The organism is Klenkia terrae, assembly GCF_037083865.1.
Lineage (GTDB): Bacteria > Actinomycetota > Actinomycetes > Mycobacteriales > Geodermatophilaceae > Klenkia > Klenkia terrae.
This window is the reverse complement of sequence record NZ_JBAPLV010000006.1, coordinates 114,793-170,932: the sequence shown is the minus strand read 5'-3', so window position 1 is coordinate 170,932 and position 56,140 is coordinate 114,793. Positions and strand designations below refer to the sequence as shown.

Below are 56,140 nucleotides of genomic sequence, written 5' to 3'. Positions count from 1 at the left end.
CCGGGGGTGTGCGCCGGGGACGACGGGGGCCCACCCCACCCGGGAGCGGGTCAGCCGACCAGGCGCTCGAAGGTGACCAGCACGCCCTCGGTGCTGTCCGGCCCGATCCGGCCCTTGATGTCGGCGGTGGTGACGGACTTCAGCTGCCAGCCGGCTCCGGCGGCCTCGTTGAGCCCTTCTCGAGTTCGTCGCCGCTCATCTTGCCGCCGATCATGCCCTCGCGGAGCTCGACGACCTTGTACTCGAACCGCTGCTTCGCCATGCCGCTCGGTCCTCGTGGCGCGGTGCCCGGGGCGCCGCGGACGGCATGCCCTTGGTGGGGTCGGACCCGGTCAGCCCGCCGAGGCCGGGCCCAGCCGCCGGTCCAGCTCCGCCTCGTCGGCGACGAAGGCCAGGTCGCGCCCGCGGTCGGCCTCCCGCACCCAGTCCGCCACCGGCCCGGCGGTCGGCCCGAGGACGGCCGGGTCGCCCAGCACCACCAGCCGCAGGCCGTACTGCACGAACTTCTGGGCGACCGCCCCGGCGACCCCGCTGCGCAGCACGAAGAAGTCGGCCGGCAACCGCTCGACGGGGACCACGACCACCCGGGCGTCGGGCCCGTAGGCCTCGCCGACCACGTCGACGGCGGCCTGCTCGCCGTCCAGGGGTGGGCCGTCGGCGGGCAGCCGCAGGCAGGCCACGCCGCCCCGCACCTCGACCACCGGGTCGTGGTGCGGGGCGGCGGCCTCGCCGGTCACCGGCTGCGGAGTTCCTTGCGCAGGATCTTCCCGGCCGCGGACTTGGGCACCGCGTCGATGAACTCGACCAGCCGGATCTTCTTGTGCGGGGCCACCTTCTCGGCCATGTAGGCCTTGACCTCGTCCTCGGTGATCTCGGCGCCGGGTGCCCGGACCAGGAACGCCTTGGGCAGCTCCTCGCCGGACTCGGCGTCCTTGACCCCGATGACGGCGGCGTCGGCGATCTGCGGGTGGCCGATCAGCACGGCCTCCAGCTCGGCCGGGGCCACCTGGTAGCCCTTGTACTTGATCAGCTCCTTGACCCGGTCGACCACGGTGTACCGGCCGGCGTCGTCGACGACCGCGACGTCCCCGGTGTGCAGCCAGCCCTCGGCGTCCAGCGTCTCGTCGGTGGCCTTCTGGTTGTTCAGGTAGCCCGCCATGACCTGCGGCCCGCGGACCCACAGCTCGCCGCGGTCGCCCTCGGCGGCGTCCTCGCCGGTCGCCGGGTCGATGAGCCGGCACTCGGTGTTCGGGATCGCGTAGCCCACGGTGCCCTTGGGGGTGGCGCCGACGCCCGCGGGCTCGAGGCCGTGGTCGGGGGTGGTGTGGCTGACCGGGGACAGCTCGGTCATGCCGTAGCCCTGGGCGACGGTGACGCCGTCGTCCCCGGTGCCGGCCAGCGTGCGCAGCCGGTCCTGGGCGGCGAAGGCCAGCGACTCGTCCAGCGGCGCGGCGCCCGAGGTGACCGACCGCAGGCTGGACAGGTCGAACTGCTCGACCAGCGGGTGCTTGGCCAGCGCGAGCAGGATCGGCGGCGCCACGAACGCCCGGGTCACCTTGTGGTCCTGGATCGCGCGCAGGAACTGCTCCAGGTCGAAGCGGGGCAGCGTGATCACGGTGCCGCCCCACTGCAGGCCCTGGTTCATCAGCACGGTCAGGCCGTAGATGTGGAAGAACGGCAGGACGGCGATGATCCGCTCGTCGCCGTCGTGCAGGTCGATCAGCGGCCGGGTCTGCGCGACGTTGGCGACCAGGTTGCGGTGGGTCAGCATCACGCCCTTGGGCAGGCCGGTGGTGCCGCTGGAGTAGGGCAGCGTGACCAGGTCGGTGGCCGGGTCGATGTCGGGCTGGACCGACGGCGCCTGGCTGGTGAGCAGGTCGCGCAGGCTGTCGGCACCCTCGGCGCCGTCCAGGACGACGAGGTCGGTGACCCCGGCGGCCTCCATCGCCGGGCGGGCCCGGTCCAGGAACGGCGAGACGGTGATCAGCGTCTTCGCGCCGGCGTCCTTCAGCTGGAAGGCGATCTCGTCGGGGGTGTACAGCGAGTTGATCGGGCTCATCACGCAGCCGGCCGCGGCGATGCCGTGGAAGACGACCGGGAACCAGATCGTGTTGGGGGAGAAGACGGCGACGACGTCGCCCTTGCCCAGGCCGCGGGCGTGCAGGGCGGCGGCGAAGCGGTCGACGTGGGCGACCAGCTGGCCGTGCGTGATGGTCTCGCCGGACAGCCCGTCGACCAGGGCCGGTGCGTCGCCCAGCTCCGCCGAGCGGGCCAGGACGTAGCTCGGGACGGCGGCGTCGGGGATCTCGACGTCGGGGAAGCGGCTGGCGTACGCCACGGGTGGTCCTCCTCGGGACTGGACGGGTGACCCCAGTCTCACACCCGGCGTGGCCCCGGCCACAGCGGGGCTACCGGCCGGTAGGGCTCAGCGCGGCCAGAGCACGGACTGCGTGCAGCGGAACAGCGCCATCGTCTTGCCCGTGCCCGCGTCGGTCACCACGGCGTCCCACACCTGGGTGGTGCGGCCGGCGTGCACGTTGGTCGCGACGCACTCGACCCGGCCGTCGGTCGCCGTCCCCAGGTGGTTGCTCTTGAGCTCCACGGTGGTGAACCCGCTCGAGCCCTCGGGCAGCAGCGCCCGGGTGGCCAGCCCGCAGGAGGTGTCGGCGAGGCCGACGACGGTCGCGGCGTGCAGGTAGCCGTTGGGCGCCAGCAGCTCCGACCGGACGTCGAGGTGGCTGGTCAGCCGGCCGGGCTCGTGGGTGTCCACCACGATGCCCAGCAGCCCCGGGAGGGTGCCCGGCAGCAGCGCGTTCAGCTCGTCGGCGGTGTGGAACCCGGTGGCGGCCATGCAGGGAACCTAGTTGCGGAGCTCAAGCCAGGCCGCGGGCGGTGCGCAGCGGGGGGCGGGTGCCGCGGATGCTGGCGACCATGTCCAGCGTCTGCCGGGTGGCGGCGACGTCGTGGGCGCGGAACACCCGGGCCCCGAGCCAGGCGCTGACCGACGTGGCGGCGAGGGTGCCGGTGAGGCGCTCCTCCAGCGGGACGCCGAGGGTCTCACCCACGAAGTCCTTGTTGCTCAGCGCCACCAGCACCGGCCAGCCGGTGTCCACCAGCTCGCCGAGGCGGCGGGTGGCCTCCAGGGAGTGCCGGGTGTTCTTGCCGAAGTCGTGGCCGGGGTCGATCAGCACCCGCTCGCGGTCCACCCCGGCGGCGACGGCGGCCTCGGCCAGCGCCGTCGTCCGGGCGACGATGTCGGCGACCACGTCGGGGTAGCCGATCCGGTGCGGCCGGGTGCGCGGGGGCAGCCCGCCGGCGTGCGTGCAGACGATCCCGGCGCCGGCCTCGGCGGCGACCTCGGCCAGCTGGGGGTCCACCCCGCCCCAGGCGTCGTTGACCACGTCGGCGCCGGCGGCCAGCACCTCGCGGGCGACCTCGGCCCGCCAGGTGTCGATCGAGATCGGCAGCCGCGGGTGCGCGGCCCGGATCGCCGCGACCAGGTCGGCGGTGCGGCGGATCTCCTCGGCCGGCGTGACCTCCTCGCCGGGGGCGGCCTTGACCCCGCCGACGTCGACCATGTCCGCGCCCTCGGCCACCACCTGGTCCACCCGCTCGACGGCGGCGGCCAGCTCGTAGGTCGCGCCGCGGTCGTAGAAGGAGTCCGGCGTGCGGTTCACGATCGCCATCACCACGAGGTGCCCGTCGGGGACGTCCAGGGCACCGATCCGCAGCGTCACGCCAGCAACCGTCCCACGGGGAGCAGAGCGTGCACGCCGACCACCTCGTTCACCACCTGGGTGACCCGCAGGTCGACCACCATCGAGGCCAGCGCGAGCGCCTCCGAGCGGCCGATGCCGTGCAGCGCGCCCATCAGGTCCAGCACCGCGTCCAGCGCGTGCCCGGTGGCGGTGTCCAGGTCGTCGGCCACGCCCATCGCCACCCAGCCGGCCGGGGTGTGCGCGACCGGCGTCCGCAGGTCCAGGCCGTGCAGGTCGTCGAGCACGTCGACGGTCAGGGTGGCCTCGACGGGGCACTCGATCGCCGTCCCGCTGACCTCGCCGTCGCCCTGGGCGGCGTGCCCGTCGCCCACGCTGACCAGCGCGTCCGGGACGGTGACCGGCAGGTACAGCGTGCTGCCGGCGACCAGCTCGCGGCAGTCCAGGTTCCCGCCGTGCCACCTCGGCGGCACCGTCGAGTGCCGGCCCGGCTCGGCCGGGGGCACGCCCATGACCCCCAGGAACGGCCGGACGGCGACCCGGTGGCCGTGCTGCTCGGTGGCCACGCCGTCGGCGATGGTCCAGCGCAGCACCACCGGGTCCGCGAGCACGCCGAGCCGGCGGTTGAGCGCGGTGTCCCGCAGGCCGCAGTACGTCGTCCCGAAGGCACCGGGGACGACGTCGTCCACCCGCACGGCGAGCACCTGGCCCGGCCGGGCACCGCGGACGGCGATCGGCCCGGTGAGCGCGTGCCCGGTGCCCGGCTCCCAGGCCGGGTGCCGCTCGCGCGCGGCCAGGTCACCGCCGTCGAACGGGCCGGTCGACCACCCGGAGTCCAGGCAGCCGACGGTGACCGTGGCGCCCGGGTCCACGGTCAGCGCCGACGGCAGCGACGCGTCGAACCAGCCGTGCAGGGTGTCCGGGGTCGGGTCGAGCCTCACACCAGCGCCTGGTTCACCAGCTGCCGCAGGTAGGACCGGATCGGCAGCGTGCTCGACGGCAGCAGCTGCGTGTAGAAGGTGACGGTCAGGTCCTCGACCGGGTCGACGTAGAACGCCGTGGACGCCGCCCCGCCCCACGAGTAGTCGCCGACCGAGCTGACGACGCCGTAGCGGGCCGGGTCCAGCACCATCGAGAAGCCCAGCCCGAAGCCGACGCCGCGCAGCGGGGTCTCGGCGAACAGCGGCCGGCCGTAGGTCTCGAGGTCGGCGTTGCCCGGGATGTGGTTGCGGACCATGTGCGCCACGGTCCGCGAGCCCAGCACCCGCCCGCCGTCCGGCGCGGCACCGCCGGCCCGGAGCATCTCCACGAACTTCAGGTAGTCCCCGGCGGTGGACACCAGCCCGCCGCCGCCGGACAGGAACGCCGGCTTCTGCTTCGCGGCCGGCTCGAAGGCGGTCAGCGGCACGACGCCGGGGGCGTAGAGCCGGGCCAGGCGGGCCGGGTCGTCGTCCGGGCGCAGGCCGAAGGACGTCTCGGTCATGCCCAGCGGGCCGAACACCCGCTCGGCGAACACCTCGTCCAGCGGCTTGCCGGCGATCACCTCGACCAGGCGGCCCAGCACGTCGGTGGACACGCCGTAGTTCCACTCGCTGCCGGGCTGGAAGACCAGCGGCATCGACGCCCACTGCCGGGTGACCTCGGCGGAGTCGGCGCCGGGCGGGGTGCCCCACTCGTGGCCGGCGGCGCGGTAGGCCGCGTCGACCGGGTGGGCGTGGTGGAAGCCGTAGGTGAGGCCCGAGGTGTGGGTGAGCAGGTGCCAGACCCGGATCGGCTCGATCTGCGGCACGGTCACCGGCTTCGCGGCCGAGCCGGCCACGTAGACCCGGGTGTCGGCGAACTCCGGCAGCCAGCGGGTGATCGGGTCGGTGAGCTCGAAGGCGCCCTCCTCGTACAGCGACATCGCCGCCACCGAGGTGACCGGCTTGGTCATCGAGAAGATCCGCCAGATGGTGTCCGGGGTGACCGGCAGACCGGCCTCGACGTCCCGGTGGCCGTGGGTGCCCACGTGCGCCAGCCGGCCGCCGCGGGCCACGGTCACCAGGAACCCGGGCAGCTGGCCGTCGTCGACCCAGCGGGCCAGCCGGGCGTCCAGCCGGGCCAGCCGGCCGGCGTCGAGTCCTACGTCTGCGGGGTCGGTCTCCACGGTGAGCACGGATCGCATCCTGCCCCCGGACGCACGACGGCGCCCGCCCCGGGATCCGGGACGGGCGCCGACGAGGACGTCAGGCGACGGGGACGGCGGCCGCGGCCTTCTTCAGGTTCGAGCCGGCGGTCAGCTTCGCGGTGTTCGACGCGGCGATCTCGATCGACTCGCCGGTCTGGGGGTTGCGGCCGGTGCGGGCCGAGCGCGAGCTGCGCTCGAGGGTCAGCAGCCCGGCGACGGCGATCTTCTCGCCGCGGGTGAGGGCATCCACGAACTCCTCGCCGAGGGCGGCGATGACGGAGTCGACGGTGGCGGCGGGCACGTCGGCGCGCTTGGAGATGGCGGAGACGAGTTCGGCCTTGTTCACGGTGGTTCCTCTCGGTGGTCTGTGCGGCCCACCACGGCGGCAGGCCTCCCCGGCAGGGGCATCCACACGGGGCGCTGGCCCCGCCGTGGGCGGTCTGGTCGACCACGTCGTCGACCAGGGACGACGGGGACGTTGCCATGCCACCGGGCTGTCTGGCCAGTCAGAGGCCCGGGAATCCGCGGTTTTCCCGCCTCACCCGACCCTCTGGACCCCCGCGTCGTACGTTCGGGGCATGCCTTCGCTCCCCGGGACCGACCTGATCGTCAGCGACCTCTGCTTCGGCGGCAACGTGTTCGGCTGGACCGCCGACGAGCCGACGTCCTTCGCGCTGCTCGACCGGTTCACCGACGCGGTGCCCAGCACGGAGTCCCCGTTCGTCGACTCCGCGGAGATGTACGGCAACGGGTTGTCCGAGCAGATCCTGGGCCGCTGGATGGCCGAGCGGGGCATGCGGGACCGGGTCACCGTGGCCACGAAGGCCTCGCCCGGGGACAAGGAGCACCCGCTGTCGGCCCCGGAGATCCGGGCCGCCGCCGAGCGGTCGCTGCGCAACCTGCAGACCGACCACATCGACCTGTACTACGCCCACTACGACGACGCGACCACGCCGCTGGAGGAGACGCTCACCGCCTTCGACGAGCTGGTCCGGGCCGGCAAGGTCCGCCACGTCGCGGCCTCGAACTACTCCCCCGAGCGGCTCACCGAGGCGCTGGACATCCAGCGCGACCAGGGCCTGAGCCCCTACGTCGCGCTCCAGCCGCACTACAACCTCATGGAGCGGGCGGCCTACGAGGACGGGCTGCGCGACGTCGTCGCCGACCGCGGCCTGGGCACGCTGCCCTACTTCTCGCTGGCCAAGGGCTTCCTGACCGGCAAGTACCGGGCGGGGGAGACCATCGACTCGCCGCGGGCCAAGGGCGCCTCGGCCTACGTGGGGGAGAAGGGCGACCGGGTGCTCGCCGCCCTCCAGCAGGTCGCGGCGGAGCACGGCACGACCGGCTCAGCGGTCGCGCTGCGCTGGCTGGCCGACCGGCCCACCGTGGTCGCCCCGATCGCCAGCGGCCGCTCGGTCGAGCAGCTGGCCGACCTGCTGCCGATGCTGGACCTGCGGCTGGCCGACGACGAGCGCGACCTGCTCGACCGCGCGTCGGAGTGACCCACGGCGCCGGGGGATAGGCTCGGGCGCCGCCCCGGACCCGGCGGTGCAGCCCTGACTGAGGAGTTCCGTGCGCCGTCGGTCATGCCTGGTGCGGCATGGGTGAGCCGCGCGTGGTGGCCGACGTCCTGGCATCGGTGGTGTCCCGCGGCGACCGGTCGCGGTGGCCCACGGCGCTGGTCGACGAGTGCGCCTCGGCCCTCGGCGTGGCCGGGGTCGGGCTCGCGGTGACCGACGACCGGGTCCCGGTGGGCATCGTGGCGGCCACCGACGGCGTCGGGCGGGCCGGCGAGGACCTGCAGTTCGCGCTGGGCGAGGGGATCTGCTGGCACGCCGCCGGCGCCCGGCGGCTGGTGCAGGCCCCGGACCTGTCCACCGACGACCGCTGGGTGCAGTTCGGCCGCAGCGCCGCCGACGCCGGGATCGCCGCCGCGTTCAGCCTCCCCCTGCAGGTCGGCGCGGTGCTGGTCGGCGTCCTGGACGTCTACCGCCGCACGGCCGGCCCGCTGTCCGGCGAGTCGGCCGGGCTCCTGTCGGTCTACGGCCAGGCGGCGACGGCGGTCCTCCTGCTGCTGACCGGGGACGACGACGACCGGCTCGACGACGCCGCCGGCCTGACCGAGCTGGCCGACATCCGGCCGGTGGTGCACCAGGCCGCCGGCATGGTGGCCATCCAGCTCGGCGTGGACCTCACCTCCGCCCTCCTCCGCCTGCGGGCCCAGGCCTTCGCCACCGGCCGGCCGCTGCGCGACCTCGCCGAGGACGTGGTGGCCCGCCGCACCCGACTCGACGGCCCTCCCGACGAACACCGAAGGACACCGCGATGACCACCCGCGAGGAACAGATCACCGACGCGTTCGTCGAGCTGGCCGACTGCCTGGTCGAGGACTTCGAGGTCACCGACCTCCTGCACCGGCTGATCGACCACGCCCTGCAGCTGCTGGACGCCGACGCGGCCGGGATCATGCTCGCCGACGCGGCGGGCGTGCTGCAGGTCGTGGCGTCCAACAGCCACGCGGTCGAGGCCCTGGAGCTGTTCGAGCTGCAGGCCGACGCCGGGCCGTGCGTGGAGTGCTACCGCACCGGCGAGCCGGTGACCCCGGGCAGCCGGGAGGAGATGCGGGCCTGGTGGCCGACGTTCGCCCCGGCGGTGGAGGCGCTGGGGTACTCCTCGGCGCAGGCGGTGCCGATGCGGCTGCGCGACGAGGTGATCGGGGCGCTGAACATCTTCCGCACCGCCGAGGGCGCCCTCGACGCGCGGGACCTCAAGCTCGCCCGGGCACTGGCCGACGTCGCCACGGTCTCCCTGGTCGCCGACCGGACCATCACCGCCCGCCAGCTGCTGGCCGACCAGCTGCAGCGCGCGCTGACCAGCCGGGTGGTGCTGGAGCAGGCCAAGGGGATGCTCGCCGAGCGGTCCGGCATCGGGGTGGACGAGGCGTTCACCGCGATGCGCGACCACGCCCGGCGCAGCGGCCGTGGTCTGCGCGACGTCGCCGCCGACGTGGTCGCCCGCCGGGGGACCATCCCCTCCTGAGCCGGGTTCAGGAGGCGGTGACCGCCGCGGCCAGGTCCTCGACCCGCACCAACCCGACCACGGTGCCGCCGGCCCCGGTGCACGGCACCGGGTCGAAGCGCACCGCGGGTCGGCGGGCGAGGGCGCGGTGCAGCGCCTCGACGACCGGGGTGCCGACGGGCAGCACGAGGGTGGCCGGGGCCTCGAACCAGGCGCCGGTGCGCGCGTCCACAAGGGACAGCGTGCCCGGGCGGCCGGAGTCGTCGAGGACGACGACCGGCGGGGTCAGCTGGCGGTCGTCCTTGCCGGGCGACCAGGTGCGCACCGGGCGCAGCAGGCCCGCCACGGTGTCGTCGCGCTCGCCGCGGGCGGCCCGGGTGCGCAGCATGCGCTGCACCCGGGGCGTGGCCGGGCCGAAGCCGTCGGCGGTCGGCCCGAGCAGCCAGCCGCGGGCGGCGTGGACGCCGAGGTCCAGCAGCCCGGTGAGCTCGGCGTCGGTCTCGACGCCGTCGGCCAGCACGGTGGCACCGGCCCGCTCGGCGTAGGCCAGGACGCCGGCGGCCACGGCCGTGCGCCGCGGGTCCCCGGCGAGCCCGGCCACCAGCGCGGCGGGCAGGACGACGACGTCGGCCGGCAGCTGCGGCAGGCGGTGGACCAGCGGCGCGGGGACGGCGACCAGCGCGCCCCGCTCGCGGAGGGCGGCGCACCGGCGCAGCAGCGCCGCGTCGTCGTCGACCTTGGCGTCGGTGAGCTCGAGGACGACCCCGTCCAGCGGGACGTCGAGCGCGGCGTGCACGACCGGGGCGCCCAGCAGCCACGGGTCGACCGGCACGTGCAGCCGGCCGGCGTCGGGACGGCGGGCCAGCGCGGTCTGCAGCAGCAGGGCCTGCAGCGGGCCGGCGAGGCCGGCGTCGTGCGCGGCGGCGAACCAGACGTCGGGCGCGGCGGTGCCGGGGAAGCGGGCGGCGGCGCTCCAGCCGGTCACCTCGCCGCCGGCCAGGTCGACCACCGGGGAGTGCACGACGGTGAGGTCGTCGGGGTCGGCCAGCAGCGGGCGGCAGTCGGCGCGGCGGGTGGGCTCGAACAGGTCGGTCACGCCTCAGGGATCGTCACCGGGCCGGTGCGGCTTGAGCCCGTCGTCCCCCGTCGGGGGGAGCTCAGACCGGGACGGCGATGCCGGCGAGCAGCGCGGGTACCTCGGCGGCGTCCACCGGGCGGCCCAGCAGGTAGCCCTGGGCGTGCCGGCAGCCGAGCGCGCGCAGCAGGGTCAGCTGGGCGGGGCGCTCGACGCCCTCGGCGACCACCGGCAGGCCGATCTCCTCGGCCAGCCGCAGCACGGCGTGCAGGAAGGTGGCCTGGCGCCGGTCGGTGTCCACCGCGGCGAGGAAGGACCGGTCGATCTTCACCGAGTCCAGCGGCATCGCGTTGAGCTGCGCCAGGGAGGAGTAGCCGACCCCGAAGTCGTCGAGGGAGACCCCGACGCCCAGGCCGCGCAGCTCGGTGACGGTGCGCCGGGCGGCGTCCAGGTCGGCGAAGATGCCGGACTCGGTGATCTCCAGGACCAGGCCGCCCGCGGGCAGCCGGTGGGCGCGGACCAGCTCGGCCACGGTGTCCACGAACCCGGGGGCGATCAGCTGGCTCGGTGCGACGTTGACGTGCACGGACAGGGGCTCGGTGCGCCCGCGCGTCCAGCCGGCCAGCCGGGTGCAGGCGGCGGCGAGGAGGTCGGCGGTCAGCACGGTCATGAACCCGCTGCGCTCGGCGAGCGGGATGAAGACGTCGGGCGGGATGTCCACGCCGTCGTGCCGCCAGCGGGCCAGCGCCTCCAGGCCGGAGACCCGGCCGGTCTCGAGCTCGACGATGGGTTGGTAGTGCAGCCGGACGACGCGGTCGGCGATGGCCAGGCGCAGCGCCTCGCGCAGCACGCCGTCCTGCAGCTCGGCCAGGCTCATGCCGGGGCTGTAGGCCACGATCCGGTCCTTGCCCGACCGCTTGGCGCTGTACATGGCGGTGTCCGAGCGGGCCAGCAGCTCGTCGGCGGCCAGTGGGGCGTCCTCGGCGTCCAGCTCGCAGATGCCGATGCTGGCGTGCACGTCGACGACGTCCCCGCGCAGCGTGAACGGGGGTACCAGGCTGGCCGAGACCTTCGCCGCGATCGGCATCGGGTCGCCGCCGTCCTCGAGCAGGACCGCGAACTCGTCGCCGCCGAGGCGGGCCACGGTGTCGCCGGTGCGGACGGCCCCGGTGAGCCGCTCGGCCACCCGGACCAGCAGCTCGTCGCCGACGGCGTGGCCCAGCGTGTCGTTGACGACCTTGAAGTCGTCGAGGTCGAGGAAGACCACGGCGACCGGCCGCAGGTCACGGGCGTGCAGGGCGAGGGCGTGCTGCAGCCGGTCGAGGAACAGGGCGCGGTTGGCCAGCCCGGTCAGCCCGTCGTGGAAGGCCTGGTGCCGCAGCTCGGACTCGCGGGTGGCCAGCTCCCCGGCCAGGCGGGAGTTGTCCCGCAGCGCGACGTACTGGCGGGCCAGCAGCAGGGCGACGACCACGACGACGGTCAGCAGCTCCCAGCGGTCCAGCATGCGGCCGCGGAAGACCAGCACCGCGGTGACCACCAGGGACAGGGCGACCGGGACGTAGGGCAGGTAGTCCGCCCGGGAGGCCGAGGGGTCCTCGGCCCGGCGCTCCTCGGCCGCGCGGCCGACGGCGGCGGGGCGGCAGAGGGCGGCCAGGGCGATGAGCAGGAAGCCGGCGATCCAGCCGAGGTCGAGCAGGTTGCCGTCGTAGTCCCCGGCCGCGGCCACGAAGGCGAAGCCGCTGTCGGACACGCTGAAGGCCAGCAGGCCGAGGACCACCAGGCCCTGCGGCAGGCGGTCGCCGGTGGCGCGGGCCAGGGTCAGCACGCCGAGCACGATCAGCAGCACGTCGAGCACCGGGTAGGCCACCAGCAGCGTGCCGGCCAGCCGGTCGTCGCCGGTGTTCGCCGCGACCACGGCGCCCAGCGTGGTCTCCCAGCTGACCAGGCCGGCGGCGGCAGAGGTCATCGCGGCGTCGAGGGTGCGCTGCAGGCGGGCGGTCGACCCGTCGGCGGTCTGCAGCAGCAGCAGCGCGGCCGCCGCCAGCAGCGGGAAGGCGACGAAGCCGATGTCGGCGACCGAGGGGAACGGCGCCTCGCCGCCCTGCACGATCTGCACCCAGCACCACCAGCCCTGGCCCGCGGCCCAGGCCGCGGTGCCCAGGGACAAGCACGCCCACGACAGGCGGGACCGGCCGGTGGCGGTGCCGGCGCGCCGGGCCGCGGCGGCCGCGGCGGTGAGCCCGGCCAGCAGCTGGACGAGGTTGGAGACGTACCGGTCGAAGGCGATCGGCGGCGTCGAGACCTGGGCGACCTGGTAGCCGACCAGGACCAGCACCACGAGCAGGACGGCGGCCCGCGGGGGGCCGGTCCTGCGGCCCCGCCCGGATGCGGGCAGGGAGCCGCGCTCGGTGGTCATCGCGCCTCCTTGCTCGGGCGGGGTCCCGTCGTCCGACGGGTCACTGCACCCGTCTTCGGCAGCCGGGGGCCGGTCGTTCAGCCGGCTCCCCCGTCGGGGTGACGCCGGCGGGCCGACCGGCTGCGGGACCAGCGGGTCCGGGCCCGCTGCGGCAGGTCGATGGCCACCGGTGCCGACCAGCCGCGCAGCACGGAGACCAGGCGCAGCCCCGCGGTCAGCGCGATGACGACGGCGGCCACCGGCAGCAGCGGCAGCTCCAGCGGACCGGCCAGCACCGCGAGCAGGGACGCGCCGATGAGGGCGGCGACGGCGTTGTAGGGGCCGGGCTGCACGATGTCGGCGCGCTGGGCCAGCAGCACGTCGCGGATGACCGCGCCGCCCACCGCCGTGGCCACCCCGATGAACACCACGCTGGTCACCGGCAGGCCGGCGAGCTGGGCCTTCTGCGCCCCGATCACGGTGAAGAAGCCCAACGTGAGGGCGTCCAGGCCGACCAGCAGGCCGGTCGTGCGGGACAGCCAGCCGGAGAAGAAGAAGGTCACCATCGCGGTGATGCCGACCGTGGGCAGGTAGACCGGGTTGGTCAGCGCGACCACCGGGACGTCGAGCAGCACGTCCCGGATCAGCCCGCCGCCCAGCCCGCCGGAGACGGCCAGCAGGAGCACCCCGGACACCGCGAAGCCCTCACGGGCAGCCAGCAGGCCGCCCGTGAGGGCACCGATCACGATCGCCGCGAGGTCGACCGCCATCGGGATGCGCAGCACTTCCACCGCCAGGACGTCCACGACGGCACATCCTCCCGCCCCGTCTGGGCAAAGGAACCTCTGCACCCCTTCCCCAGCTCAGAAGGGGGTGTGGAGGTTCCTCTGCCCGGGGACGTCGGCGCTACTGGGCCGGGGCCATCTCCAGGTCGACCGCCGTGGCGTCGGGGGTGTCGACGGCGGTGTCGTCGCCGTGGGCGGCCTTCACCCGGGCGTCCTCGGCGGCCATGGCCTCCTGGCGGGCGCCCTCCTCGTCCACGATCCGCGACTTCACCCAGGCGTCGGGGATGGCGAACCCGTCGACCAGGGTGGGCAGCTGCGGCCGCAGCTCCTTGAGCAGCGCGTTGACCGTGCTGGTCACCGCCTTGGAGCGGGCCGGGGTGAGCCGCCCGTGCTCGAGGAACCAGCCGCGGTCGGCCTCGATGGTGGTCAGCGCGTACAGGTCGCACAGCCGGGACAGCAGCGCCCGCGCCGCCGGGTCGGTGGTGCGGTCGACCGCGGCCACGAAGGCCTCCAGCACGATCCGGTCGATGTGGGTCGTCGCCGTCCGCAGCACGTGGTCCTGCACGTCGTTGAACACGTCGAACAGGCGGTTCTCCTTGTTCGAGGCGCCCTTGCGCAGCCGGTTGGCCGCACCCTCCAGGGTGTGCCGCTCGCGGTCCTCGAACATCTTCAGCTGCCAGCCGCGGTCCAGGAGGGAGACCTCCTCGTCCCGACCGGGGACGGCGTCGACCAGCCGCGCGATGAGGCCGCGGGCCGCCGTCCGCTCCAGCACGGTCTCCTTGACCAGGTCGGCGACGAACTGCGCCTTGCCCCAGTTGTCCAGGGACCCGAAGGAGTCCTGGTAGCCGGTGAGCAGGCCCTTGGCGACCAGCTGCAGCAGGACGGTGTTGTCGCCCTCGAACGTGGTGAACACGTCGGTGTCGGCCTTGAGGGCCGGCAGCCGGTTCTCGGCCAGGTAGCCGGCACCGCCGCAGGCCTCGCGGGCCATCTGGATGGTGGCGGTGGCGTGCCAGGTGTTGGCGGCCTTGAGCCCGGCGGCGCGGGACTCCAGCTCGCGCTGGGCGGCCTCGTCGACGTCCGCGGCGCCCTGCACGTCGTGCATGGTGGAGGTGAGCTCCTCCTGGGCGAAGTGCAGCGCGTAGGTCTTGGCCAGCGCGGGGAGCAGCTTGCGCTGGTGCACCAGGTAGTCGTTGATGACGATCTCGCGGTCCTCGCCCGGGGCGGCGAACTGGCGGCGCTGCTCGCCGTAGCGCGCGGCGATCTGCAGCGCCAGCTTGGTGGCCGACCCGGCGGAGCCGCCGACGCTGACCCGCCCGCGCACCAGGGTGCCGAGCATGGTGAAGAAGCGCCGGGTCTCGTTCTCGATGGACGACGTGTAGGTGCCGTCCTCGGCGACCTGGCCGTAGCGGTCCAGCAGCATGTCGCGCGGGACGCTGACATGGTCGAAGCTCAGCCGGCCGTTGTCCACCCCGTTGAGCCCGGCCTTGGGGCCGTCGTCGCCGACGGTGACGCCCGGCAGCACGTTCCCGGCCTCGTCGCGGATGGGCACCAGCCAGGCGTGCACGCCGTGCCGCTTGCCCTGGGTGACGAGCTGGGCGAAGACCACGGCCATCCGGCCGTCCTTCGCCGCGTTGCCGATGTAGTCCTTGCGGGCGGCCTCGTGCGGCGTGTGCAGGTCGAAGGTCTGGGTGGCCGGGTCGTAGGTGCACGTCGTCCGCAGCTGCTGGACGTCGGACCCGTGCCCGGTCTCGGTCATCGCGAAGCAGCCGAGCAGGTCGGCGTCGATGATCTGCTGCAGGTAGGCGGCGTGGTGCCGGTCGCTGCCCAGCAGCTGCACGGCCCCGCCGAACAGGCCCCACTGCACGCCGGCCTTGACCATGAGCGAGAGGTCGCCGAAGGCCAGCATCTCGATCGAGGTGACCGAGCCGCCGGAGTCCTCCTCGCCGCCGTAGGCCTTCGGGAAGCCCAGCCGGGTGCGGCCGGTGGCGGCCAGGTCCTTGAGCAGACCGGTGATCCGCTCGCGGGCCTGCTCGCCGGTCTCGCCGTAGACCGGGGCGTACTTGGCCTCGCCGAGCTGCTCGCGGGCATCGCGGCGGACCTGGGCCCACCGACCGTCGAGCACCTCGGTGAGGTGGGCCGGGTCGACGGTGGTCAGGGGCTGGTTGCTGGTCATCGGGTCTCCTCGGTGGTGGTGCGGGTGACGACGCCGGACAGGCCGGCCCAGGCGAGATCGGTGAGGTGCGCGGTGAGCTCGGCGCGCGGCATCGGGTCCGGCGAGCTGAGCCAGCGGTCGGCCGCCGAGCGGACCAGGCCGACCAGGCCGTGGCCCCAGGGCTCGGCCGCCGCGGTCGGCCGCCCGGCGCCCTCGAGCGCCATCGCGACCAGCGCGGTGGCCTGCTCGCCGACCAGCTCGGACAACCCGGCGATCGGGTCGGCGGTGGGGTCGCGGTCGGCGGGGGCGTGCACGACGAAGCGGTAGAGCTCGGGGTCGGCCTCGATGAAGGCCAGGTAGGTGTCGATCGCCGCCGAGACCATCTGCCGGGGCTTGTCCGTGCTGGTCATGGCCGTGCGGAGGGCGTCGAGCAGCTGCTCGGCGACCCGGGCGCAGACCGCCAGGTGCAGCTCGCCGCGGTCGGCGAAGTGCCGGTAGACGACGGTCTTGCTGGTGCCCGCGGCCGCCGCGATCTCCTCCATGCCGACGCCGGGCCCGTGCTCGCCGACCGCGGCGACGGTGGCCGTCACCAGCTGCTCGCGCCGGGCTCGGCGGTGCTCGTCCCACCTCGAGTCGCGGCGGTCCCGTCGCTGCGGCACGGTGCCCGCACGGGTGGGCGGGGTCACCGCCGTCGACTTCATGTGAACGACGGTACCTGATACCGTCGGTACCGACAACGGCACCACGACTCCCCCCGGAGGTCCCCATGACCCGCAAGGCCGCGATCGTCGGCGGGAACCGCATCCCGTTCGCCCGCTCGAACAAGAAGTACGCCCGCGCCTCGAACCAGGACATGCTCACCGCGACCATCGACGGCCTGGTGGCCCGCTACGGCCTGGCCGGCGAGCAGCTCGGCGAGGTGGTCGCCGGCGCCGTCCTCAAGCACGCGCGCGACTTCAACCTGACCCGGGAGTCCGTGCTGGGCTCGCAGCTCTCGCCGTCCACCCCGGCCTACGACGTGCAGCAGGCCTGCGGCACCGGCCTGGAGGCCGCCGTCCTGGTGGCGAACAAGATCGCGCTGGGCCAGATCGAGTCCGGCATCGCCGGCGGCACCGACACCACCTCCGATGCGCCGCTGGCGGTCAACGACGACCTGCGCCACGTGCTCATCGCGCTCAACAACGCCAAGACCCTGCCCGACCGCCTCAAGCTGCTCGGGAAGATCCGGCCCGGCCAGCTGGTGCCCGACCAGCCGCGCAACGTCGAGCCGCGCACCGGGCTGTCGATGGGGGAGCACGCCGCGCAGACGGCGAAGGTGTGGGAGGTCAGCCGCGAGTCCCAGGACGAGCTCGCCGTGGCCAGCCACCACAACCTGGCGGCCGCCTACGACCGCGGGTTCTTCGACGACCTGGTCACCCCGTTCCTGGGCCTGACCCGCGACGACAACCTGCGCCCGGACTCCACGGTCGAGAAGCTCGCCACCCTGAAGCCGGTGTTCGGCAAGGGCGAGGGCGCCACGATGACCGCGGCCAACTCGACCCCACTCACCGACGGCGCCTCGGCGGTGCTGCTGGCCAGCGACGAGTGGGCCGCCGAGCACCAGCTGCCGGTGCTGGCCCACCTGGTCGACGCCCAGACCGCCGCGGTGGACTACGTGCACGGCGGCGAGGGGCTGCTCATGGCCCCGGCCTACGCCATGCCGGTGATGCTGGCCCGCAACGGGCTGACCCTGCAGGACTTCGACCTGTACGAGATCCACGAGGCCTTCGCCTCCACGGTGCTCTCGACGATGAAGGCCTGGGAGGACCCGGCGTTCTGCAAGGAGAAGCTGGGCCTGGACGCCCCGCTGGGCTCGATCGACCGCTCCAAGCTGAACGTCAACGGCTCGTCGCTGGCCGCCGGGCACCCGTTCGCCGCGACCGGCGGGCGGATCGTCGCCTCGCTGGCCAAGGCCCTGCACGAGCTCGGCCCCGGCAAGCGCGGGCTGATCTCCATCTGCGCCGCCGGCGGCCAGGGCGTCGTCGCGATCCTCGAGAGCTGAGAAGGAGACCCACCGTGAGCGACTGGTACCGCGACTTCGCCAACTCCGGCGTCGGCACCACCCTGGTCAAGCAGCTCGGCCTGCCCCGGCCGGCCGTGCTGCGCCGCTACACCCCCGGCCAGCCGCTGCTGGACGGGCCGGCCCTGGTCGGCTCGGCCGGCGAGGGTCGGCTGCGCGCCGAGATCGAGGCGGTGCTGAGGGACGACGGCGTGACCGTGCTGTCCCCGGCCACCGCCGACGGCGGGTCGGGCCCGAAGGTGGCCGCCGTCGTCCTGGACGCGACGGGTCTGACGACGCCGGCCGACCTGGCCTCGGCGCACGACTTCCTCGCCCCCGCCGTGAAGCGGCTGGGCACCAACGGGCGGGTCGTCGTCCTCGGCGAGGTGCCCGGGGAGGCGCCGTCCCCGGCCCTGGCCGCGGCCCGGCAGGCCCTCGACGGCCTGGTCCGCTCGCTGGCCAAGGAGTTGCGGGCCGGTGCCACCGCCAACCTGGTGTACGTGCCCAGCGGCGCCGAGGCCGCCGTCCCGGGCCCGCTGCGGTTCTTCCTGTCCGGCCGGTCGGCCTACGTCGACGGCCAGACGGTGACGCTGAGCGCGGTCGACGCGCCCAGCGGGGACGGCGGGACGACGCCGCTGGCCGGCAAGGTCGCCGTGGTCACCGGTGCGGCCCGCGGCATCGGCGCCTCGATCGCCGACGTGCTGGGCCGGGACGGCGCGCACGTGGTCGCCGTGGACATCCCGGCCGCCGGCCAGGCGCTGGCCGCGGTCGCGAACCGGGTCGGCGGGACGGCGCTGCAGCTGGACATCACCGCCCCGGACGCCGCCCAGCGGCTGGTGGAGCACCTGGTGCAGCGGCACGGCGGGGCCGACGTGGTCGTGCACAACGCGGGCATCACCCGGGACAAGCTGCTGGTCAACATGGACTCGGCGCGCTGGAACTCGGTCCTCGCGGTGAACCTGCAGGCCCAGCTGGACCTCACCCCGGCCCTGCTGGACGCCGAGGGTGCGCTGAAGCCCGGTGCCCGGGTGGTGGCGGTCAGCTCGCAGTCCGGGATCGCCGGCAACCGCGGGCAGACGAACTACTCGGCGTCCAAGGCCGGCGTCATCGGCATGGTGCGTGCGTGGGCCCCCGCCTTCGCCGAGCGCGGCGCGACGATCAACGCGGTCGCGCCCGGGTTCATCGTCACCGAGATGACCGCGAAGATGCCCTTCGGCACCCGCGAGGTCGGTGCCCGGCTGAACTCGCTGCAGCAGGGCGGGCTGCCCGTCGACGTGGCCGAAGCCATCGCCTGGCTGGCCCAGCCGGCCAGCGCCGGGGTGAACGGCCAGGTGCTGCGGGTGTGCGGCCAGAACCTGCTGGGCGCCTGATGGGCACGCCCGTCGTGCTCTCCTCGGCCCCGGCCATGGGTCCGTTGTTCGCCAAGGCGGCACTGACCGCGCGCGGCCGGGGCGGGGCGTTGCCCGACACCCACCTCGCCCGGGTCGCCGTCGCGGTGGACCCGGCCCGGGTGGCCGACTACGCAGAGGTCTGCCGGTTCCGGTTCGGCGACACGTTGCCGCCGACCTTCCCGCACGTGCTGACCTTCCCGCTGCAGGTCGCGCTGATGGCCGACCGGTCGTTCCCGCTGGCCCTGCCCGGGTTGGTGCACGTGCGCAACCGGGTGGACGTCGTCCGGCCGGTCGGGGTGTCGGAGAAGCTGGACCTGGAGGTCTGGGCCTCAGACCTGCGGCCGCACCGGTCCGGGGCGACGGTGGACCTCGTCGCCTCGGTGCGGTCGCGGGGCGATGAGGTGTGGCGCGGGCGGTCGACCTACCTGGCGCGGGGGGCTTCCGCGCCGGAGGGGGAACCGACCGACCTGGACGTGACCATCGGGGACGTCGCCCAGGCCGCGGTGTGGCGGGTGCCCGACGACGCGGGCCGTCGGTACGCCAAGGTCAGCGGCGACGTGAACCCGATCCACCTGTCGGGCCTGACCGCGAAGGCGTTCGGCTTCGAGCGGGCGATCGCGCACGGGATGTGGGTCAAGGCCCGCGCGTTGGCGGCGCTGTCGGGGCGGCTGCCGTCGTCCTTCAGCGTGGACGTCGCCTTCAAGAAGCCGCTGTTCCTGCCCTCGACGGCCACGCTGTCGACGGCGGCGCGCGACGGCGGTTGGGACCTCGCGGTGCGCAACCAGAAGTCGGGCCAGGACCACGTGCTGGGCCGCATCCGCCCGCTCTGACCGCCCGCCGCAGTTGATCATGCAGAACCGGCACGCCGACACGCCCTGACCCGGCGCGTCGGCGTGCCGGTTCTGCATGGTCAAGAAGCATCCCGGCCGGAGGTTGTGAGACCCACTCGGGCAATGTGCCCGGATCCGTTCACAGATGTCACCCGGGCCACCGATGGGTGAGCTGCGCCCGGGCGGACCGTCGCGCTGGCACCCGGCGCTCCGGGTCCTCTCCCCTACCTCGCGGGGGGCGGGGCCGTCGCCGTTGCCCAGCGTCGATCAGGGGAGTGCCGCAGAGTCCGTCCTCCTGCCGCAGATCTGGTGCAGGAGGACGGAGTTCCGCGCACCCCCCTGATCAACGCTGCGGGGGTCAGGCGGTGAGGGGGTGGACCTGGGCGCGGCCGAGCACCCGGTCGTAGTGGCCGATCAGCTCGTCGCCCAGCCGGCCCCAGGTGCGGTGGGACACCGACGCCCGGGCCCGTCCCGCCGCGGCGCGCAGAGCCAGGCGGTCGTCGCGCAGGCCGGCGACCTGGGCGGCCAGCACGTGCGGGTCGTCGCCGGCCCACAGCCAGCCGTTCTCCCCGTGCCGGACCAGGTCCAGCGGCCCGCCCGACGCCGCGACCAGCGCCGGCACCCCGGCGGCCAGCGCCTCCTGCACCGCCTGGCAGAACGTCTCGTCGGCACCCGGGTGCACGAGCAGGTCCAGCGAGGAGACCAGGTCCCCCAGCTCCTCGCCGACCACCCGCCCGGTGAACACCGCCCGCGGCAGCGCCCGCTGCAGGGTCCTGCGCTGCGGTCCGTCGCCGACCACGACCAGCCGCACCCCCGGCAGCTCGGACAGCGGGCCGAGCAGGTGCAGCCGCTTCTCCACCGCCAGCCGGGCCACCGTGCCGACCAACAGCTCTCCACCGGGCACCAACCGCGCCCGGACGGCGGCCGACGAGCGCCCAGGGGCGAACTGCTGCAGGTCGACGCCGCGGGCCCAGAGCGCCAGCGGGCCGATCCCGTGCCGGCGGAGCTGGGCCATCGTGGGTGTCGAGGGCACCAGGGTCAACGCCGTCCGGTCGTGCAGCGCGCGCAGCCAGCGCCAGGTCGTCGTCGACCCGCCGGGGACCCGGTACCGGCCGGCGTAGGCGGCGAGGTCGGTCTGGAAGACCGCGACCGCGGGGATGCCGCGTTCCTGCGCCGCCCGGGCCGCGGCCGAGCCCAGGACGGCGGGGGACGCCAGGTGGACGACGTCCGGGCGGATCCGGTCCAGCAGTTCGCCGACCTCGCCGGTGGGCGCCGCCAGCGGCAGCTCCCGGTACCGCGGCAGGCGCACCGACCGGACGGCGTGCACCGGGACGACCGCACCGCAGCGGGTCTCGTAGTCCTGTCCGGACGGCGCGACAACCACCGGTTCGTGACCGCGCAGGGCCAGGTGGTCGGCGGCCCGCAGCACCGACGTGACGACGCCGTTGACCGCCGGGGTGAACGTCTCGGACACCAGTGCCACGCGCATGGCGCCAGCCGACCGTGCCCAGGCCTCCGGACGGTGACGCCGACCTGGCCGGACGGCGGCGGGCCCGTGATCATCGAGGTCGGGGGATAGGGTCGGTCGGCCAGGAGGGCTCGCCTAGTGGCCGATGGCGGCGGTCTTGAAAACCGCTAGGGGTTAGCGCTCCTCGAGGGTTCGAATCCCTCGCCCTCCGCTCTGACCAGCACGTTCGCGCTACATGAGGAGGTCTCGCCCGCTCCGGAGGGTCCTCAGATGAGCCGGCGTGCCCGCTGCGTGCCCGTACGGTTCACGCGCGTGCCCGCACGGTCCGCGAGCTCGCTCGCCGCGAGCCGGCCCAGGCCGGCGGCGACATCAGCGTCGCGGCGCTCGGCGGCGTGCTGGTAGATCATCGCCGCGCGGGTCGAGGAGTGCCCGGCGCGACGCATGACCTCGGCGAGGGTGGCCCCGCTCTGAGCGGCCAGGGTGAGGCCGGCATGCCGGAGGTCGTGCAGGTGGGCGCCGGGCAGGCCGGCGTGCTTCCGGGCTGTGCCCCAGGCGGTGTGGACGTGGTGGGCGCGCAGCGCAGTGCCGTCCTGGCGGGCGAAGAGGTGGTCGAGCAGCGTGGTCGGTCCGCGGACCTCGAGGTGCGCCCGCAGAGCGTCGAGCCCCTGCGGAGGCAGGTGGACGGTGCGTTGGCTGCCGGCCTTCGGTGGCCCCTCGCGGGGCCCGGTGTCGGTCTCGACGACCTGCCGCACGACGGCCACGGTGCCTGCATCGAGGTCGACGTCGGCGCGGCGGAGAGCGACCAGTTCGCCCAGTCGGAGGTGTCCCCAGAAGCCGAGCTGCACCAGCCCGCGGAGGTGGACGGGCATCGCTGCCGTCAACTCATCAATCTGCGCGACGTCGAGCAGTGGCCGCTCTTCGCTGCGGGCCTGCCCGGCGCCGACGATGCGGCAGGGGTTGCGGGCGACGGCGTCGTCGGCGACGGCGGTGGACATGACAGCGCGCAGGACGGCGTAGGCCTGCCGCGCGGCGGTGGGGCCGGTGGCCGCGCTGACGTCTGCGTGCCAGGTGCGGACGAGGGCCGGCGTGATCCGGTCGAGCATGAGGTCACCGAGCTTGGGCAGGACCCACCGGTCGAGGGAGTGCTGGTAGGTCTCCCGCGTGCGGATGGCCAGCGGTCGGCCTCTCACGGTGCGCTCGGCCAGCCAGGACTGGCTGTACTCCCGCAGTCGAATGCCACTCCGCAGCGGGTCGAGCCAGGCACCGCGAGCCATGTCCGTCTCGGTGGCTACGAGGAACCGCGCGGCGTCGGTCTTGGTGGCGAAGGTCGTGGGGGCTGATCGGTCCTGGCCGTCGGGTCCGGCGTAGCGGGCCTGCCACCGCCCGGAGGGCAGCTTGCGCACGCGACCGAACCGGCGACGCGGAGGCATGGGTGGCCTGCAGGTGTCAGTGCTTGGCGGTCAGCGGCTCGACGGTCCGGGCGTCGAGATAGGCGTCGAGGTCGGTCTGCCAGAACCGGAGCGACCGACCCGCGTAGGTGAAGCGGACCCGTCGCTCGGCGACGAGCCGGTAGACCAGGCGACGTCCGCACCGGAGGTACACCGCGGCGCTGTCGACGTCGTGCAGTCGGTCGGTCGTCCTTGCACCGGCAGTGGTCACGCGATGTCTCCCACGCTCAATGGCGCCCGTGCGGTCGCCACGGGGTGACGGTGGCCCGTCCGACGAACCAGGCGGCAGCAGAGGTCATCACCTGTCACCGCCTGGGGGATGGGCGGGGCGCTGCTGGCCCGGGACGTCCCGATGCCAGGTGCGGATGGCTGGGGTGACGTCGGTCCACCGGACGTCACCCCACATTCCTCGGCGGTCGAGGGCGGCCTGCAGTTTGCGGACTTCGTCGGCGATGCCGGCCAGGTGACGGGCGTACACGTGATGGCTGTCCAGCTGGCGGGTGAGTTCGCGGATGAGGCCGTGCCACTCCTGGTCCTTGGGTGCCGGTCGTGAGTGCGGGGGAGCAGGGACTTGGACGACGCGCTCCACCACCTCGACGGCGCTCAGCCCGGAGGCGGCGGCACGGCGTTGCTCCCATGCCCGCTGGCGGCAGGACGCCGAGCACCACTTCGGCACCGGGCCGCGGGACTTCGGGGTGATGGGCCCGAAGCACCAACCGCACGTCGTCGCGGCCGCGCGGCGGTGCTCCGCCGGGACGGGAGGGTTGCCGTCGGGCACCGGGGCGGGGGGACTGGCGAGCTGGGCGGCCTCCATCCGCTCGCGGGCCCGCCGCCGGCGTTCTTGCTCGCGACGGTGTTCCTGCATGCGGCGGGCGTGAGGGCTGGCCATGTCGTCTATGGGTGACCTAGGGCCCGCGTGGGTGTCACGACGAGTGGGTGGCATCCGGGGTGCAAGAGGTGTGTCGGATCTGGTTCGTGGTGCACGAGGCTTCCGAGAAGTGGTCGGGGCCCATGCCGCAGGAGAGGCGGGCTGGGGCTCGCGTTGGTGGACGGCGGGTTGGGTTGTTCGGCTGACGCTGTGAGTGAAGCTGGGCCTCGTCGAACCGGGATGGTCCGACGGCTCGCGTGCCAGCCCCTCGTGCTGGTGCTGAACGTCGCCTGGAGTCCCACACCGGGGGTGACCTTGCCCATTGCACCCACGGCCGCCGCTCCGACAGCGGCCAGGAGCTGCTCCGAGCCATCACCGAAAGCTCCGCGCCCGTCCCCCTGGCGGGAGTGCGGGAAAACCTGGACGTGCTGCCCGGGGGAGACCTCCTCAACGACCTCGCGTCCGAGCTGGCCCGCACCGGCCGCGGCAGCGTCGACACCGCCGGCATGGCACTGGCCGCGTCCCTGGCCCAGATCGCCGAGGACTACGACCTCATCTTCATCGACTCGCCCCCCGGTGGCGATGTCCTGCAGCGACTCATCCTCACCGCCGCCAAATGGGTCATCGTGCCCACCCGATCCGATGACGCCAGCCGCATCGGCCTGCGCGACGTTGCCCGCCGCTATCTCGAGGCCCGCACCGACAACCCTGGCCTCGCCCTGCTGGGCGTCGTGCTGTTCGGCACCAACATCTCCGCCACCCGCGTCACCGGACAGGCCCGCGAAGCACTGGCCCGCGACCTCAACGGCGTCGTCCCGGTCCTGGACGCCACCATCCGCTACGTCGAGGCCGCCGCCACCGACGCCCGCAACCGCGGGCAGCTGCTGCACGAGCTGGAGAAGAGCGTCGCCGCCCAGCCCCGCTGGTACGAGCTGCGCCGCAGCGGTGACGGCAAGAAGACCACCGCGTTGGCTGCCAGCGCCGGCTCGCTGGCCGGGGACTACGCCGCCTTGGCCAAAGAGGTGCTGCAGATGATCGTCGACGCCGAGAACAAGCTCATCGACGAGCTGCAGGGAGCCCAGTCGTGACCAACCCCGACAGCACCGTCCGCCGCGTCCCCGACATGGACCTCGGTGCCGTGTTCGGCAACCGCACCGAAGGACTCACCGGGCTCGCGCCCCGTCGTCGGCGGGGCCCTGCCGTGACGCCCGAGCCGACGAGCGCACCGGAGAAGCAGCCCAGCTCCGACGCGAAGCCGGCGGTCGCCCCGCAGCAGCCCGCGGCGACGACCCCCGTGGAAGCGATGCCCCAGGCGGACCCGGCCCAGGACGGCAGCAGCGGGGGAGAAGTGACCACGACACCCTCGGCCACCCGCTCGCGGCCTCGCACATCACGCACCACCACGCCCGCCAAGGCCACAGCTTCGCCCGTGCCGCGGCTGGTGATCCTGCAGTTGCCCAACAGCACCGCCGACCGCCTCCGAGACAACGCCCGCCAGCGCGGCGTCACCTACAAGGAACTCGCATTGGACGCCGTGGAGGCCACCGCAGAGCAGTTGCCTGACCTGCTCGCAGCCCAGCGCCCTAAGGCCCGCGCCGAAGGCATGTTCGCCGGCGAACGCGTCGCCACCCAGGTGCGCCCCGAAGGGCGCCGCCAGGTGTCCATCAAGCTCACCGAGACCAGCATCGCTGCTCTCGACGACCTGGCTACCCGCCACGGCGCGCGGTCCCGCAGCGAACTGGTCGCCACCGCACTGGACGCATACCTAGCCGACTAGCTATCTGGATAGATCATCAGCGGTGGGGTTGGGAGCTGGGCTCCCGTCAGTCACGGGGGTAACTGACGGGAGCGAGACAACTTTAGACCGTTAAGCGCCGCGCATCATGACCAGCACGCAGCTGGCCCGCCGTGCGGTGCGCCGTCGTCCTGGACTCCTATGCGGGGTCGACATCGGTGGGGGAGAGGTCGGGGTGCAACCGCAGGAACCGGAACGGGTGCCGAAACACCCCCGAACCAACAGCGGCGACACGACACTTCACATCTGAGGGCCGGCGCTTCGAGTCAACCGGCCAAATGAACGCAGGGTGGGCCAGAGGCCCACCCTGCGTTCTCCGGGTGGTAGACGCGAGGGTCAACTCGCCCTCGCACTACGGCCCAGTGGCTGCCCCCTGTAGTGGCAGCCACGGAGCCCGTTCCTCGACCCAGGTCTGACTCAGCGACCAGAGATCTTGTCGGCAACGCGGGCGATCGGAGATGTTCGGGGAGCGCCGCCGAACTCCTGACGATCGGCCGCCCGGTAGGCCACATAGAGGCTGCGGACGCCGATCCACCGCGCTGGCTCAGGCTCCCAGCCTCGCACCCGGCGATCCACCCACGGCAACTGCGCCAGGTCGGTGTCTCGGCGCAGAACGAGGTCCCGCAATGTGCGACCGGCGAGGTTCGTGCCGGTGACTCCATGACCAACATAACCGCCGGCCCAACCAAGACCGGTCGTGTGATCGACAGACACACTTGCGCACCAATCGCGCGGGACGCCCAGGACGCCAGACCATGCATGGTCGAGGGCAGCGTCGGCAGCGGCTGGGAAGTACTGCCGCAAGACAGCACGCAGCTGCTCCTGGGTGACACGATGGGTGTTGCCCCCGTCATCAGTACGAGAGCCGAAACGGTAGGGGATTCCGCGGCCGCCCAAGACGATCCGACCGTCCGCCGTGCGCTGCATGTAGCAGAACGAGTGCGCCCCATCCCCGACGAGCTCGGCTGAATCCCAGCCAATCTGCCCCCAGACGTCAGCTGGGAGGGGCTCGGTGACGACCATGCTGCTGTTCATCGGCAACCAGACGCGCTTGGCGCCCTTGAGCTGGGCCGTGAACCCTTCAGTGGCGCGGATGACGTAATCAGCCGTGACCGTCCCCTGCGCGGTGACCGCTTCCCGTGGACGGATTTCCGTCACCCGGGTCTGCTCGAAGATGTCCACGCCGAGCCTCTCCACGACGTCGGCCAATCCACTAGCCAGCTTGGCCGGCTGAATGCGCGCGCAGTGCGGGCTGAACTGCGATGACAGACCACCACCCAAACGGATCCGCTGAGCTGTCTCAGTCGCCGTCAGCTCGATGAGGTCATCGGGCCCCCAGCCGGCCTTGCGCAGCGCCGGAAGGTGCTCGCGCAGGCGCTTCTCCTGAGCTCGATTAGTAGCGACGTGCAGCAATCCGTCCTTCTGGATGTCGGCGTCGATACCCTCGGCTGCACAGACGTCGATCACCTCGTCGACGGCAGTGAACATCCGCTGCTGGAAGTCGACTGCGGCGGCCCAGCCATGCTGCGCGGCATACCGACGCAGCTGTCCCGGCGGCTCGGCGCTAAGCCACCCGCCGTTACGCCCCGACGCGCCGAAGCCCGCGAACTCGCTCTCAAGGATGGCAACCTGCAGGTCCGGCTGCGCCTTCTTCAAGTAGTAGGCCGTCCACAAGCCGGTGTAGCCAGCCCCCACAATGACTACGTCATACCGGCGGTCTCCCGGCAGGGATGGCCGAGGCGTGGGCATTCCGGCTTGTCGGTGCCAGAAAGAGACGTTCCCGTTGACGAAATCGCGAGTGCGGGGCTGGGTTGTCATAGCTTCCTACTCAGTTCGGAGGGACATCGCTGGTTCTGCTCGGCAGTCATCAGGCGTCGAGGGGTTGCGCCGCGGGCCGGGGCGACTGCAAGCACGGCAGACCGGTGGCCAAGTCCGTCGGCCAAGGTGAGGCCGTGCCCTACCGAAGCGGAATGGACCCGAGGGTTGGGAGGATGAAGGGCTGGTCCGCCGACCCGAGCCACACGGTCATCGAGTTCGGGGCTCGGACCCCTTGCCACAGCTCCCAAGGTAGGGCGCAGAGCCTGGGAGCTGTATAAGCCTCCACCACGAATAGTCGTTACTTGTTGTCCACCAGTACGAGCGACGGACGACCATCACCGTAGGAGCCGACGCTTGCCCTGCGGCTTTTCCGGGGGCTGGGATCACGGGTGGTTGCCGGCCAGCGCGCGGCCCACGGACCCGGGGCAGATGAGAATCCGACCTCGCGGTGCATGTCCGGGCCAGGAGCTGGCCTCGGGGACACCGCTTAGGAGCCGCCCGTGAGACGCCATGCTTGGAACGCAACCCAAGCTGCGGACAAGTCGGAGGAACGGCGCAGATCCAAACCGGTCAGGTCCTGTACGCGCTTCAGGCGATACGAGAGCGTCTGCCGATGAATCTGCAGTTCATCGGCCGTGTCTTGCCATCTTCTGTCGTTGCGCAGGTAAGCGAACAAGGTGGCCCGCAGCGAGCTGGACCGGTCATCATCGCCGGCCAGCGGTCCAAGCACTCTGCTGACGATGTCGTCAGCCTCCTTCTTCGACCGCGTCAACACCGATACTGAGGATCCTTCGTAGGCCGCCCAGCCCTTCGCCTCTTCTGCAGAGGTCAGTACTTTGCCTGCTTCGACCGCCGCGGCCCGTGCGTCCGCGATATCGGTGAAGACCGAGCTGATCCCGGCGGTTGTCACCAGGACGTCCATAGCCCCTCGAAACGAACCCAGCTCATCCGCTGGCACAAGAGCTAGGTCATGAACCCTCCCGGGTCCGACCAAGACCGATAGCTGCAGGCAGGCGCTGGCCCTAGCCATGTGCGGCCCGACGGCCTTGCTGACGGCAACGAGATGAAACCCCTCAGAGAGCTCGTGGGGCGACAAGAAGCTTCGTAGAGCGCGCGCATCTGCAGTTCCGTTGAGGACTGCGTGCATGAGACGGGCCATCACCTCAGATCGCCTGTCCGCAGCGTCAAGGAGTCGGTCCACCGCACTGCGCAGGACCTGGAGCAAGTGGACTAGCAGGAAGCTGTCGAGAGGCTCCCCAGGGAACTCGCTCAGAACCACCTGCGCGCGGTGGCGACCCTCCAATGGGTAGGAACGGACCACGTCACGGATGCCATCCAGTGACCCCTCCGGCCTGGCCGATGTGAGCAAGGACAGGCCGGTGGTCTGGTCAAGGACGTCAATCCCGATATTGAGCTGAGCCGCCAGGTCAGCCACAAGCGAGGTGGCGTTGCCGTCTGCGGAGGCGGCCAGGTGGTACAGCTTGCTGAGCGCGAGGACCTGAAGGGTCTGATCGGTGGTATTCGCTGCTGCCACGTGCCGCGCGACCACCGCATACGACGTTCGTCGGCCCGCCAGGAGGATCGGGAAATGCCTGCGGTCGGCCTCTGCCAACATCCGGCCAGTGAGTTTGGGCGCGACGTCATGATCGCCGATGACCATCCCGGCTAGCCCGGCCTCATCTAGTCGCGCCACAAACTCGACTTGTTCAGCGGCCAGCCTGGGGACACACAACCCGACGGTCATCAGCAGCTCGTGCGGACCAAGCCACTCCACCGGATCGGCCATCTCGCAGCTGTGGGCCCACAGAATCTCACGCATCTGCCCAAGCCCCCCAGCGAGGACACTGATGTCGAGGCTGTGTGCCCCCACGATGTCGGCCACTGTCAGGACACGTCCGCGCATGCCGCAAAGTTAGCCTCACGTATAGCTCGACGGTCAGATTCATAGCGTCTGCTAGTTCATCGGGTTCACTCCGCCCCCTAGCGTCTGGCCCGGCGAACCGCCGAGCCCCAGGGGCGCCGCGGACTGCCGCACAGTGAGGCGATGCCCGACCCTGGCTGATACGCCAGCCACCCATGTCTGACCACGACAACGAGGTGTACAGATGACGCATTCAGCCCAACGCTCCGTGAGCGGAGCCCCGAGGACCCACTCCGTGTGCCAGGCGCGACGAGCATGACCAGCTTCGACGACGGCGACCTCGCATGGCCCCCGCCTCAGCCGGTCCCTTCAGAGCGGGTGCTGTCGGGAGACCCCCACATGAGCACGGTCCGCCATCACCAAACCGAACACGCTGAGTTCGGGCGATGGACGGTGACCCCCGGGTCGTTCACCACAGTGAGGGACGGCCAGGACGAGTACATCTACGTCATCGACGGAGACGGCGACCTGGTCTCCGCCGACGGTGTCGTAACTCGTCTTGGGCCTGGGGTGTCGGCAGTGCTGGCTGATGGTTGGACTGGCCGATGGGACATACGCACCCCGCTCACCAAGGTCTACACCCTGATCAACACTGTCAAACGCTGAAGGCAGCGCCACGCGGGCTCAACCGGGCCGACTTAACGCCCAGCAATTGCACCCTCATCCTCAGCACTGCAGCCGAAGGCGAGCGGGTCGTCGGCTATCGGATACCGAGCGGCCCGCTCGAGGCCTCAGGCCAGCTGCGCGGATTGGATCTGTGGGCCGGCCTCGCCATGTCACCTTGCCCACCATCGCACTCGAGGGCCAGCCAGCAGCGCCTCATCTTCAATACCAGGAGGACAAGTGATGGCTACGCCGTACTGGATCGCTGGCGAACCAAAACTAGGTGATGACCCCCTAGAGGTCTTCTCACCATATGACGGCCGGGCCGTCGGTCGCACCACGCTGGCGGTGCCGCAGGATGTCGAGGCAGCCATCGCCACCGCTCATCAAGCCCAGGCCACCTGCGCCTCCGCCCCAGCGCATGTCCGTGCCGCTGCGTTGGACCACGTGTCGCGGGAGCTGTCGACGCGCGTCGAGGAGATCGCTGCAGTCCTGACCGCCGAATCAGGCAAACCGCTGAAGTGGGCCCGCATCGAGGTCGCCCGGGCATCCTCGACCTTTCGCTGGGGAGCCGAGGAAGCTCGCCGGTGGTCAGGCAGCGTCCAACGATTGGACACCGATCCGGCGGCAACCGGTCGCATGGCCCTCGTTCGCCGTGCGCCTCGCGGCCCTGTGCTGGGCATCGCGCCATTCAACTTTCCGCTGAACCTAGTCGCCCACAAGGTCGCGCCAGCCATCGCTGTGGGCACCCCAATCGTGCTCAAGCCCGCCCCGGCAACCCCACTTACGGCACTGCTGCTCGGCGAGATCCTGGCCGAGACCGACCTTCCGAAGGGGGCGTGGTCAATTCTCCCCGTCACCAATGACGTGGCCAGCGTCATGGTGACCGATCCGCGACTACCCGTCGTGTCCTTCACCGGCTCGGTCCCCGTGGGCTGGGCGATACGCGACGCCGTTCCCCGCAAGCACGTCACCCTGGAGTTGGGGGGAAACGCTGCCGTGGTCGTAGCCCCCGACCAGGATGAAGACGACCTCGCCCATGCAGCAGCGCGTATTGCAACCTTCGCCATGTACCAAGCCGGCCAGTCCTGCATCTCGGTGCAGCGCGTATTCGCCCACCGCGAGATCGCGGAACAGCTCACCACCAAGATCGTCGAGGTGGTGCAGCAGCTAGGTACCGGCGACCCCGCAGATGACAACACCGACGTAGGGCCCCTGATCGACGAGGTGGCCGCGTGCCGAGTCGAGGTATGGGTTGAGGAGGCAGTTGCAGCTGGCGCCACCCTCCTCACCGGTGGGACCAGGTCCGGCGCCGCCTACACCCCGACCGTGCTTACCGATGTGCCCCGGGACGCCAAGGTGTCCCGCGAGGAGATTTTCGGTCCTGTCGTCGTCGTGGAGACAGTCGACTCCATCGACGAGGCTTTCGACCGAGTCAACGACAGCCGCTTTGGACTGCAGGCCGGCGTTTTCACCCACGACCTCCAGTTGGCGTTCCGCGCCGCTCACGAGCTCGAGGTCGGAGGCGTGGTCATCGGTGACGTACCGAGTTTTCGGGCCGACCAGATGCCGTACGGCGGTCTCAAGGACTCCGGTACGGGCCGAGAAGGTGTACGTGCAGCCATGGAGGACCTCACCGAGGAACGGGTGCTCGTCCTAACCGGGATCACTTTGTGAACTGTTGCTGCCTTCGCACCTGTGGGCGGTCCGCTGCCAGCTAGTCAGCCGTCGCGGCATTGGAACGAACACCCACTTCGGCATCCCTCCTCTGGCACATGCATGCAAGACGGTGACCGGGTGTGGTTCCCGGACAGCGTCAGACAAATCGCTGCAGGGACCGTAGGGTTGAGGGCTCAGCTACGACACGGAGAGGGCTAACCATGAGCCTGGGACCAGAGTGGCACCGAGCCATCGGTACGTCTGTCATCCAGCTCAAGGAACCAGCCGCCCACTCGCAGGCTGCGGTCGATCTGATGCAGTGGACCCTGGACCAGATCGAACAAGCGCACCACGCCTCAGATGCCGGTGTGGCCGAGCTCCGCCGAGTTCTTGCTGAAGCGAGGTCATCCCAAGGGTAGGAGCGGACGGTCAACGCTCAGTTCCTAGATTGGCCGGCAACACGCCTGCACTGCCAAGGATACTGGACGATCCGGTCCATCCACCGATCAACCGAGGCTGATCACGGCCGATGAGTTCGGATGACCACGTTCCAACAGCGCCGGGAACCTACGACCTGAGCCCGTTCGTGTCGGATCCGCGGCCCCCGTGACCGCGGATCCGCCTCGTGGAGAGGCTCAGTCAGCGAGCACCCAGAACTCGCGGAACCGGGTGTGGAACGTCCACGTCGACATATGCCCCTTGGGCAAGAAGGCGGCGTCGCCGGCCTTCACCTCGATGGCACTGCCGTCCTCGAGCTCAATCCGTGCCTCACCCTCAAGGACGTAGATCATCTCGTTCTCGGTGAGCTCATAAGTCGTCTTCGCCGGGTCGCACTCGAAGAATCCGCATCCTCGCGAGCCGTTGGTGTAGTCCTCGTGCAGGGTGAAGCCGCGCCCTGCGGGCTCTCCGCTGTGCACGATCACCCCCTCAGGCTGCCAGGTCTCGAACAAGGCTGAACCTGCGCTCGCCGACTTCAACTCGGCCATGTGGATCCTCCAGTTCATCGGGCGGGAGCCCCAATCCTGACCATCTCTGGACGTACTGGGATTGCGAAATCCGGCAACCTTGAGCCCGCGATTGCACCCTCGATGCAGGGTTCGGACTGTCGGGCGGCAGATAGAAGCCCTTCACCCCATCGCTACGCGCAATGTCTGAGGCCGGCACCGGACCCTCAACCTAGGGCGGGGGAGAGGGCTGAGGGTCGGGCCCCATCGCGCGATGACCGAGATCGCCCCCATCGCTTGCGCGTGCCACCCCACGTGAGCTGGCTGCCTCCCACGACGCCTGACCACCTGAGTGGGTGCTTACGCGCGGCACCGTGAGCTGCGACTACGCCGTGCCAGCTACATCGAGCCGGGCCACGGGTGCGATCAGCCCCCCGCCGGCGGTTGCTGAGATGAGCAATCAAGAGCGCACATATTGCAGGGAAGAGGACATGTGGGGCCATGTGATCACTCTCATACTTCCCGCGCTGGCCACCGCTAACGAGGAGAAGAAATGACGTCAGACGTCACCGATGGTGCACGGGACGGCCACGAAGAAACCGGTCATGGGGAGCTGAGCGGCCTGCAGCAGGGCACGCTGAGTCTGCCCAAGGCCCTGGGTCTTGCGGTCGTCACCTTCAGTCCCGTACTCATGGCCGCCACCGCACCAGCTCTGGCTGGTCCGGTAGCGGGTTCCAGCGCCTGGTTGTCAGTCCTTGCCGGAACAGTTCTCGTCGCGTTCATCGGCCTGGCGATCGTGCCCTTCGCCCGGCGCTACGTGGTGTCTGGCGCGCTGTACTCCTACATCGACAACGTGCTCGGGGTAAAGGCCAGCACCCTGGCGGGGGCTTCGCTGGCCGTCGGTTACGCAGTCGGGGTGATTGTTTGCCTCCAGGTGTTCGGGGTGTACACCGGAAGCTTCATCGCCACCGTCTTCGACCTGCCCGCGGCCAACGGCCTGGGCGGTCAGACAGTCATCTACATCCTCACCATGCTCAGCATCACCTGGTTCGCCATCCGTGGGCTGGATACCTCCACCCGACTGAGCATTGGCCTCCTGTTCGTCTCCGCGCCCATTGTGGCCTTGGTCCTCATCGCGAACGTCTTCACCGACGGGTTCGCCTTCGGTGACCAGTTCACGTTCACCGACTTCACGTGGGGTGGGTTCTTCGCCGGCATCGTCCTGTCGGCCACCTTCTTCGTCGGCTTCGAATCCAGCGCAGCGACCGCTCTGGAGACCAAGAACCCGATGCGCACCATCCCCCGACTCATGACTTTGGTGCCGGTGATCGTCGGTGGCGTCGGGCTAGTCGCCACGCTCCTCACCGTGCCGGTCCTGCCGGCCATCGCCGACGCCACTGCGGCTGGTGAATCGCCCCTGTCGGCGATGGCAGACAACGCAGGGCTCGGCGTCCTGGCGCCGGTAGCTGACCTGTTCTTGGCCATCACCTGCTACGCGGTCGTTCTCGGGTTCATGAACTACGCGCCCCGTGTGTGGGCCACGATGGCCGTCGACGGGCTTCTCCCGACCGCCCTGGGACACGTCGATGAGAAGCGTCGGACCCCGGTCCGCGCGATCGTTGTCGTGTCCGTGATCTCCACGATCGTTCCGATCGTCCTAGCAGCTGTCAGCGGCGGCACTCCGCTCGACGTCTACGCCCACGTTGCCACGCTGTACCCGTACTACTGGGTCATCCCGTACATGCTGATCTGCGTCGGGGCGATCGTCATGCTCGGCCGCCGGCACGAGCTCAAGGCCGGAACGGCGATTGTCGCCGTCATCGGCGGGGCTGGCTTCGGCTACGTGTGGCTCAGTGCGGTTCTCAACCCCACCGGGACGTCGTTCGACGCCATGACATGGGCGGCTCCGATCACCATCGCCCTCGCATTGCTCATCGTCGTGCCCATGCGCATGAAGGCACATCGCGACACCAGCCGCACCCCTAAGAAGTACGCCGGACTTCACCAGGACGACTGAACACGACCGCAGACCCAAACGCGCCACGCCGGGAGACCCCGGGAGCGCCCCGGCTCATCGGCTGCCAGCGGCAACTGCCCGAACTTGCTGGCGACAGCAAGTCTGGGGCCCCTCAGTAGCCACCCTCCTCCACCGGAGGTGCCGTGGATGGGTTGCCCGTCACTGACCTCGGCTCGGCCACCACCTCGTGGTGGCCGAGCCGAGGTCCGTTCAGCCTGGTGCCCCAGCAGAACATCCGTTGCCTCGGCCACCCCCGATTGATTACGCGCCGCAGCAGCCCGGCGCCACCGACATCCTGCGCGAGCCCGGGCGATGCAAAGACCCCCGGCGCAGGTGGTGTAAATGGGGCATCCCGGTCGACTGCCGCTGCCATTGTGGCTCTCTACATATGGGGCAGCGGCCCATCGTTGCGCCGACCACCTATCGGCGGCGTCCGAAGCGTCGAGCCGGTCAGCCTCCTCGGAATCCGCAACCAAGACGACGTCTTTGTCTGCCGAGGGCAAGCCTGCAGAGCAGGTGGTCAATCGATACTTACGTCCACACGCCTCGGATTCGGTGACGCCACGCCACTAGGCAGCGTCGCCGGGACAGTGCAGCGTGCCACGACCAGCGGTGAATTGTTCTGGAGAGGGCCTTGTGACGAACAACAGCGGTAGTGCGGTGCTGCAGCCGGAGCAGGAGATGCTCAATTGGGGGCGTCTCATCTTGGATGGAGTCCCCTACGCCGACCTGGTGAGCGCCCGGGATCGTGACCCGTCCGTGACGTGGTTCGAGCACTGGATGCAGACGGCTGCCAACTACGAGCGACTCGGCGAGACAGCCGAGTCCCGTGGGCACACCATCAGCGCCGGCGAGTATTTCGTCCTGGGCTCGCTCGCTGCGCAGTACGCCCAGTTCCTGTGGTTCGACGACCGACGTCGAGCCGGACAGGAGCGCAAGGTCGAGCTCTACCGCCGCGCAGCCCCGCTGCTGAACCCGCCGGCGGATCGGTTCGAGGTCACCGTGGACGGTGCCACCGTCCCTGGCTACGTCCGAACCCCCTCGACGGGCGAGGGCCCGTTCCCCACCGCGGTGCTGCTGGGCGGTCTCGAGTCCACGAAGGAGGAGAGCTACCAGTTTGAGCAGCAGCTCCTGGCCCGCGGCATTGCCACGGTCACCTTCGACGGCCCCGGACAGGGCGAGATGTTCCCGGAGGTCCCGCTGCGCGGTGACTACGAGCGTTACACCTCCGCAGTGGTCGACTACGCAGAGAAGCTCCCAGAGATCGATTCCTCGCGCATCGCCGTGGTCGGTCGCAGCCTCGGTGGGCACTACGCCCTGCGCAGCGCAGCCCTGGATGACAGGTTCATCGCCTGCATCTCCTGGGGCGGGTTCGCCGACATGGATTCCTACGACGAAGAGACCCCGATGACGAAGGAGAGCTGGAAGTACGTCACCGCGTCATCAACGGATGAGGAGTCTCGCGAGCGGGTCATGACCCTCATGGACGTCCGCTCCGAGCTGCACAAGCTACGCGTCCCGACGTACATCCAGCACGGTATGCACGACGAGGTTCCGGTGAGTGAGGTCGAGGTGGTCAAGCAGCTGGCGGTCGACGCCCCCCTGACCATCGTGATCGAGCCCGACGGGGACCACTGCTGCCACAACCTCGGGCCGCGTCCGCGCATCGAAATGGTCGACTGGCTCGAAGAGCAGCTCAAGCCGCGGTCCTGAAGGGCCGCCGAGAGACCGCGCTGCCCTCCACCGCCGCTCGGGTGGAGGGCAGCGCCTTCATGCACGCCCACCCCGGCCGGCCGGCCAGTCCAGCGCTATGCCGCGCGCGTTGTCCGGCTGCTAACGGTCACCGGCCGCGCAGATCGTGGTCAACGCCTGCTGAGCGCTTCATGTGGTCGGCGACCGCGGGCTCATGCGCCCCGAGCCCCTTGATGGTCCGGCCCCGCCTGGTCAGCTTTCCTGTGCGGCGCGGTGGCAACCCGCCATTGCCACAGGTCCGGCGCTCAGTCGGGCGCAGCAGCCCGCGGTGACGGTTCAGACGACGCCGTGACCGGGAGGTACTGCCTCACCGGCCGGGGCCGGTCCAGGGGCAGTCCCATCTCCGAACGGGCGGCCTCCGAGGGCTTCCCGGCCGTGCGGAGTGAACCAATTGCTCAGATCGGGTCCGTTGGGCACGACCCCCGATGGGTTGATGTGAGCATGCACGAGATAGAAGTGCTGCTTGGCTTCGAGGAAGTCCACCGTGTCACCGAACCCCGGAGTCTGGAAGAGATCGCGGCAATATGCCCACAGGACCGGCAGCTCAGTCAGCTTGTGGCGGTTACATTTGAAGTGACCATGGTAGACAGCGTCGAACCGAACCAACGTGACGAATAGCCGCACATCGCTTTCAGTGACCGATCCACCCATGAGATACCTGTTCGTGGCCAAGCGTTCGGACAACCAATCCAACGCGCTGAAAAGACGCTCGTAGGCGCGTTCGTAGGCCTGCTGCGACTGCGCAAAGCCACATCGGTAGACCCCGTTGTTCACGTCGCTGAAGATGCGCTGCATGACAGCGTCCATCTCGTCCCGGAGCGGCTCGGGATAGAGGTCGGGAGCCCCAGCGCGGTGCAGCCCTGTCCACTGTGTAGAGAAGTCCAACGTCAGCTGTGCAAAGTCGTTGGTCACCACGGCAGCAGACGGGACATCGACCAGCGCCGGCACAGTGATGCCCTGGTCGTAGTCGGGAAACCTAGCCAGATAGGCCTGCTGCAGTCGCTCATAGCCCAGCACAGGATCCAGGTCCCCTGCGTGCGAGCCGAACGTCCAGCTGCGCGAGTCATGAGTGGGCGCGCACGCCGCCAGGGAGATAGCATTCTCCAGGCCAAGCAGTCGACGAACGATGATGGCCCGGTTTGCCCACGGACATGCTCGAGCGACGACCAGCCGGTAGCGACCCGCCTCTACCGGCCAGTCTCCGGAACCATCTGCAGTGATCCGGTCAGTGATGTAGGTGGACTTGCGGCGAAACTCCAGCTCGTCGCGAACGGGTTCGCCCTGCGGTTCGGTGGTCATGTCCCTACCTCGATCCGCTCGTTTGGTCATCGTCGAACAGCACCTGGAGCAGCGGGTGTGCGCGGCCGGCCACAGCGGCGCCAGCGCCATATGAATGCCGCCAGCGTTCAGCTCGCAGCCGTGCGCAAAGCGCCCTGCGCGCGGTGGGGTTGCCTAGCTGTGGGCAGCAAGCAGCGCCGCGGTGCCAGGCAAGGTCGCCGACACAAGTGAGGCGGAGGCCTGGCCTACACCCGGTGTGCAGCCCCCATCACCGCGCACCCCTCAGCCATCAGTCGTCGGTTGCCGGAGTCCCCAGGTGAATCTGCAACGCGGTCGTATCCGATTCCGCGACGTCGTCCACGGCGGTACCTTCCTGCCCCGCCATGGCCTGGCGAGCCATCGTGAACAAAGCCTGCGGATGGACAGGGACGCGTTGAACGCGGAACTCACCGCCGAGTGCATCATCAATAGCACCAGCGACCGCCGCGCCCACCGCGATCAGCCCCACTTCCCCCAGGCCCTTGGCGCCGAACGGGTTGTTCGGGGTTGGGGCGTCCTCGGTGATGAAGTAATCCACGCGTGGGATCACCTCAGCGGTGGGAATCAGGTAGTCCATGAACGACGTCGACAGTGGTTGCCCAGCCTCGTCGTACAGGAATTCCTCAAATAGGGCCCCGCCGATGCCCTGGGCAGCGGCCCCGATGATCTGCCCCTCCGTGGTGAGGTGATTGATGACCTTCCCAGCTTCGGTGCTGACAAAGAAGCGGCGGATGGTGTGACCCCCCGTAGTGGGGTCGACCTCGATCTGAACAAGCGTGATGCCATAGGGGTAGTTCATGTGGTCATCGAGATAAACGGCGTCGGCCCCCAGCCCGGGCTCCTTGCCGGCCAGCCGGGCAGTGAAGTTGTCGAAACGCTGCGCAATCTCCCCCAGGCTCAATGATGTGCCCGGTGACCCCACCACCTGAACTCGACCCTCGGTGAGCTCCAAATCAGCGACGTCAGCCTCGAGCATCTCACTGGCCAACTCCAAGGCCTTTTCGCGAGTCTTGATCGCCGCGATGCGTGCTGCACCGCCGGCAAGCACCGTGGACCTACTCGACCATGAACCGACCCCATCGGGCACTAGGTCGGTGTCTCCGTGCAACACGTCGATCACATCGGGATTGATGCTGAGTTGGTCGGCGACAATCTGAGCCAACACCGTCTCGATGCCCTGACCCACCGAAGATGCGCCGGTCAAGATTCGGACACGACCGGCCTCATCGACTTCGACGGACCCCGTCTCGTAGAGACCCAGGCCAGCCTTGTCCATCAGCAGACCAACACCGTTGCCCACCAGACGCCCCTCGGCACGCGCTGCTGCGGCCTCTTCCCGCCACGCGTCGTAGTCGGCGGCTGCCAGAGCCTTCTGCACGTGGTCCAGTACGTCACCGGAATTGAAGGAGTACGGCTCGAATGCGATCTCCAGGCCCGGCTCCCAAGGCAAGTCAGCAGCAGTCAGAAGGTTGCGGAGCCTGATGGTGACCGGGTCGATACCCATCTCCTTCGCCGCGAGGTCGAACAGCCTCTCCCGAGCGAACGTCCCCTCAAAGCGACCCGGCCCCCGGTAGGCCGCCAGCGGAGTCTTGTTCGTCAAGACCGCATGCAACTCCGCGGACAACGCAGGAATTCGGTACGGGCCCACGATCATGCCCGCGGTGATGTCGCTGACCAGCGGCTCAGCTTGGCGCATGAAGGCACCATGGTTGTGCCAGATCTCATCGCGGAGCGCGAGGATTTTGCCCTCAGCATCGAAGGCACCCGAGATGTGGTGGACCTGCTCGCGGGCATGAGAGATGCCCACCATGTGCTCGACTCGGTCCTCGATCCACTTCACGGGCTCGCCAAGAATCCGCGCGGCGTGGGCCACCAGGATGTACTCAGGAAATGCGCCGCCTCGGACGCCGAAGTTGCCGCCGACGTCGGTGTGACGCATCCGCATGCTGCTCTGCGGCATACCCAGCACCTTGGCCATGACACGACGGGAGTCGTGCACATGGACCGGACCCCACATCCACAGCTCATCACGAGCCGGGTTCGGCTCTACGACACAACCCCGCGTCTCCATCGGGATCCCCGTGTGACGGCCGATCTCGAACTCCCCCGTGACCACATGCGCAGCCGCGGCGAAAGCTGCCTCGACATCGCCGTACTCCTTGACGAACCGTGCCGGCTCGTTGCCACCCGCATGCAGCGGGGTGCTGAAGCCGGCGGCCTCAACGGGGTTCAACAACACAGGAAGGTCGTCGTAGTCGACGCTCACGAGCTCAGCAGCGTCCTCGGCCAGGTAGGGATCCTCGGCCACCACCACGGCGACCGGCTGGCCCACGTAGAGGACCTTGTCCACGGCCAGCACGGGGTGACCAAACGTGTCCAACTCAGGGAAGCCTTCGTGGTACCCGATCTCTTCGATGGGGATCACACCCAAATGCCGGGTGTCCTCACCGGTCAGCACCAGCCGAACGCCAGGCAGCGAGCGAGCCGCTTCCGTGTCGATGGCAGAAATGGTCGCGTGAGCGCTCGTCGCCCGGACAACCCGCATCGCCAGCGCACCAGCCAGGTGCACGTCATCGACGTAGTAACCCTTACCCCGCAGGAGTCGACGGTCCTCGATCCGTGGCGTCCGGCCCCCGACGTGCGGGACCTGCGGGGCAGGGCTGGAGCTGGTGGCAGTCATGCAGGCGCCGACCTTCCGCTAAGTGGGCTGAACCTCAATATTGACCGCCGAGCAGGGTCAGCTGCTTGCTGCAAACCGAAAGCCCAAGCTCAGGATTGCCCGGCCTCGACAAGCGTGCCGCCCGCACGAGACAGCCGGCCCACGAGCCGGGACCGCCGCTGATACTGACGCCGCCGATCCGTGGGGCGGGCGATCAGGGTGCGGCCATGCAGATCAGGACGAGGACGGTCCACGGGACCGGTGACAGCTCACCGTGCCGTGCGGGAAGGCACAAGCGGGACCGCTGCCTTTGCCGGAACGCGAACAGTCGTCCCACCCCGCATGTCCGGATACTCCACCCATCCCAAGCCTCGGAGCCGGGAACACCGCAGCTGCAGCCGTTCGAAGGAGAACCCAGTGGCATACGACGTCATCGTTGTCGGCGGAGGATTCGCTGGATTACGAGCCGCCCGGGATCTTGCAGCTGCGGGCTCCTCGGTGGTCCTCTTCGAGGGGGGGCATCGCCTGGGTGGTCGGGCCTACACCCGGGCGTCTGAACTGTTCCCCGAGGTCCAGGTCGAGATCGGTGGCACCTACCTGGAACGGCACCACCACCCGCGGTTGGCCGGGGAACTGGACCGCTACAGCGTCCCCACAGCACCCGCCCCCGAGGCCACCCACTTCCGCAACCGCCTGGGATCGGGTGACTACGACCGGGCCTTCCCGGTCCCTGGTGAGGAAGCGACATCGGTCGAGACCGGCTCCTACCGGATGCTTCGGGATGCACACCGCATCGACATCACGGCTGGCCTGGAGAACCAGAACCTCGACGACTTGGACATCCCGCTCACCGACTACGTAGAGACGCTCGGTCTGGGCCCGGTCGCCAAGCAGTTGGTGCTTTCGTGGAGTTGGAACATGCTGGGGCAGCACCCCTCCAAGTCCTCCGCACTGTGGGCTCTGCAGCAGGTGGCCGCCCACGGATACAGCGTGCTCGGCGTCGTCTTGTCCCTCGACGAGATCGTTCCCGCCGGCATGAACGAACTGGTAGCGGCCATGGCCGCTGACGTGCCCCAGATCGTTCAGGGGGCACTGGTCACGGAGGTCACTCGGCAAGAGGACGGCACCTACGAGGTGCTCGTCGAGCGCGCGGGGGAGCGGGAGCGCCACCGCACTACTCACGTGGTGATCGCGACCCCGTTCAACACCTGGCGCAACATCACACTGGAGCCCGCGCTGCCATCCAGGAGGGCAGCTGCCGTGGCCCGAGGCCATGCCTGCCGTGGACTCAAGCTCATCATCCACGTCACGGGTGTGCCAGCAGGGTTGTCGTGCACCGGTGATGGCGTGTTCCCCACCGTCTATGACTACATGGCAACCCCAGACGGCGGGCGGTTCCTCGTCGCGTTCACCGATTCAGACTCCTTCGACCCCACCGACGAGGTCGCCGTGGCCGCCGCAGTCCACCACTACGTCCCCGAGGCTGTAGTGCACGGCGTGGAATACCACGACTGGGCGGCCGACCCGCTGTTCGGTGGCCCCTGGGTATCGCCCTACATCGGGCAGTTCAGCCAGATCCACAAGGGCCTGGGGGAGCCGCACGGCAGGGTCCACTTCATCGGTTCCGACGTGTCGCTGCAGTTCCCCGGCTACATCGAAGGCGCCCTGGAGACAGCAGACAATGCAGTAACCAGCATCCTGAGCGGCGCCCCCGAGCGGCCCGGTCCGGCCCACCACGCATGACTGGTGAAACCTGCTGCGAGGACCGCTGCAAGCCGCGTGCAGTGCAGCGCCACCCACCCACCCCACGGCGCCGGGCCACTGCCCTCCGGTGCTCGGCGCTGGCGGCAGGAAGGCTGCCGATGAGGCGATCCAGGCACCGGACGACTGACGTGGTTGCTCGTACGCTCGGCAAGTGACACTCGAAGACGACCTGCAGGCCGTGGCCGACGGGGTACGGGAACGGTTGCCCGAACTCACCACGAGGATCGCACGTCGTCTGCGCGATGAGATCCCGGAGTTCTACCTGCGTGACAACCCGGCGTTGAGGGCCGGGGAGACCGAATCCATCAGCAGCTCCATCCGAGACATCCTCGATGGAGTGACCGAGGAACGGCCTCCTCCCGAGCGTGCCTCGGATGCGCGCCTGCGCGAGGCACGGCTAGCGGCCCAAGCCGACGTCGACCTGCACGCACTGCTGCGAACCTCGCGGGTCGGCCAGGCCCTGACCTGGGACTGCATCCTCGAGGTAGCAGATGAGCTGATGCCCCAATCGTCGCAGCGCCTGCCGGTATTGCGACACATCAGCCAGTACCAGTTCATCTGGAACGACCGGGTCAACGCCTCCATCATCGAGGCATACCAACAGGAATACCGCGCCTTCTATCTGCAGGGACGGGACCGTAAACGGCGGGCGCTGGTCCGCGACCTGCTCGCTGGTATCCCCGTGGATGAGTCCGCACTCGGGTACTCGTTGCGCGGACGGCACGTCAGCGTGATCGCTTGGGGGACCGCGCCCGAGGCCGCCATCAAGAAGGCCGCAGCATCCTTGGGTTGGCAATCACTCACTGTCTCCGGTGCGGCCGGCACCGTCGTGGGATGGCTCGGCAGGCCCAATACCAAAATATCCTCCGATGAGGACCTGTCTGCCCTGGAGACAGCTCCCGAGACGTTCCTGGCCGTTGGCCAGTACGGCGACAACCTGGATGGGATGCAGCGCTCCTACCGGCAGGCGTGGCAGGCATACCGGGTCGCTCAGATCCACCCGCAGCCAGTGACCCGGTACACCTCGGTCGCGCTGGAGGCACTGGTTCTGCGAGACCTCCCGGCTGTCCGCGACTTCATCGTGGAGCAGTTGGGCCCTCTCTACCGCGCCGACGAGCGAGCCAAGGTCCTACGAGAGACCCTCAGTGCCTACTTCGCCAGTGGGCAGAACGCCGCATCCACGGCATCGGTCATCGGCGTGCACGAGCGAACGGTGGCCTACCGACTCAGGTCCGCCGAGAAAATCCTGGACAGGTCGATCGCCACCTCGCGAGATGAACTGTCCATCGCTTTGCGCATGTACGCGCTCCTGCAAGAGCAGGAGCGCGCAGACCTCGTCGCATTGCAGGACCAGGTTCTCGGACCCGCTCCGTTGTGATCTCCCTGCGGAATCCTGACGACGGTGCGTGCGGCTTGTCCGAGAGCAGAGACATCACACCGGAGCCCGCCAGGGAAGGTTGAACCTGCCCCACACATGACGCCCCCTCGTTGCGTCTGCTGCGGGCGAGTGAGAAGGAGCCGCCAAGTGCAGGACACGGTGCATGACGTAGAAGATCCGGAGGGGCGGTCATGAAGCCTCCAGCGTTTGAGTACGAGGCACCCTCCACGGTGGAGGACGCCGCCCAGTTGCTCGCCGACGGTGGTGACGACGCAAAGTTGCTGGCAGGCGGGCAGAGCCTTATCCCCTTGCTCAACCTTCGGTTCGCGGCGCCGTCGTTGCTCGTCGACCTCAACGGCGTCGCCGAGCTGGCCCACATCCACGACGCTGCGGGGGAGCTGCGGATAGGAGCCCTTGTCCGGCACAGCACCGTCGCCGGCCATGCCCTGGTCGCCGAACGCCACCCACTGCTGACCGAGGCCTTGGGATACGTCGCGCATCCGCAAATTCGCAACCGAGGAACCATCGGCGGTACGACGGCTCACTCCGACCCTGCCGCCGAAGTACCCGTCGTCCTGCTCATGAGCGATGCCCGAGTCGTCGCCCGCTCGACCCGCGGACAACGTGAGGTTGCAGTGGACGACCTGTTCGTGTCGATCTTCACGACCAGCCTCGAGCCAGACGAGATCATCACCGAGGTGATCATCCCGGACCGTCACTCCGAACCGGGAACGATCACCGGGGCCTCTTTCCAGGAGTTCGCCCGCCGGCACGGTGACTACGCCATCGGCGGCGGTGCAGCGATCGTCGAGCTGGACGCCGAAGGTGTCTGTCGGAGCGCCCGGGTCGGGCTGCTAGGAGCGGGAATGCGCCCCGAGGAGTCCAAGGCCGCGGCCGCCGTGCTCGAGAACAGCACCCTCGCCGAGGACACAGTCCGCGAAGCCGCCCGGGTTGCCACAGCCGACATCAGCCCCCTGGGGAATGTGCACGGCGACGTGCAGTACCGACGTGACGTCATTCGTGAGATGACCTTCCGTGCGGTGATGACAGCAGCAAACAAGGCAAAGGCGGGGACCGCGTGAAGCGCGACATCGAAGTCGAGGTCAACGGCAACCGATACCGGCGGTCGGTGGAGCCGCGGATGCTCCTAACGGATTTCATCCGTCATGAACTGCGGCTAACCGGAACCCATGTTGGCTGCGAGCACGGCGTCTGTGGCGCATGCACCATCCACTTCGACGGGGAGCCGGTGCGTGCCTGCGTCATGCTCGCCGTCCAGGCTGATGGACACAGCTTGCGTACTGTCGAGAGTCTCGCTGAGGACGGGCAGCTCAACCGACTGCAGCGTGCCTTCAACGAATGCCACGGACTGCAATGTGGGTTCTGCACCCCTGGCTTCCTGATGACCTTGCAGCCGGTCGTCGACGCCGGTGAGCAGCTCAGCGATGGAGAGATCCGAGATGCGATCTCCGGAAATCTGTGTCGCTGCACCGGCTACCAACAGATCGTGGACGCCGTCAGCGCGGCACTCACCCCCCCGCAGCCCGAGGACCACGCCACCAGCTGACCTCAGGGCTGCAGGACCCCTCGGCGGGGTCGGACTCCGGTTACCCGGAGCCCGACCCCGCCGGTTTGCTACCAGGCAACAGCTGGGTTGCGCGATTGCGACAAGCCCGCGCCCAGTTGTGCGAAGGATGCAATAGGACCCAGCAACAGCTCCTCGCAGACTTCATCTTGCCGCCAGCAACTGGCGGAGTCGCGAACCTCGAGGAGTGCAGCATGATCCGGCACGTTTTCATGTGGCAGGTCGCCGAAGGCAACGACCCCGATGAGGTCATCAGCCTGCTCAACACGCTGAAGGGCATGTCCAGCATCCGCAGCTGGGAGCTGGGCAAGCACACCGGCGACCCGGGCGAAAACGGGACGCCCTGGGATGGCGTGCTGATCAACGACTTCGACGATTGGGCCGGTCTCGAGGAGTACTCGGTCGACCCCTTCCACGCCGAGGTCGTCGGCAAGCTACTGCCCAAGCTCGCCGCCCGAGCGGTCGTCGACTTCGAGCGAGAGACCCGATGACCGACGCGCCAGCTCGCGCGAACATCAAGGTCACGACAAGCCCGTGGGGACCGGAAGACCAGCTCGGTGCCCTGAACTACCTGGACCCCGCCCGCGCCGCCCACGTGCTTGCTCGAGCAGATGGTCGACGCGTCTATGACCTCAGCATCGACTACTTCGTCGGCATGCCCAGCTTCCAGGCCGCCGGCGACCCGGCCTACCAGCTGTTCATGAGCCACACCCCGCAGGGAACGGTCGTAGACAACCTCAACGGCGTGGGATCCGAGGTGAACCGACACGTCTGCTACTCGGGGGATGTCGTGTTCATGTACACCCACACCGGCACCCACATCGACGCGCTCAACCACTTCGGTGTCGACGGCGAGATCTACAACAACTTCAAGGTCGATGAGCACCTGGGCAGCCGGAACTGGACCCGTGGTGGCGCCGAGCAGATCCCCCCGATCGTCACCCGCGGGGTGCTGTTCGACGTGGCTGGGCTCAAGGGCGTGGATTGCCTCGACCCGTCCTACGCGATTTCCATCGAGGACCTGCAGGGGTGCCTCGAGCGAATCGGGACCGAGCTGCAGGCCGGCGACGTGGCCTTGATCCGCACCGGACGCATGGCCTTCTGGCCCGACGGCAGCAAGGTGCTGGGCAACCCCCCTGGGGTGGGGCTGGCAGCGGCCAGGTGGTTGACCGAGCAGAAGATCGCCGCCGTCGCCGCCGACCAGGAATGCGTCGAGGTCGGACCTTCAGAGCAGGAAGACAACTGGCTGCCCGGGCACTGCCACTTCCTCGCCGAAGCAGGCGTCCCGATGATCGAACTGATCGACCTGGAGGAGCTTGCCCGCGACGGCGTCAACGAGTGTGCCTTCATCGCCGCCCCCATCCGGCTCCGCGGCGCTAGCGGTGCCCCCCTGCGGCCGCTAGCGATCCCCTTCCACCCGACGACATGACCATCCCCAGCGGACGGACCACCAGCACGCGGGTCGCCGTCGTCGGAGGGTCGATCGGAGGAATGACAGCCGCCGGGCTGCTCCGAGACGCCGGCTACCAGGTCGATGTCTATGAGCGTTCCCCCGGTCCTCTTTCGGGTCTAGGCACGGGCATCGTCGTACAACCGGAGCTCGTCCGATTTCTCCTGGAGAGGACCACGACAACTCTGGAGGACATCAGCGTCCCCTCGTCGTCCATGAGATACGTCGACGCCTCCAGCGGTGCGCTGATCGGTGCGACCGATGACAGCTGGCGATTCACCTCCTACAATGCTCTCTACCATCGGCTGCTAGAGAACTTCGGCCTAGAGCGCTACCACTTCTCCTGCAACCTGGAGCGCTTGGTCGACCACGGGGACCAGGTCGACCTCACCTTCAGCAGTGGGGAAACGGCCCAGGCCGATCTCGTTGTACTCGCCGACGGCGGAGCATCTGCCGGCCGTCGTCAGTTGCTCGGGATCACCCCCGAGTACGCGGGCTACGTGACCTGGCGTGGTCTAGCAGAGCTGGACGCGCTGTCGGCCTCCACCCGCGCTTTCTTCGACGACACGTTCACCTACGGCCTCCTGGACGACGGGCATCTGATCGCCTACCCCATCCCGGTAGTCGATGCAGACGGGCACACCAGGAGGGCACTGAACTACCAGTGGTACTGGAACGTCCCCGCTGGGCCCGAACTGGACGAGCTGATGACCGACCGCAACGGGGTGCGCCGACCGACCTCGGTCCACCACCACGACCTGCGGCCAGAACTGCTCGCCGAGTTCCACTCTCGAGCAAGCGAGCGACTGACTAACACCTTCGTGGAGCTGCTGCACGCCGCCGAAGAACCCTTCGTCACGGTCATCGCCGATGCAGACGTGCCTCAGATGCGCGTGGGCAGGTGCGTGCTGATCGGCGACGCGGCTGTCACCCCGCGGCCGCACGCAGCAGCTGGAGGGGCGAAGGCCGCCGCCGACGCCTGGGCCCTGGTTGCTGCGCTAACTGATGGCGGGGACGACCTTGATGAGGCACTTAACCGGTGGGAAGCCCAGCAGCTACCCGTTGGACGCGCTTACCTGCAGAAGGTCCGGCGCATGGCCGACGTCCTGCAGCACGGCGGCAGCTTCACACCTGGTGACCCCGCCAATCGATTCGGCCTGCCCACCGTCGTCGCGGGTTGAGCCTGCTGTGTCCCGACCCCAGACCAGAGATGAGCGTTGACAATGCAGTTGACCAATGAGTTCGACGTGTCCGTGCCGGTAGATGAGGCCTGGCGGCTGCTCTCGGACCTAGAGAAGGTCGGGCCCTGCCTGCCCGGTGCCTCCATCACCGGACGCGATGGCGATGACTACCTCGGCCAGGCCAAGATCAAGGTTGGTCCGATCACCGCCAACTACAAGGGCACTGCCCGATTCCTTGAGCTCGACGAGGGCGAGTACCGCGCTGTGCTGAGCGCGAAGGGCCGAGAAGCTCGCGGAGGTGGTGACGCGCAGGCCCTGGTCACTGCGACCCTGCTGGACAAGGGGGACGTAACTCACGTCACGGTGATCACCGACCTCAACCTGTCGGGCAAGATTGCGCAGTTCGGGCGCGGCGTCATCACCGACGTCAGCGCCGCTCTGCTCAAGACATTCGCCACCCGCCTGGAAGCTATGGTGCAGCAGGACCAGACCGGCGATCAGGACGCGACGGCGACCACGCCGCCAGCGACCGCTACCGGCGGGCTGCCCTCGGGCGAGGGTAAGCCGCAACTGGTGACGTCGTCTGTGCCCACCGAGGTGCCCCACGCAGCACCCGTGGCAGACGAGGACGACGCACTGGCCATCCTCCCGCTCGCACGCAGCATCGCGCTGAGCAAGCTGCAGCAGCCGGTCCCGTTGTTCGCGGTCGTACTCGGCGCCGCCATCGCATTCCTCTTGGGGAGGCGAAGGGCTTGAGCGGCTCGCCGCCGGCCTCGACCGATATTCGATTATTGCAGGTCGCCTATGGCGATGAGGAACCTCTAGCTCGACGCGTCGAGCGGGTGGCGAATCTAGTTCGGCAGCAGCAAGGCGCTGATCTGGTGGTGTTGCCCGAGCTGTGGGCTCACGGCGGCTTCTCCTATCAGTCATGGCAGGAGGAGGCTGAGCCGCTGACGGGACCAACAATCTCCGCGCTGCGCGAGGCGGCCCGTGACGCACAGGTGGTTCTCCACGGCGGATCCGTAATCGAACGCCCAGCTGACTCGAGTGCCCTGTACAACACCGCTGTAGTGATCGACCGCCACGGCGAGATCACAGCGACATACCGCAAAATGCACCGGTTCGGCTTCAGCGAGGGGGAGCCTCAGCTGCTCACCGCGGGGGACCAGGTAGCCACCGTGGAGCTTGACCTGGCGGGTCGGTCGGTGCCAACCGGATTGGCTACCTGCTACGACCTCCGGTTCCCCGAACTATTCCGCATGCTGACCTACAACGGAATGCAGGTGCTGTTCCTTGTCGCGGCGTGGCCCAAAGCGCGCGTCGACCACTGGCGGGTCCTCGCGCAGGCACGGGCAGTGGAAAACCAAGTGGTTGTCCTGGCGTGCAATACCGCCGGCACACACGCCGGGGTCACGATGGGCGGACACAGCATGATCGTCGATGCCCAAGGTCGTGTGCTGGCCGAAGCCGGCGACACCGAGGAGGTCCTCAGCATGGTCTTAGACCTCGGCGGAGTCGACACTGCACGCGCGAGCTTCCCCGTGCTACTCGACCGCCGGTTCTAATCACGGCAGCCACGACCCCGGGGCCGGCGGTGCACGCACGACCCCGGCGCCGGGTAGTCCGATCACTCACTGACACCGCACGAGCCGAGCGCCGCCAACAACCACGCCTGCAACCCCCAGGCAGGTAGGGGCACTTCAGGCCAACGGCCACCGCAACCCTCAGCCGTTTACGGATTCCGGGTGATGCGGGTCACCAACGTCTGTCATCTGAACGTCGATAGCTGTGTTGCCGGATTTACTGTCGGATTTCCGGGCCCGACGGACACGCGTTGCCGCCCACTGGAGGTGTGAGAGTGAAGTCCCCCGTATTTGCCTATGCCGCGCCGAACACCGTGGCTGAGGCATGCAGCCTGCTCGCCGATGACGAGGACGCGAAGCTGCTCGCAGGCGGGCAGAGCCTCGTACCCCTGCTCGCATTGCGTCTTGCCGCACCGACGACCCTGGTCGACCTGCGGCTAGTGCCCGCCCTGACAGGTATCACCCACGACCAGGGCGTTCTCCGGCTCGGGGCCATGACGACCCATAGATCCATCGAGCGCTCCCCGCTGGTTCAAGATGTAGCGCCGGCGATCGCCGAGGCCGCCGCGTTGATCGCCCATCCCCAGGTTCGGACCCGCGGCACGATCGGCGGCGCAGTGGCCCATGCCGATGCGGCAGCCGAGTGGCCCGCAGTCCTGCTCGCCATGGACGGCCACGTCGAGGTCACCGGCACCGGAGGTAGCCGGTCCATCTCCGCCGGCGACCTCTTCATGGGCCCATTCATGACCTCCCTGGAACCGGATGAGGTCATCACCTCGGTGTCACTGCCCATCGACGGACGCGAGATCTGGGTGGATGAGCACCAGCGTCGCCACGGTGACTACGGACTGTCCATCCTGGCGATGACCTACCAGCTGTCAGATGGGCTTATCACCGATGTCCGACTCGCTGTCGCAGGGGCCACCGGCAGCGTCACCCGTGCCCCCGAAGCCGAGGCAGCACTGGAAGGACGTGCCCCCGCCGACAGCAACGACGCGATCACTGCTCTGGCAGCTGAGCTGTCCTACACCTCGGACATCCACGGATCAGCCGACTACCGGCGAGACATCACCACCACATTGTTCCAGCGCGCCCTGCGGGCCGCGGGGGAGAGGTCCGGTCAGGCATGACGCAACCAGCCGAGCACGTCTCAGTCCAGGTCGAGGTCAACGGGCGTCGTTATCAGCGCAGCGTCATGGCACGCCTGACGCTGTCGGATTTCCTGCGTGACGAGCTGGGGCTCACCGGCACCAAGGTCGGGTGCGAGCACGGCGTGTGCGGAGCCTGCACGATCCTCATCGACGACGAACCGGCTCGCTCCTGCCTGATGCTCACCGTCCAAGCCGACGGCAAGAAGATCCGCACGGTGGAAAGCCTGGCGAGCGGGCGGGAGATGAGTCCCCTGCAAGCGTGCTTTCAAAAGCACCATGCCTTGCAGTGCGGTTTCTGCACAGCGGGCTTCCTCATGAGCGCAACAGCGCTGCTGGAGGAAGGCCAGCCGACGCGGGAGGACATCGTTGAGACGCTGTCCGGCCACTACTGCCGGTGCACCGGCTACTCCCCGATCATCGATGCGGTCGAAGAGGCCGCGGCCAAGGAGCCGTCATGAGCTTCCCGCACTCTCAGTCGCCCTCTATCGCCGCCCGGAGCATCGGCGCCCGCGTCCCCCGAGGGGACGATCCGCGACTGCTGACTGGTCGCGGGCAGTACTTGGCCGACATCGTTCTGCCCGGTGAACTGCACGCCTGCTTCGTTCGTAGCTCTGCTGCTCATGCCCGCATCACGCGGGTCACCACCGACGAGGCCCGTGCGCTCGACGGGGTCGTCGCGGTATGGACCGGAGAAGATGCCGCGAAGTTCTGCGAAGGCATCGTCGGGGAGCTGGAAGTCGAAGGATGTTTCGCCACCACGATGCCGTTGCTCGCCCGAGACATCGTCCGCTACGTGGGGGAACCCGTCGCAGTGGTCGTCGCGGAAAGCAGGTACGTGGCCGAGGACGGTTGCGACCTCGTCGATGTGGACTACGAGCCGCTTGAGCCGGTTCTGCACCCGCGGTCGGCGTTGGAAGGCGGCCCGTCCGCCAACGAGGAGCTGCCCGACAACGTCGCCCTCCGGGGAGGCAAGGTCCTCGGTGATGTCGAAGGCGCATTCAACGACGCCGCACGCGTCATCGAAGCGACCTTCCACAGCGGTCGCCTGTCGGCTGGGCCCATGGAAACCCGTGGGGTCATCGCCAGCTACGACTGGACCAGTCGCCGGCTGCGCCTGTGGACCGGCTCGCAGATGCCCCACTACATCAAGTACTGCCTCACCGCGTACCTCGGCTTCCCGGAGAACGAGTGCGAGGTGCTGACACCTGACACCGGCGGTGGGTTCGGACAGAAGGCCCACATCTTCCCGGAGGAGATGCTGCTGCCGCTGCTGGCCCGCGAGCTTGACCGGCCGGTGAAGTGGGTCGAGGACCGTCGCGAAAACCTGATGACTGCTACCCACGCCCACGAGCAGTTCATCGACATCGCCTACGCCTTCGACTCCGACGCACGGGCCACAGGTGTGCGAATTCGCGCAACCGGCGACGGGGGGGCCTACCACCAGCCACCGTGGTCGATGGGCGTCGAGCCATGGTGCACGGCGATGGTCACCCCCACAGGGGTGTACGACATCCCCGCAGCCGATCTCACCTACGAAGCCGCCGCCACGAACAAGACCCCCATCGGGGCCTACCGCGGTGTGGGATACATGGCCGGCACCCTCGTCCGTGAATGCCTCATGGACGACGCAGCCAGGGCGTTCAAGCTCTCCCCCTTCGACATCCGCCGGCGCAGTGTGGTGCGCGAGTTCCCGTGGACCAACCCGCAGGGAATCGTGTACGACGAAGGCAGCTGGCTGCAGACCATCGACGAACTCGAGCGCATGGTCGACTACCCGGCCTTCCTCGAGCGTCAGGCTGCGCTCCGCGCCGAGGGCCGCTTCATCGGGCTCGGATTGAGCGTCTTCGTCGAAAGCAGCGGCGAAAGCACGGCGATGGGCAAGGCCCACGACCTCGGGGGCATCTACCACGACACCGCCACAGTGAAGATGGAGCCCAACGGCAGCGTGACCGTCACCATCGGGCTTACCACCCAAGGTCAGGGTCACCGCACGACGATGGCCCAGGTCGTTGCCGACTCGCTGGGTGTGCCACTTGAAGCCATCACCGTTCGAGCCGCTGAATCCACAACCTACGGCTGGGGGAGCGGCACGGTGGGCAGTCGCGGTGCGGTCATCGCCGGTGGAGCAGTCCTACGAGCATCCAACGTCATCCGCACCAAGCTCGTTGCGCTAGCGGCGAGCATGCTCGAGGCGGACCCCGCCGACATCGACCTGGTCGACGGTGCGGCCGTGGTGCTGGGCGTGCCCGGGTCCTCGGTGTCCATCATCGACCTGGCCACCGCGGTCTACTTCGACCAGAGCGCCTGGCCCGCGGACTTCGACCCCACCCTGGAAGCCACCCTCGCCTACGACCCTGCGCGGCCGATCTTCTCCAACGGCGGCCACGCCATGATCGTCGAGGTCGCGCCAGAGACCGGTTTTGTGACTGTGGAGAAGGTTTTCTCGGTCGAGGACTGTGGCACGGTAATCAACCCAGACATCGTCGAGGGCCAGATACGCGGGGGCGTCGTCCAGGGCATCGGGGCGGCGCTGCTCGAGCGCCTTGTCTATGACGATTCCGGTCAGCTGGTCACCACCACCCTGCTGGACTACCACATGCCGAGCATGGACTTCTCGCCCCCTTTCGAGATCCACCACCTGGAGACGCCCTCCTCCCATACGCCCGGCGGCATCAAGGGCATGGGAGAGTCCGGCCTGATCGCGGCACCCGCCGCCGTACTCAACGCCGTCAATGACGCCCTGTCCCACACCGGCACGGTGCTGCACGACATCCCCATCACCCCCGAGCAGGTGCTTCGCGCCTTGCGCGGATGACCGTTGGTCATGATGGATCGCGCGGGGGAGCTCACCCACCGGTCGTCGCACAAGCAGCTCGCAGCCATGGACACTGTGCGCACCTGATGATCGGTGAGGGCGGCCTCCGATGACATCGCACACCGCGGTGCTCGGCTCAGTCGCCCGGCTGGATATCGCCACAACCAAAGGGTTCGCGCTCAGTCAGGTACCTGCAGTCCACGTGGCATCCACCGGCATCGTCGGCAACCGGGAGTTCTTCCTCGTCGACATCGACGAGCGGCTCTACTCGGTCCCCAGAGACCCTGCCTTTCTTGGCTATTGGACTTCCTATGACCACTCCAGTGGCGTCTTCTCACTGGGCAGCGGTGACACAACAGAATGCTCGGCCACGGTCCACCACGTGGGGGACGTTCGACCGTTCGAGTTCGACGAACGCATGGTCGAGGGCCGGTGGGCGCCGGGACCGTGGGATGAGGTGCTCTCAGACGTCGCCGGACGACACGTGCGCCTAGTGCACTGCGCCGTTGCAGGTGGTGGACATGACGTCCACCCGGTGACGCTGCAGTCCACAGCCTCCCTGGCTGCACTCGGCACCGAACTAAACGGACATCCACTGGACCGTCGCCGGTTCCGGCTCAACCTCACCCTCGACCTAGGCTCTGTCCCGTTCATTGAGGACAGCTGGGACGGCATCTTGGCCGTGGGGTCCTGTCGGCTTCGACTGCGCGGCGGGGTGCCCCGCTGCATAGCTGTGGAATACCGGCCAGAGGACGGTCATCGCGGCCTGCTCGTGCAGCAGCGCATCAGCAGACTGCGCGGGCCGATGATCAGCGACTGGGGCCCGGGGGTGCTGTACGGGACCTACGCCGATGTCCTGGACCCCGGCCCCATAGCCGTCGGCGACCCGGTCGCCGTGCAGACCTAAGAGCAGACGGCGCCACCAACATCACCACCTCGTCGGGAACGGTAGCCGGCAGCCAGGCTAGCTATTCGCCACCGCACGAAGGCCACCGCACCGCATCAACCAAGAACTCACGACAGGTAACGGTGCCACCAAGGGGGACACGCATGACCTTCGTCATCACCCAGGCTTGCTGTGACGACGCCTCTTGTGTCCCGGTGTGCCCCGTGCAATGCATCCACCCACGCCCGGGGGACCCAGAGTTCACCACCACCGAGCAGCTCTACATCGACCCGAGCACATGCATCGATTGCGGGAATTGCGCCTTTGCCTGCCCCGTGGAGGCCATCGTCCACGAAGCTGACCTTTCACCGTCGCAGGCGGAATTCCGGGCCATCAACGCCGACTACTTCACCGCTCACCCACTGAAGGACGTGCAACCGCTTCCGATTGAGCGGCGCCGGCTGCCACAGCCACAACAGAACCTCAAAGTTGCGATCGTGGGAGCGGGACCATCGGCGCTCTACGCCGCAGGGCAGCTCAGTGAGATCCCGGGCGTCTCCGTCACCATTGTTGAAAAGACACCCATGGCGCACGGGCTGGTCCGCACCGGCGTCGCACCCGACCACGACCAGACCAAGCTCATCGGCGACACCTTCGATCGAGTCCTCCGCCGGCCGAATGTCACCAGCTATCTCAACGTTGAAGTCGGGCGAGACATCTCCGTCGAGGAACTGCAGCGTCACCACCACGCCGTCATCTGGGCTGCAGGAGCATCAGAGGATCGCCGACTTGGCATACCGGGGGAGGGTCTTGCGGGGTCGGTGACCGCACGGGAATTCATCTCTTGGTACAACGGCCACCCCGATTACGCCGAACACGAGTTCAACCTGTCCGGGCCCACAGCCGTGGTTATCGGAAACGGCAACGTCGCGCTCGACGCAGCACGCCTCCTCACCCAGCCGACCACTCTGCTGTCAAAGACATCAATATCGGACCGGGCGCTCGCGTCAATGCGGACCAGTGGCATCGAAGAAGTCATAGTCATCGGACGGAGAGGGCCCGCCGACGCCGCCTACAGCACCGCAGAGCTGCTCGCCTTGTCCCATCTTCCTCAGGTCGATCTAGTCACCAACCCTGCAGATTTTTCTGACCCAGAATACAAACCCACCACGTCCCGAATCGCGCAGGCGGCCGACTTCGCGCGCCGGCGCGCAATCCTGCTGCAGGCAACCCGGCGCACCGGCACCGCCCCCCGGCGGATCGTGATGCGATACCGGCTCACCCCCACCCGGCTGATCGGCGAGCGGGCAGTCTCAGAGATCGTGCTGTCCCACCCCGACGGCACCTCACAGTCCATCAAGACGTCCCTTGTCATCAGCGCCATAGGCTTCCGCGGACGCGCAGTGCCCGGCATGCCCTTCGACCACGCCGCCGGCGTCATCCCCCACGACCGTGGGCGAGTCGTCGATGCCAAAACGGGTCTCCCCTTGCCGGGGCTTTATTGCACAGGCTGGATCAAACGAGGCCCAACCGGTGTCATCGGCACCAACCGCTCCGACGCCGCCGAGACCATCGCCTCCCTGCTCAGCGATATCGACGGGCCCGGCCTTCCGACCCCCGTCCAAGACCCAGCACAACTGGCGCAGCTGCTCAGGCAACGTCAGCCCGACCTGATCACCGCCGAAGGATGGCGGCGCATCAATGAGGCAGAACGAAGTGCTGGACGAGTTGCCGGGCGCCCCCGGGTCAAGCTGCTCACCTCAGCGGACTTCCTTCGGGTAGCAGCGCAGCACGACGAGACCTCGGCTGCTGTGCTCACCGATGAGTGACGGGGACGGGGCACCTGCCCCAAGAACCGCACCCAGGCATTCCCCCGAGAAAGCAGCTGTGACCTGGTGGCGTCGATGGCCACGCCGCCCAAGCGCTGCTGATCCACCGCCCCCGATCCAGGCACCCGCCAAAGCCGACGCAACAAGTGCATGGCTCACCGCGTGGGGTGCCGCAGCCGACACGATGTTTCTCACCGCACCTATCAGCGAACCTGGCGGCCGGTCAGCACCACCTGCCCCGACATCGTGACCCCCCACGAGATTCGTCGTCAGATATGAACAACGCCCACCCGCAGCCGGAATGGAGACGATCGGCTCGACGAGCCGGCTCGTCCCGCCCCAGCGAGCTCCGCTGGAATCCGGCAAATTGTGCTCCAAGGTTAGCCATTTCGGATAACACCGTTCACCGCTGGTAAGCCGCAGCCATAGACCTAGACGCAGCAGGGCGCCTGTGGTTTCTGTCACCTTCCTGCGCAGTGGACGTCGCATAATCCGAAACCGTTCGAAGGTGACTCGACCGGCAATTGTCGACATGGCAACCCGGTTCGGTCCATGAATGTGATCGGCGCCAAGACGGCCGTCGATTATGGGCTCCTGAGCTGCATGTTTGGCCGAACCGTTAATCGCTGGACTGCTCGTCGATTAAGTGTCAGGGGACGCCTGTTTGTCGTAGACGGCGCGG

Annotated in this window: 49 protein-coding genes and 1 tRNA gene; 27 read left to right on the top strand and 23 right to left on the bottom strand. The window is 69.4% G+C overall.

What is annotated here, in order from left to right; translation table 11 throughout:
- Positions 1 to 50: 50 nt before the first annotated feature.
- The 9 genes from UXQ13_RS08100 to UXQ13_RS08060 form a co-directional block, all read right to left on the bottom strand.
- The gene (locus UXQ13_RS08100; protein ID WP_336392142.1) at positions 51 to 143 is read right to left on the bottom strand and encodes a hypothetical protein; all 93 of its coding nucleotides are present in this window, start codon (positions 141 to 143) and stop codon (positions 51 to 53) included.
- Positions 140 to 262, bottom strand: coding sequence for a DUF4177 domain-containing protein (locus UXQ13_RS08095; RefSeq protein ID WP_336392139.1), 123 nt, complete (start codon positions 260 to 262; stop codon positions 140 to 142). Before UXQ13_RS08095 ends, UXQ13_RS08100 begins: the two co-directional genes overlap by 4 nt.
- 70 nt (positions 263 to 332) lie before the next feature.
- Entirely contained in the window at positions 333 to 737 is a 405-nt protein-coding gene (locus UXQ13_RS08090) for a DUF4180 domain-containing protein (protein ID WP_336392138.1), read from the bottom strand.
- Entirely contained in the window at positions 734 to 2,338 is a 1,605-nt protein-coding gene (locus tag UXQ13_RS08085) for an AMP-binding protein (protein WP_336392137.1), read from the bottom strand. Before UXQ13_RS08085 ends, UXQ13_RS08090 begins: the two co-directional genes overlap by 4 nt.
- A gap of 87 nt (positions 2,339 to 2,425) precedes the next feature.
- Entirely contained in the window at positions 2,426 to 2,851 is a 426-nt protein-coding gene (locus UXQ13_RS08080; protein WP_336392136.1) for a PaaI family thioesterase, read from the bottom strand.
- 22 nt (positions 2,852 to 2,873) lie between these two features.
- Positions 2,874 to 3,737, bottom strand: a complete 864-nt coding sequence (folP, locus tag UXQ13_RS08075) for a dihydropteroate synthase (protein WP_336392135.1) — start codon at positions 3,735 to 3,737, stop codon at positions 2,874 to 2,876.
- Entirely contained in the window at positions 3,734 to 4,657 is a 924-nt protein-coding gene (locus UXQ13_RS08070) for an acetamidase/formamidase family protein (RefSeq protein ID WP_336392134.1), read from the bottom strand. Before UXQ13_RS08070 ends, folP begins: the two co-directional genes overlap by 4 nt.
- Positions 4,654 to 5,880, bottom strand: a complete 1,227-nt coding sequence (locus tag UXQ13_RS08065) for a serine hydrolase domain-containing protein (protein ID WP_225234064.1) — start codon at positions 5,878 to 5,880, stop codon at positions 4,654 to 4,656. The genes UXQ13_RS08070 and UXQ13_RS08065 overlap by 4 nt, the downstream gene beginning before the upstream one ends.
- Positions 5,881 to 5,941: 61 nt before the next feature.
- Complete coding sequence (locus UXQ13_RS08060; protein WP_336392133.1) at positions 5,942 to 6,229, bottom strand: HU family DNA-binding protein; 288 nt, start codon at positions 6,227 to 6,229, stop codon at positions 5,942 to 5,944.
- 232 nt (positions 6,230 to 6,461) lie between these two features.
- Here UXQ13_RS08060 and UXQ13_RS08055 point away from each other — a divergent pair, with 232 nt between their 5' ends.
- The 3 genes from UXQ13_RS08055 to UXQ13_RS08045 all read left to right on the top strand — a co-directional run bounded on the left by UXQ13_RS08055 (position 6,462) and on the right by UXQ13_RS08045 (position 8,922).
- Complete coding sequence (locus UXQ13_RS08055) at positions 6,462 to 7,385, top strand: aldo/keto reductase (protein ID WP_336392132.1); 924 nt, start codon at positions 6,462 to 6,464, stop codon at positions 7,383 to 7,385.
- Positions 7,386 to 7,483: 98 nt separating this feature from the next.
- Complete coding sequence (locus UXQ13_RS08050) at positions 7,484 to 8,212, top strand: GAF and ANTAR domain-containing protein (RefSeq protein WP_336392131.1); 729 nt, start codon at positions 7,484 to 7,486, stop codon at positions 8,210 to 8,212.
- The gene (locus UXQ13_RS08045) at positions 8,209 to 8,922 is read left to right on the top strand and encodes a GAF and ANTAR domain-containing protein (protein ID WP_336392130.1); all 714 of its coding nucleotides are present in this window, start codon (positions 8,209 to 8,211) and stop codon (positions 8,920 to 8,922) included. Before UXQ13_RS08050 ends, UXQ13_RS08045 begins: the two co-directional genes overlap by 4 nt.
- A gap of 7 nt (positions 8,923 to 8,929) precedes the next feature.
- Here the strand turns inward: UXQ13_RS08045 and UXQ13_RS08040 are convergent, their stop codons facing one another.
- From UXQ13_RS08040 to UXQ13_RS08020, 5 genes are all read right to left on the bottom strand, one after another.
- Positions 8,930 to 9,997, bottom strand: a complete 1,068-nt coding sequence (locus UXQ13_RS08040; protein WP_336392129.1) for an EAL domain-containing protein — start codon at positions 9,995 to 9,997, stop codon at positions 8,930 to 8,932.
- A gap of 61 nt (positions 9,998 to 10,058) precedes the next feature.
- Positions 10,059 to 12,392, bottom strand: coding sequence for a putative bifunctional diguanylate cyclase/phosphodiesterase (locus tag UXQ13_RS08035; RefSeq protein WP_336392128.1), 2,334 nt, complete (start codon positions 12,390 to 12,392; stop codon positions 10,059 to 10,061).
- A gap of 77 nt (positions 12,393 to 12,469) precedes the next feature.
- Positions 12,470 to 13,177, bottom strand: a complete 708-nt coding sequence (locus UXQ13_RS08030) for a trimeric intracellular cation channel family protein (RefSeq protein WP_336392127.1) — start codon at positions 13,175 to 13,177, stop codon at positions 12,470 to 12,472.
- Positions 13,178 to 13,277: 100 nt separating this feature from the next.
- Entirely contained in the window at positions 13,278 to 15,329 is a 2,052-nt protein-coding gene (locus UXQ13_RS08025) for an acyl-CoA dehydrogenase family protein (protein WP_225234071.1), read from the bottom strand.
- On the bottom strand, positions 15,326 to 16,009 hold the full coding sequence (locus UXQ13_RS08020) for a TetR family transcriptional regulator (RefSeq protein WP_225234072.1): 684 nt from the start codon (positions 16,007 to 16,009) through the stop codon (positions 15,326 to 15,328). Before UXQ13_RS08020 ends, UXQ13_RS08025 begins: the two co-directional genes overlap by 4 nt.
- Positions 16,010 to 16,074: 65 nt before the next feature.
- Between UXQ13_RS08020 and UXQ13_RS08015 the strand changes: the two genes are divergently transcribed.
- Genes UXQ13_RS08015 through UXQ13_RS08005 form a run of 3 tightly spaced genes read left to right on the top strand, consistent with a single transcriptional unit; the run spans position 16,075 to position 19,567 of the window.
- Positions 16,075 to 17,349 (top strand): acetyl-CoA C-acetyltransferase, encoded by a 1,275-nt coding sequence (locus UXQ13_RS08015; protein ID WP_336392126.1) that lies wholly within the window; start codon positions 16,075 to 16,077, stop codon positions 17,347 to 17,349.
- A 14-nt stretch (positions 17,350 to 17,363) separates the two neighbouring features.
- Positions 17,364 to 18,716: a 3-oxoacyl-ACP reductase gene (locus tag UXQ13_RS08010; RefSeq protein WP_336392125.1), complete on the top strand. Its 1,353-nt coding sequence runs from the start codon at positions 17,364 to 17,366 to the stop codon at positions 18,714 to 18,716.
- Entirely contained in the window at positions 18,716 to 19,567 is an 852-nt protein-coding gene (locus tag UXQ13_RS08005; RefSeq protein ID WP_225234075.1) for a MaoC family dehydratase, read from the top strand. Before UXQ13_RS08010 ends, UXQ13_RS08005 begins: the two co-directional genes overlap by 1 nt.
- A gap of 358 nt (positions 19,568 to 19,925) precedes the next feature.
- On the opposite strand, the gene UXQ13_RS08000 is transcribed toward UXQ13_RS08005, so the two are convergent.
- Positions 19,926 to 21,056 (bottom strand): glycosyltransferase family 4 protein, encoded by a 1,131-nt coding sequence (locus UXQ13_RS08000; protein WP_225234076.1) that lies wholly within the window; start codon positions 21,054 to 21,056, stop codon positions 19,926 to 19,928.
- 103 nt (positions 21,057 to 21,159) lie between these two features.
- On the opposite strand from UXQ13_RS08000, the gene UXQ13_RS07995 reads away from it, so the two are divergent.
- Positions 21,160 to 21,246, top strand: a tRNA-Ser gene (locus tag UXQ13_RS07995).
- A gap of 55 nt (positions 21,247 to 21,301) precedes the next feature.
- Here the strand turns inward: UXQ13_RS07995 and UXQ13_RS07990 are convergent.
- The 3 genes from UXQ13_RS07990 to UXQ13_RS07980 form a co-directional block, all read right to left on the bottom strand.
- The gene (locus tag UXQ13_RS07990) at positions 21,302 to 22,438 is read right to left on the bottom strand and encodes a site-specific integrase (RefSeq protein WP_225234077.1); all 1,137 of its coding nucleotides are present in this window, start codon (positions 22,436 to 22,438) and stop codon (positions 21,302 to 21,304) included.
- A 43-nt stretch (positions 22,439 to 22,481) separates the two neighbouring features.
- Entirely contained in the window at positions 22,482 to 22,694 is a 213-nt protein-coding gene (locus UXQ13_RS07985) for an excisionase family DNA-binding protein (protein WP_225234078.1), read from the bottom strand.
- A gap of 87 nt (positions 22,695 to 22,781) precedes the next feature.
- Positions 22,782 to 23,348 (bottom strand): hypothetical protein, encoded by a 567-nt coding sequence (locus tag UXQ13_RS07980; RefSeq protein WP_225234079.1) that lies wholly within the window; start codon positions 23,346 to 23,348, stop codon positions 22,782 to 22,784.
- Positions 23,349 to 23,758: 410 nt separating this feature from the next.
- Between UXQ13_RS07980 and UXQ13_RS07975 the strand changes: the two genes are divergently transcribed.
- Both UXQ13_RS07975 and UXQ13_RS07970 read left to right on the top strand, forming a co-directional pair.
- Entirely contained in the window at positions 23,759 to 24,439 is a 681-nt protein-coding gene (locus tag UXQ13_RS07975) for a ParA family protein (protein ID WP_225234080.1), read from the top strand.
- Positions 24,436 to 25,128: a ribbon-helix-helix domain-containing protein gene (locus UXQ13_RS07970; RefSeq protein ID WP_225234081.1), complete on the top strand. Its 693-nt coding sequence runs from the start codon at positions 24,436 to 24,438 to the stop codon at positions 25,126 to 25,128. The genes UXQ13_RS07975 and UXQ13_RS07970 overlap by 4 nt, the downstream gene beginning before the upstream one ends.
- Before the next feature lie 435 nt (positions 25,129 to 25,563).
- On the opposite strand, the gene UXQ13_RS07965 is transcribed toward UXQ13_RS07970, so the two are convergent.
- Together UXQ13_RS07965 and UXQ13_RS07960 are read right to left on the bottom strand one after the other, a co-directional pair.
- Complete coding sequence (locus tag UXQ13_RS07965; protein ID WP_225236056.1) at positions 25,564 to 26,895, bottom strand: NAD(P)/FAD-dependent oxidoreductase; 1,332 nt, start codon at positions 26,893 to 26,895, stop codon at positions 25,564 to 25,566.
- Between the two features lie 556 nt (positions 26,896 to 27,451).
- Positions 27,452 to 28,846: a PucR family transcriptional regulator ligand-binding domain-containing protein gene (locus UXQ13_RS07960; protein WP_225234082.1), complete on the bottom strand. Its 1,395-nt coding sequence runs from the start codon at positions 28,844 to 28,846 to the stop codon at positions 27,452 to 27,454.
- A 294-nt stretch (positions 28,847 to 29,140) separates the two neighbouring features.
- Between UXQ13_RS07960 and UXQ13_RS07955 the strand changes: the two genes are divergently transcribed.
- Together UXQ13_RS07955 and UXQ13_RS07950 are read left to right on the top strand one after the other, a co-directional pair.
- The gene (locus tag UXQ13_RS07955) at positions 29,141 to 29,491 is read left to right on the top strand and encodes a cupin domain-containing protein (RefSeq protein ID WP_225234083.1); all 351 of its coding nucleotides are present in this window, start codon (positions 29,141 to 29,143) and stop codon (positions 29,489 to 29,491) included.
- A 240-nt stretch (positions 29,492 to 29,731) separates the two neighbouring features.
- Positions 29,732 to 31,165 (top strand): aldehyde dehydrogenase family protein, encoded by a 1,434-nt coding sequence (locus UXQ13_RS07950; RefSeq protein ID WP_225234084.1) that lies wholly within the window; start codon positions 29,732 to 29,734, stop codon positions 31,163 to 31,165.
- A 617-nt stretch (positions 31,166 to 31,782) separates the two neighbouring features.
- Here the strand turns inward: UXQ13_RS07950 and UXQ13_RS07945 are convergent.
- A complete protein-coding gene (locus tag UXQ13_RS07945) occupies positions 31,783 to 32,133 on the bottom strand; it encodes a cupin domain-containing protein (RefSeq protein WP_225234085.1) in 351 nt (116 codons plus the stop codon).
- Positions 32,134 to 32,644: 511 nt separating this feature from the next.
- Here UXQ13_RS07945 and UXQ13_RS07940 point away from each other — a divergent pair.
- Together UXQ13_RS07940 and UXQ13_RS07935 are read left to right on the top strand one after the other, a co-directional pair.
- The gene (locus UXQ13_RS07940; RefSeq protein WP_225234086.1) at positions 32,645 to 34,108 is read left to right on the top strand and encodes an APC family permease; all 1,464 of its coding nucleotides are present in this window, start codon (positions 32,645 to 32,647) and stop codon (positions 34,106 to 34,108) included.
- Positions 34,109 to 34,744: 636 nt separating this feature from the next.
- Positions 34,745 to 35,821, top strand: coding sequence for an alpha/beta hydrolase family protein (locus UXQ13_RS07935; RefSeq protein ID WP_318249996.1), 1,077 nt, complete (start codon positions 34,745 to 34,747; stop codon positions 35,819 to 35,821).
- Between the two features lie 315 nt (positions 35,822 to 36,136).
- Here the strand turns inward: UXQ13_RS07935 and UXQ13_RS07930 are convergent, their stop codons facing one another.
- Together UXQ13_RS07930 and UXQ13_RS07925 are read right to left on the bottom strand one after the other, a co-directional pair.
- Positions 36,137 to 37,159 (bottom strand): glutathione S-transferase family protein, encoded by a 1,023-nt coding sequence (locus UXQ13_RS07930; protein ID WP_225234087.1) that lies wholly within the window; start codon positions 37,157 to 37,159, stop codon positions 36,137 to 36,139.
- Between the two features lie 268 nt (positions 37,160 to 37,427).
- Positions 37,428 to 39,857, bottom strand: a complete 2,430-nt coding sequence (locus UXQ13_RS07925) for a xanthine dehydrogenase family protein molybdopterin-binding subunit (protein WP_225234088.1) — start codon at positions 39,855 to 39,857, stop codon at positions 37,428 to 37,430.
- A 396-nt stretch (positions 39,858 to 40,253) separates the two neighbouring features.
- Between UXQ13_RS07925 and UXQ13_RS07920 the strand changes: the two genes are divergently transcribed.
- The 14 genes from UXQ13_RS07920 (at position 40,254) to UXQ13_RS07855 (ending at position 55,458) form a co-directional block, all read left to right on the top strand.
- Positions 40,254 to 41,579: a flavin monoamine oxidase family protein gene (locus tag UXQ13_RS07920; RefSeq protein WP_225234089.1), complete on the top strand. Its 1,326-nt coding sequence runs from the start codon at positions 40,254 to 40,256 to the stop codon at positions 41,577 to 41,579.
- A 172-nt stretch (positions 41,580 to 41,751) separates the two neighbouring features.
- Positions 41,752 to 42,978 (top strand): PucR family transcriptional regulator, encoded by a 1,227-nt coding sequence (locus UXQ13_RS07915; protein ID WP_225234090.1) that lies wholly within the window; start codon positions 41,752 to 41,754, stop codon positions 42,976 to 42,978.
- A 191-nt stretch (positions 42,979 to 43,169) separates the two neighbouring features.
- Positions 43,170 to 44,060 (top strand): FAD binding domain-containing protein, encoded by an 891-nt coding sequence (locus tag UXQ13_RS07910; RefSeq protein WP_225234091.1) that lies wholly within the window; start codon positions 43,170 to 43,172, stop codon positions 44,058 to 44,060.
- Positions 44,057 to 44,545 carry a (2Fe-2S)-binding protein gene (locus tag UXQ13_RS07905; RefSeq protein WP_225234092.1) on the top strand — a complete coding sequence of 163 codons (489 nt, stop codon included), beginning with the start codon at positions 44,057 to 44,059 and terminating at the stop codon, positions 44,543 to 44,545. Before UXQ13_RS07910 ends, UXQ13_RS07905 begins: the two co-directional genes overlap by 4 nt.
- Positions 44,546 to 44,757: 212 nt before the next feature.
- A complete protein-coding gene (locus tag UXQ13_RS07900) occupies positions 44,758 to 45,054 on the top strand; it encodes a Dabb family protein (protein ID WP_225234093.1) in 297 nt (98 codons plus the stop codon).
- Positions 45,051 to 45,992 carry a cyclase family protein gene (locus tag UXQ13_RS07895; protein WP_225234094.1) on the top strand — a complete coding sequence of 314 codons (942 nt, stop codon included), beginning with the start codon at positions 45,051 to 45,053 and terminating at the stop codon, positions 45,990 to 45,992. Before UXQ13_RS07900 ends, UXQ13_RS07895 begins: the two co-directional genes overlap by 4 nt.
- Positions 45,989 to 47,194: an FAD binding domain-containing protein gene (locus UXQ13_RS07890; protein ID WP_225234095.1), complete on the top strand. Its 1,206-nt coding sequence runs from the start codon at positions 45,989 to 45,991 to the stop codon at positions 47,192 to 47,194. The genes UXQ13_RS07895 and UXQ13_RS07890 overlap by 4 nt, the downstream gene beginning before the upstream one ends.
- A gap of 42 nt (positions 47,195 to 47,236) precedes the next feature.
- A complete protein-coding gene (locus UXQ13_RS07885) occupies positions 47,237 to 47,950 on the top strand; it encodes an SRPBCC family protein (RefSeq protein ID WP_225234096.1) in 714 nt (237 codons plus the stop codon).
- Positions 47,947 to 48,759 (top strand): carbon-nitrogen family hydrolase, encoded by an 813-nt coding sequence (locus UXQ13_RS07880; RefSeq protein WP_225234097.1) that lies wholly within the window; start codon positions 47,947 to 47,949, stop codon positions 48,757 to 48,759. Before UXQ13_RS07885 ends, UXQ13_RS07880 begins: the two co-directional genes overlap by 4 nt.
- Positions 48,760 to 49,052: 293 nt before the next feature.
- The gene (locus UXQ13_RS07875) at positions 49,053 to 49,907 is read left to right on the top strand and encodes an FAD binding domain-containing protein (protein WP_225234098.1); all 855 of its coding nucleotides are present in this window, start codon (positions 49,053 to 49,055) and stop codon (positions 49,905 to 49,907) included.
- Positions 49,904 to 50,386 (top strand): (2Fe-2S)-binding protein, encoded by a 483-nt coding sequence (locus tag UXQ13_RS07870; protein WP_225234099.1) that lies wholly within the window; start codon positions 49,904 to 49,906, stop codon positions 50,384 to 50,386. The genes UXQ13_RS07875 and UXQ13_RS07870 overlap by 4 nt, the downstream gene beginning before the upstream one ends.
- A complete protein-coding gene (locus tag UXQ13_RS07865; RefSeq protein WP_225234100.1) occupies positions 50,383 to 52,743 on the top strand; it encodes a xanthine dehydrogenase family protein molybdopterin-binding subunit in 2,361 nt (786 codons plus the stop codon). The genes UXQ13_RS07870 and UXQ13_RS07865 overlap by 4 nt, the downstream gene beginning before the upstream one ends.
- 109 nt (positions 52,744 to 52,852) lie before the next feature.
- Positions 52,853 to 53,650, top strand: coding sequence for an MOSC domain-containing protein (locus UXQ13_RS07860; protein WP_225234101.1), 798 nt, complete (start codon positions 52,853 to 52,855; stop codon positions 53,648 to 53,650).
- A 143-nt stretch (positions 53,651 to 53,793) separates the two neighbouring features.
- A complete protein-coding gene (locus UXQ13_RS07855; RefSeq protein ID WP_225234102.1) occupies positions 53,794 to 55,458 on the top strand; it encodes an FAD-dependent oxidoreductase in 1,665 nt (554 codons plus the stop codon).
- Positions 55,459 to 56,140 lie beyond the last annotated feature (682 nt).

What these genes read in the sequence shown, in the direction of transcription:
- UXQ13_RS08095 (WP_336392139.1), bottom strand. Translation starts at nt 262, where the DNA reads ATGGCGAAGCAGCGGTTCGAGTACAAGGTCGTCGAGCTCCGCGAGGGC.
- UXQ13_RS08080 (WP_336392136.1), bottom strand. Translation starts at nt 2,851, where the DNA reads ATGGCCGCCACCGGGTTCCACACCGCCGACGAGCTGAACGCGCTGCTG.
- UXQ13_RS08065 (WP_225234064.1), bottom strand. Translation starts at nt 5,880, where the DNA reads ATGCGATCCGTGCTCACCGTGGAGACCGACCCCGCAGACGTAGGACTC.
- UXQ13_RS08055 (WP_336392132.1), top strand. Translation starts at nt 6,462, where the DNA reads ATGCCTTCGCTCCCCGGGACCGACCTGATCGTCAGCGACCTCTGCTTC.
- UXQ13_RS08050 (WP_336392131.1), top strand. Translation starts at nt 7,484, where the DNA reads ATGGGTGAGCCGCGCGTGGTGGCCGACGTCCTGGCATCGGTGGTGTCC.
- UXQ13_RS08045 (WP_336392130.1), top strand. Translation starts at nt 8,209, where the DNA reads ATGACCACCCGCGAGGAACAGATCACCGACGCGTTCGTCGAGCTGGCC.
- UXQ13_RS08035 (WP_336392128.1), bottom strand. Translation starts at nt 12,392, where the DNA reads ATGACCACCGAGCGCGGCTCCCTGCCCGCATCCGGGCGGGGCCGCAGG.
- UXQ13_RS08025 (WP_225234071.1), bottom strand. Translation starts at nt 15,329, where the DNA reads ATGACCAGCAACCAGCCCCTGACCACCGTCGACCCGGCCCACCTCACC.
- UXQ13_RS08020 (WP_225234072.1), bottom strand. Translation starts at nt 16,009, where the DNA reads ATGAAGTCGACGGCGGTGACCCCGCCCACCCGTGCGGGCACCGTGCCG.
- UXQ13_RS08015 (WP_336392126.1), top strand. Translation starts at nt 16,075, where the DNA reads ATGACCCGCAAGGCCGCGATCGTCGGCGGGAACCGCATCCCGTTCGCC.
- UXQ13_RS08005 (WP_225234075.1), top strand. Translation starts at nt 18,716, where the DNA reads ATGGGCACGCCCGTCGTGCTCTCCTCGGCCCCGGCCATGGGTCCGTTG.
- UXQ13_RS08000 (WP_225234076.1), bottom strand. Translation starts at nt 21,056, where the DNA reads ATGCGCGTGGCACTGGTGTCCGAGACGTTCACCCCGGCGGTCAACGGC.
- UXQ13_RS07980 (WP_225234079.1), bottom strand. Translation starts at nt 23,348, where the DNA reads ATGCAGGAACACCGTCGCGAGCAAGAACGCCGGCGGCGGGCCCGCGAG.
- UXQ13_RS07965 (WP_225236056.1), bottom strand. Translation starts at nt 26,895, where the DNA reads ATGCCCACGCCTCGGCCATCCCTGCCGGGAGACCGCCGGTATGACGTA.
- UXQ13_RS07955 (WP_225234083.1), top strand. Translation starts at nt 29,141, where the DNA reads ATGACCAGCTTCGACGACGGCGACCTCGCATGGCCCCCGCCTCAGCCG.
- UXQ13_RS07950 (WP_225234084.1), top strand. Translation starts at nt 29,732, where the DNA reads ATGGCTACGCCGTACTGGATCGCTGGCGAACCAAAACTAGGTGATGAC.
- UXQ13_RS07945 (WP_225234085.1), bottom strand. Translation starts at nt 32,133, where the DNA reads ATGGCCGAGTTGAAGTCGGCGAGCGCAGGTTCAGCCTTGTTCGAGACC.
- UXQ13_RS07940 (WP_225234086.1), top strand. Translation starts at nt 32,645, where the DNA reads ATGACGTCAGACGTCACCGATGGTGCACGGGACGGCCACGAAGAAACC.
- UXQ13_RS07930 (WP_225234087.1), bottom strand. Translation starts at nt 37,159, where the DNA reads ATGACCACCGAACCGCAGGGCGAACCCGTTCGCGACGAGCTGGAGTTT.
- UXQ13_RS07925 (WP_225234088.1), bottom strand. Translation starts at nt 39,857, where the DNA reads ATGACTGCCACCAGCTCCAGCCCTGCCCCGCAGGTCCCGCACGTCGGG.
- UXQ13_RS07910 (WP_225234091.1), top strand. Translation starts at nt 43,170, where the DNA reads ATGAAGCCTCCAGCGTTTGAGTACGAGGCACCCTCCACGGTGGAGGAC.
- UXQ13_RS07900 (WP_225234093.1), top strand. Translation starts at nt 44,758, where the DNA reads ATGATCCGGCACGTTTTCATGTGGCAGGTCGCCGAAGGCAACGACCCC.
- UXQ13_RS07895 (WP_225234094.1), top strand. Translation starts at nt 45,051, where the DNA reads ATGACCGACGCGCCAGCTCGCGCGAACATCAAGGTCACGACAAGCCCG.
- UXQ13_RS07890 (WP_225234095.1), top strand. Translation starts at nt 45,989, where the DNA reads ATGACCATCCCCAGCGGACGGACCACCAGCACGCGGGTCGCCGTCGTC.
- UXQ13_RS07885 (WP_225234096.1), top strand. Translation starts at nt 47,237, where the DNA reads ATGCAGTTGACCAATGAGTTCGACGTGTCCGTGCCGGTAGATGAGGCC.
- UXQ13_RS07870 (WP_225234099.1), top strand. Translation starts at nt 49,904, where the DNA reads ATGACGCAACCAGCCGAGCACGTCTCAGTCCAGGTCGAGGTCAACGGG.
- UXQ13_RS07865 (WP_225234100.1), top strand. Translation starts at nt 50,383, where the DNA reads ATGAGCTTCCCGCACTCTCAGTCGCCCTCTATCGCCGCCCGGAGCATC.
- UXQ13_RS07860 (WP_225234101.1), top strand. Translation starts at nt 52,853, where the DNA reads ATGACATCGCACACCGCGGTGCTCGGCTCAGTCGCCCGGCTGGATATC.
- UXQ13_RS07855 (WP_225234102.1), top strand. Translation starts at nt 53,794, where the DNA reads ATGACCTTCGTCATCACCCAGGCTTGCTGTGACGACGCCTCTTGTGTC.